The sequence below is a fragment of the Acetobacter sp. P1H12_c genome, from assembly GCF_018811975.1.
Lineage (GTDB): Bacteria > Pseudomonadota > Alphaproteobacteria > Acetobacterales > Acetobacteraceae > Acetobacter > Acetobacter persici.
Map to the genome: position 1 here is coordinate 1 of NZ_JACRVR010000023.1, position 48,759 is coordinate 48,759.

The window sequence follows — 48,759 nt, forward strand, 5'->3', positions numbered from 1 at the left end:
AGCGGCACAGAAGGCCATTGAGCAGGCAGGGGCGGAACTGATGTTCCTTCCGCCATACAGCCCGGACTTCAATCCCATCGAAATGGCCTTCTCAAAACTCAAGGCCTTGCTGCGCGCCAAAGCTGAACGGACTGTCGGTGCTCTGTGGGATACCGTCGGCGCACTGCTTCCGGCTTTCACTCCCAGTCAATGCGCCAGTTTCTTTACAGCCTCTGGATATGAACCAGATTAAAGTGGAACCGCTCTAGCAGGCCCGCAACCTGCAACACACGCAGATCATGAATCAGTTCAAAAAACTCGGGTGACCCCCGCCCGACGCCGCTGCCAATGGCCCCGGCATTGTTAATGAGGTTAATGGACTGCACAGCCAGACGGAACAGCACATCAATGGGCAAACCGCCCATGGCCAGAGGCAGCAGGCTGCCAATGGGCATGGGGCGCAGGAAGCTTTGCGCGTAGGCATCACCCGTAACGGGCTGAAAGGTAAAGGTCGGACTTTCCTGAAACTGCACACCCGCGCCGCCGCTTGGCCGGATGGGGGTGTCCGTTCCCACACCAATGGAGAGGCTGCGCTGGAGCTGATATCCGGAAATTAACTGTGTGGTGTCCAGAAAACCCGGCGTGTCCGCATAGCGCAGGCGGACAATGTTCAGCAGAGTCTGGCGTTTCCCGGCGGCAATGAGAGACAGGGAATAATCGCTCTGGTCCTGATCCAGCCGTTGTGACCCGAGATTGTAGCAGCCGGTTAAAAGCAGCAGGGCACCAAGCAGGAGTCTGGGAGCGGCTTTATACATAGAGCAGAGGTCCGGATGGAGGAATTCGGGTCTTTGTTCCGCAGGATGCGAGGCTGGCCCGGAGGGTAGCCTCCAGAGGATAGCCTCGCGCCGGATTTAACCTTTTACGCGCTCAATCTGGGCACCACAGGCCGCCAGTTTACGTTCCACGGCCTCATAGCCCCGATCCAGATGATAGACGCGGCTGAGGATGGTCTCACCGTGGGCGGCAAGGCCCGCCAGAATGAGTGAGAAGGAGGCACGCAGGTCCGTTGCCATCACAGGGGCGCCAGACAGGCTATGCACACCCCGGATAATGGCGGAAGATCCGTGGACGTTAATGCGGGCCCCCATCCGGTTGAGTTCCGGCACATGCATGAACCGGTTTTCAAAAATCGTTTCCGTGATCATGGAGGCACCTTCCGCGACGGAAAGCAGCGCCATGAACTGCGCCTGCATATCGGTGGGGAAGCCCGGATAGGGTTCCGTCATGATATCAATACCGCGCAGTGCACCGGTGCGGCGGACGCGCATGGCGTCCCCTTCCTGCGTGACTTCCACCCCGGCTTCTTCAAAAGCGCGGACAACAGCGCCCAGATGGTCCACATTGCCGCCGACAAGGCGTAGATCCCCGCCCGTAATGGCGGCTGCGCAGGCATAGGTGCCGCACTCAATCCGGTCCGGCATGATGCGGTGTTCCGCGCCGTGCAGCGCCTCCACACCGTCAATAATGATATGGCCGGTGCCTGCGCCGGTAATGCGCGCGCCCATGGCGTTCAGGCAGTCGGCCAGATCCACCATTTCCGGCTCACGCGCCGCATTGACAATTTCCGTGCGGCCATGCGCCAGCGTGGCGGCCATCATCAGGTTTTCGGTCGCCCCGACTGAGGCAAACGGCAGCACAATCCGGTCACCCGTCAGGCCGTTCGGCGCACGGGCGTTGATGTAGCCGTTTTCCAGCGTGATTTTGGCCCCGAGCGTTTCCAGCCCTTTCAGGTGCAGGTCCACCGGACGGGTGCCGATGGCGCAGCCGCCGGGCAGGGAGACCCGTGCTTCCCGGCAGCGGGCCAGCAGCGGCCCGAGCACAAGAATGGAGGCGCGCATTTTGGAAACGATATCGTACGGCGCTTCCGTGCTGGTAATTTCACCCCCAACGGACAGCTTTGTTTTATCATTGCCCACCGTTTCCACGCTGATGCCGTGCTGCCGCAGCAGCGCCTGCATGGTGGCAATATCGGCAATGTGCGGCACGTTGGTCAGCACCAGCCGTTCGGAGGTCAGCAGACCAGCCACCAGCAGTTTCAGCCCGGCGTTCTTTGCGCCGCCAATGGTAATATCGCCATACAGGGGGCGACCGCCCCGGATAATAAACCGATCCATGTGCGTGCCTTACATCCGCGGCGTGGCAACGCCACGCTGGCCCATATATTTTCCGGCGCGGTCTGCGTAGCTGGTCTCACACGGGGTTTCCCCTTTGAAGAACAGGAACTGGCAGATGCCCTCATTGGCATAAATGCGGGCAGGCAGCGGGGTGGTGTTGCTGATCTCGATGGTTACCTGACCTTCCCACTCTGGCTCCAGCGGGGTCACGTTCACAATAATACCGCAGCGCGCATAGGTGGATTTGCCAAGGCAGACCACCAGCACATCCCGCGGGATGCGGAAATATTCAATGGTGTGGGCCAGCACAAAGCTGTTGGGCGGAATAATGCATTCATCCGCCTTGCGGGACACAAAGCCATCCGGGCTGAAGTTCTTCGGGTCCACAATGGCGTTATTCACGTCCGTAAAAATACGGAAATCATCCGCAACGCGGGCGTCATAGCCGTATGAGGACAAACCGTAGGAAATCACGCCTTCGCGTTTCTGGGATTCCACAAACGGTTCAATCATGCCGTGATCCTGCGCCATACGGCGGATCCATGTATCGGGCATCACTGGCATGGCGGCGTCTCTCCATTATCCGGTTCGTGCTGAGCGGATGAGGTCTGTGGGGCCGTACGTTCATCCGGCCCGGAAGGTGAAGGAAAAGCGTCCGGCTGGCTGAGGGGTGCCCCGGCTTCCATGTCTTCCCGGCTGCGTGCCTGCTGCTTGCGTTTGCGCAGGTTGGCGCGCAGGGCGGCAGCCTGACGGGCCGCGCGCTCCGCACGCGCCGTCTCCGTTCTGGAAGACAGTCTTGTGCCGGGCGGGGAGGAAGGAGGCGTATCAGTCATGCCAGGATCGCAGAAATGAACGTTCGTCCTGCTGAGTAGCAGAGCGATGCTGCCATGCCTAGGGTCCTGCCGGGCCATTCCCGGCGTAAAGGGGATTTCCGGCCGGATTGGCGGCAGGATGCAGACAGCGTTGCTGCATCCTGCCGTGAGGTTCCGGATGCCCTCAGAGGTTAGCGATCAGCTTCAGGCCCGCCATAACCGCATTGGGGATGCGGTGTGTCTCACCGGGGTGGATCATGTACTGGAATTCCGGCTGGATCAGGATTCCGGGGAAGGCATCAATCCCGTAATAGGCTTCGATAATGTGCGAGTTGTTCTGGATCCCATGAATGCTTGACCCCAGAGGCAGACCGGCCTCCTGCGCCAGTTCCTGACTGAGCCGCCGCCGCTGGCTGACGTGATACCAGGAATACAGAACGCCAAAGCGGTCTGTTATCCGGCCGGGGATCATGCCGACCATGGAAAACCCGCCATAGGCCTGATCGGAAATATTGGCGACGTGGGGCGTGGTGTGCACGTAACCCGCCATCAGATAGCCACCGGCCATCATGTTTCGGCCACCCAGACGGTACATCATCTGGTCTGCCTCCACCCACATCATGTCCGCCGGGGCGGAGCGGGTGCCAGGAAGGCGATCCGCCAGCTTCTTGGGGTAGACGGAGCTGATCTTGTCGGCATAGCGCGTGGTGTCATGCGCATAGCCAATCACGTAATGTCCGGGCAGGCGGTTGCGGGTTAAAAACGGCTGCCATGTGAATTCGATGGGCAGAGACAGCCCGGTCGTGTTTTCCGCACCCCATGACCAGCCGCTCGGGTTGTCCGTCAGCGCGCTGACGGAATAGGCGCCCACCTGCACGGCCGTATCACGCGTGGGGCGGAAGCGCAGGCGGCCACCCCATGTCGCTTTTGGGTACACGCTCATGGCCGGGTTTTGCTTGAGGCCTACAGGGGCCGAACAGGTGACCATGAAGGAGCAGAGCAGCGGAGACGTTGCGAAGACATGGGTGAGGGACATACGGCCGAAGATCAGGTCCAGCCGGTTCTGCATCATTTTCTTCTCGGCATAGAAATCGACAAGATGCGCGGCCACGTTGCCGGACAGGCTGTAGACTTCCTGCAACGCAACATAATACTCGCCGACGCGCCCGTTCTGGATGGCCTTCCCGGCGCGTTCCATCACCAGTGTATGCACGGACCAGCCATTCAGCCCCGCCATTTTCTGAAGGTCGAAAATAGCCTGCAATGTGAGTTCATGCACATAGCTCATGCCTTTTTCCAGACCGCCGCTCATCAGCCCCATGGCCTCCCCTTTGTAAGAGAAGGAGAAGGTGAAGCCGCGTTTGCGCAGCCACTCCCGCATGGGGTCAATGGCTCTCAGCAGATGCCCGGCCCCCGCCGTCGGGACGTAGTACGGGTCATTCAGGTCCGTATCACGCAGGGCATCAAGCCGGGGCGGGAGCAGGCCGGAGGGGCCTTCTGAGGGTAACAGCGCATCCAGCTCGATCTGATGAGGAGACTTTTTGTCTTCCGATGGCATCAGCGGCGTGAAGTCCATGGTCGCAAAGCCGGATGAGGGAAGTTCCGGCACACCGCTGGGCGGAATGGGCGTGTTGGGTGGCCGCCGGATGGCGGAGGGTTCCGGCCCCATGGCTTCCGCATCCACAGGGCGGGCGGACATGGGGGGATTGGCCCGTGCCTTGCTGTTCGGGCTGATAATCGTGTCTGAAACAGGGGCGACAGGCGTCTGCGCCGTGATCGGTGCCGCGTGCGCGACACTGGCCACGCCGGTTTTCAGGGCCAGAACCCCCATCAGGGCTGAGGCAAAACAGAGATGGGCACGCAGCGATGCACGGCGCGCCGCAGGGCAGCGTTGTCTTGGTGAGATCATATCCGCGTTCTGTCTTTTTTGTTTTTATGAGGGATATGGCCCGGATGGCTGAGGCCATTCAGGCAGGAGCCGGGGGCGCCTTACAGAGCGTGTGTCACCACACGTCCGTCTGGCGCCACATAAACATAACGGCGTTAAACCGTAGTTTACGGCTGGCACGTGCTGCGGCTGGCCCGACTTGCGTGCGGGCAAACAGAGGAAGCAGTCCTTTAATCCGTTCTTCCCTGAGCGCAGATAAAGTGGCTGTCAGGCAGAACGAATGCGGGAAGAGGCATTCTGACATGATATGGAGACCGTTTCTTATTGTTATTTAACTGGTCAGTCAGAATTACAATCAGAAACGCAGGGGCCGGTCAACGAGATCTGGAAGGTATGACAAGATCTTGAGTTTAAATGGACGCTAAATTGCTAAAATTGTGATAAATATATCATATTATAACAAGTTGCTATAACAGGAACGCCGGTTCAGGCAGGCTGAATATCCTGCCAGCCGCAAGGCGTTGCGTGGGCATGCGCCAGCCCGGTGCGGAAACCGCTGGAACACAACGCCTCAAATTCGGCCTCATGCTCATAGGTTGGCATCAGTTTTTCCAGCAGCGCATTTTTGCGGGTGGCGGGATGGAAATAGATTTCCGAAACACCTTCGGGCAGATGGGCGGCCAGCGCCGCAACCCGGTCCGGTGTCATGTGCCCGCTCCATGCCAGACCAAAACACCAGTCATTGGTCGCCATACCCGCCGAGCGGGCCTGATGCCGCAAAAGGCGGGTCCAGCGGCGGAGGGCAGCGTCCCCCAGCGTATCGGTATAGGTGCCAGCCGCATACAGTGGCTCTGGCGGTTCCAGCGGAACGCGCACGGCCCGCAGCCCGTAGCGGCGGCCGATATCAATCATCATGCGGCCCACAGTGGGGTGCAGGTGCATATGTTTGTGGGCGTTGGCGTGGTCCAGCCGCAGGCCGGTGCGGGCAAACGCCTCAAACTGGGCGGTAATTTCCGCCGCCAGTTCCTTCCGGCCTTCCGGGCGGAAGAAATAATCCACCCCTAGCCCAAGCTGTGAGGAGGAAAACCAGCCATCCTGCCCTGTGACAAGCGGCAGACGCTGGTGCGGCAGAACAGAGGCCCCCTCAATCACCACCAGATGCAGGCCGACCCCCAGTGTGGGCAGGCGTCTGGCGCGCTCAATGGCGTCTTCCGCCGCAGGACCGGCGACCATCAGGCTGGCGGTAGAAAGCAGGCCATCACGATGCGCGATTTCAATCGCCTCGTTGACTTCAACTGAAAGGCCGAAATCATCAGCCGAAATAATGGCGCGCTTCATGGGCAGAAAAACTCTGCCCCCGCGCGGCAGAGCCGGGCGGGGGCAAACTGTGTCAAATCAGGCAGCGTTACGGTCGCGCAGGAAGTGGAAGAATTCCACACCTTCACGCAGGCGGCGCTTCATCATCTGCGGAGACCGCACCATTTCGCTCACGATGGACGCGATCTTCGGCGCACGGAAATAGAATTTCTTGTAGAATTCTTCCACGCTGTTGAAGATTTCCGTGTGGGACAGGTGCGGATAGTGCAGCGGTGCCATCTGCACGCCGTTTTCGTCAATCAGTTCCGCATTGCTTTCATCCAGCCAGCCGTTTTCGGTCGCCTGCTTGTGCAGAGCCGTGCCGGGGTAAGGCGCTGCCAGAGAGACCTGGAGCGTATGCGGGTTGATTTCCTTGGCGAATTTGATGGTTTCCTGAATGGTTTCCTTCGTTTCGCCCGGCAGACCCAGAATAAAGGTGCCGTGGATCTTGATGCCAAGATCATGGCAGTTCTTGGTGAACTCACGCGCAACTTCAACGCGCATGCCTTTTTTGATGTTGTGCAGGATCTGCTGGTTACCGCTTTCATACCCAACCAGCAGCAGACGCAGGCCGTTTTCACGCAGGACTTTCAGGGTTTCCAGCGGCACGTTGGCTTTTGCGTTGCAGGACCATGTGACACCCAGCTTGCCCAGTTCACGCGCAATGGCTTCTGCGCGCGGCAGATCATCCGTGAACGTGTCATCATCAAAGAAGAATTCTTTAACCTGCGGGAAATACTGCTTGGCGAGGCGGATTTCCGCCGCCACGTGCTGCGGGCTGCGTGTGCGGTAACGGTGGCCGCCCACGGTCTGCGGCCACAGGCAGAAGGTGCAGCGGGATTTACAGCCGCGGCCCGTATAGATGGAGATATACGGGTGCATCAGGTAACCGATGAAGTAATCTTCAATCTTCAGGTCGCGCTTGTACACTTCGGTCACGAAGGGCAGGCTGTCCATGTCTTCAATCATGGCGCGGTCACGGTTGGTGATGATCTCACCCGCCTCATTCCGCCATGTAATGCCATCGACGTCTTTCCAGTCGCGGCCTTCAGCAATTTCCTTGATGGTGAAGTCGAATTCGTTGCGGGCCACGAAGTCAACCGGAGCGCCCTTCAGCAGGCTTTCTTCCGGCTGCACGGCCACTTTCGCGCCGACCATGCCGATTTTCAGCTTCGGGTTGGCGTCTTTGAGCATCTGAGCCACCTGCACATCCTTCGCGAAGGAGGGGGTGGAGGTGTGAATGATCACCAGATCGCGGTTCTTCACATCTTCCAGAATCGGCTCCATCCCCATACGGGCCGGAGGTGCGTCAATCAGGCGGCTGCCTTCCACCATGGCGGCAGGCTGGGCCAGCCATGTCGGGTACCAGAACGATTTGATTTCACGCTTTGCCTGATAGCGTGAACCAGCTCCACCGTCGAAGCCATCAAAGGACGGAGGCTGGAGAAAGAGGGTTCTCATCATTGTTCTGTGTCCTGACAGGGCGTGTGATCTGAAGTCATCAGAGGAATATGGGGAGGGATTTACTCTTGCGGAAGGGGCGAGACAACCCGTCTCAGCCTTCCGGTGATAATTGACTGCTCGGCGGGGGGCCTACGGGGTGGGGTGCCACATGCATGGTCTGGCCCCGCCAGTCCACGCGTGTCCCGCTTGCGCTGCCCACCATAATGGCGGCGGAAAGCCAGTCCCGCACCGGCAGAAGCAGAAGCGGCCAGACGGGTCGGGAGCCAACGGCGCGGTTGATCACCAGCCCCGTAACAACCCGGATTGCCCATACGGCAGCAAACAGCACCAGTGGCCAGAGCGCATGCGGCTGAAACAGGATGGCCAGTGTGGCCCAGAACAGCGGAAGCTGGATGGAGGACGCGCCATACCCGGCTGGCGCCAGTGTGCACACCGTCCGACCCCAGCGAAGTTCGTGAGAGAGCAGCTCGGCAAAGCTGGCTTCACCAATCGTGGTCCAGGTCAGGCAGTCGGCAATTGTAATGTCTTTGCCCAGCTGGCGGACCAGTTGCCCCAGAAGGGCATCGTCCGCCACATGCGGCAGCAGGGCTTCCAGCCCGCCCACGGCCTCCAGCACATCCCGCCGGAGCGCCATGGTGGCCCCAAGGCAGTCCTGCCGCCCCAGATAGCGGGAGAGCAGAACGCCGGGCAGAAAATTATGGTTGATCTGGCAGGCCGCCAGCATCTGCACAATGCTGGAATGGGCTGGCAGACCGGCATAAAGCGTGGTGACCAGCCCGGTATTGGGTTTGTGCAGGGCACTGACGATGTGCCGCATGTAATCCGGGCTGACATGAATATCGGAATCGGAAATGACGAGCAGATCATGCCGGGCATACGGCAGGATGTTCATCAGATTGCTGATCTTGCGGTTCAGGCCGTGCACGGCCGGGTTAACCACAAGCTGCATGTCCAGATGCGGATGGCGGGCCTGAAGGCGCTCCACAATGGCAATAGCGGGGTCATCACTGTCCCGCACGCCAAAGAGAATCTGAAGTCCCGGATAATCCTGCGTGCAGAAGCTTTCCAGCGCTTCTTCCAGTAACGGTTCATCACCGTACAGGGGTTTGAGCACGGTGACCGGGGGCAGGGGGGTGAGCGTGACGGGGCGGCTTTCCGTGCGCCGGAAGCGGGTGAGCAGGGCAGCCCCGGCAGCGGACTGAAGGCAGCCCGCTGCGGCCAGACCACTGCTGGCCAGCGCCAGAATGGAAAAAACGGACATTACAAACCAGCCGCCATGTGGCCCATGACCGGGTCGTTTGTCTGTCCGTTACGCATCACGCTCGTTATCCTGCTCAGTCGTTGGAGAAAGTTTTAACTTTGCGTTCCAAGACACTGATCAGGCCCGAAACACCGCCAGAGGCGAGTGTGGAGCTGAAGTCCGAACGCTGTGCGGCTGCCTGACTGATGCGGGAATCCCCCAGCAGCACATCCACAATTTTCCAGCCTGACGGCGTGCTGTGCATGATGTAGGCCAGCGGGGTGCCGGGCATGCTGTCATCGGCGCCGATATAGGTGTTCACGATTTTGTTACCACCAACCGGAGAGTTTTCAAGGCCCGGCTTCATGGTGAATCGGGCGTCTGTCCCCGGTTTGAAGCTGGAAACATACCGCGCAATGGTAAAGTCCCGGAAGGCCGTCAGCAGCTTTGCCTTGTCCGCCGGAGCCAGCGTCAGGTAGCGCGGGCCAACGGAGGCATGCAGCACGGCGTCCAGATCAAACGCCTGATCAACCCCGGCGCCAACAATCTGGCTGCGCTCTGCAAAGCTGCTGTGCAAATGCTGTGCTTTATCAAGGGCTGCATACAGGGCCTGCACAGGCGCGCTTTCGGCAGTGGCCGCAGCGGACTGCGCCTGTGCAACGGGAGCAAACGGGGCAAGGCCCGCGGCGGGAAGCAGTGTCATGCCCAGACCGAGCACAAGCCCTGCGCGAAGAGAGATCGTTTTCATGCTCATGATTTTGTTCCCGTAGCACAGTTTGGCAAGTTCATTGAAAGCATGTCTCCGATGCCCAGCGCGCTGAGAGCGGTTTTGACGATGAAGGGCGCGGTGAGTCCGGCCTGCTCGTACTGAGCTTCCTGCGTGTTATGGTCGATGAAGATATCGGGCAGGGTCATGGGGCGGAAGCGCACATGGTCCAGCAGGCCGGTCTTGGCCAGACGCTGGCCCACCTGCGCGCCAAAGCCGCCAATGGAGCCTTCTTCCAGCGTGATCAGCACCGCATGGTTGCGCGCCAGATTTTCCACCAGAGCTGTATCAATCGGCTTGGCAAAGCGGGCATCCGCCACAGTCGGGGCCAGCCCCTGTGCGGCCAGCATGTCTGCTGCCTTCAAGGCTTCCGCCAGACGCGGGCCAAGCGAGAGGATGGCAATGCCGCCTTTCTCCGCTCCGGCCTGACGGCCCATCTCACGGATAATCCGGCCCTTGCCGATTTCCAGAACCTGACCTTCCGCCGGAAGCTCCAGCCCCAGACCACTGCCACGCGGGTAGCGCAGGGCAATCGGGCCTTCATCAAACTCGGCGGCGGTGGCCGTCATGTGCAGCAGTTCGACCTCGTCAGACGGGGCCATGATGCTGATACCGGGCAGGCAGCCCAGATAGGCGATATCAAAGGAGCCCGCATGCGTCGCGCCATCGGCGCCCACCAGACCGGCGCGGTCAATGGCGAAGCGGACCGGCAGCTTCTGTAGCACCACGTCATGCATCACCTGATCATAGGCGCGCTGGAGGAAGGAGGAGTAAATGGCGCAGAACGGCCGCAGCCCTTCCGTGGCCATGCCTGCGGCAAACGTCACGGCATGCTGTTCGGCAATGCCCACGTCAAAAAAGCGGTCGGGGTAGTTTTTGGCAAAAGCATCCAGCCCCGTGCCGGAGGGCATGGCGGCGGTAATGGCCGTAATTTTGTCGTCCGTTGCGGCCCGGCGTACCAGTTCCTTTGCGAACACGGACGTATAGGACGGCGGCCCCGCGGGGCCTTTCTTCTGCTCCCCGGTGACGACGTTGAACTTGGCGACGGCGTGATACTTGTCCCCGGCTTTTTCCGCCGGGTTATAGCCGTGGCCCTTCTTGGTCATCACATGCAGCAGGATGGGGCCGTTATCCGTATCGCGCAGGTTGCGCAGGATCGCGACGAGCTGCGGCAGGTCATGCCCGTCCACGGGGCCGACATAGTAAAAGCCCAGCTCTTCAAACAGCGTGCCGCCGGTAATCATGCCGCGGGCATATTCATCCGCCTTACGGGCGGTGCGTTCCACCGGGGCGGGGAGCTTCTTGACGACTTTCCCGGCCAGTTCGCGCAGGCCCATGAACTTGCGGGAGGACATCAGGCGGGAGAGATAGTTGGACATCGCACCCACAGGCGGGGCGATGGACATCTCGTTATCGTTGAGAATGACGATCAGACGTTCCGCGCCTGGCCCAGCCACGGCGGCGTTGTTCATGGCCTCATACGCCATCCCGGCGGAAATGGAGCCATCGCCGATCACGGCGATCACGCTGCGTTCGTGGTAGGACGGGTCTTCCTCCGCGCGGAGGCGGTGCGCCACGGCCATGCCCAGACCGGCGGAAATGGAGGTGGAGGAGTGCGCCGCGCCGAACGGGTCATACTCACTCTCGGACCGGCGGGTGAAGCCGGAAAGGCCACCCGGCTGGCGCAGGGTGCGGATGCGGTCACGGCGGCCGGTGAGGATCTTGTGCGGATAGGCCTGATGGCCCACATCCCAGATCACCTTGTCCGCCGGGGTGTCGAACACCGCGTGGAGGGCGACGGTCAGTTCCACAACGCCCAGAGAGGCGCCCAGATGGCCGCCGGTGGTGGACACGGCGTCAATGGTTTCGGCCCGCAGTTCATCCGCAACCTGTTTGAGCTGCTCGACCGAAAGGTTCCGCATGTCAGACGGGTAACTCACCCGGTCCAGCGCAGGAAAACGGCCAAGGGTGGGAATCCGTGGCGGTGCATTCTTGTCGTGAGAACTGTCCATGCGATCGTTTCCATCTTCTTGCTTTTAGGAAGCGCAATGCCGTCCTGAATTAAGGCGGGGCGGGATTTCGTTGCCTTGAGTGTGTCTTAACGTCGCGCGAAATATTTTCACACATCGCGTATAGTAAGGCGTTTTGGTTTAATGTTTCCGGGCTGAACGCAAGCCTGTAATCAAAACTAACTCCATATTGTGTCTTTTTTGCAACAGGTTTTGAAAAAGGCTTGAGCTTGACAAACGAGCCAACCTATATGCAGGCGAACAGTTCCATACGTGATTATGCGCACAGCGTCTGCACTGGCTGTGACACGGTGTGCAGGGGCTGATTGCCCGGCATGGTCACGTTCTGACAGATTATGAAGTGTCTCACTCAGTTATGATGCAGGCGTCTCAGATGCGCCGGAGCGGGGGTTTATGGCCGTACCTATAATGCAGGCCGTCAGGGTCGGCAGTTATGTCGTCAAACAGCACATCACCGGGCGCAAGCGCTATCCGCTGGTTCTGATGCTTGAACCACTTTTCCGCTGCAATCTGGCCTGTGCCGGGTGTGGCAAGATTGATTATCCCGCAGCCATCCTCAACCAGCGCATGACCGTGCAGGAATGTCTGGATGCGGACGCGGAAGCAGGCGCTCCCGTTATTGCTGTGGCCGGGGGGGAACCTCTGCTGCACAAGGAAATGCCCGAGATTATCCGTGGCCTGATTGCCCGGAAAAAATACGTCTATCTCTGCACGAATGCCCTTCTGCTTGAGAAGAAGATGGATGAGTATGAACCCTCTCCGTTCTTCTCATGGGACGTGCATCTGGATGGCGATAAATCCATGCACGATTCTTCCGTCTGTCAGGACGGCGTGTATGAACGCGCTGTTGCGGCCATCAAAAAGGCCAAGGCACGTGGGTTCCGTCTGTCCATCAACTGCACCCTGTTTGATGGTGCAGACCCCAAGCGCGTCGCCTCCTTCTTTGATGAAGTGATGGCCATGGGCGTTGACGGGATCATGACGGCTCCGGGTTACGCCTATGAGCGTGCGCCGGATCAGGAACACTTCCTGAACCGCCAGAAGACCAAGCAGCTCTTCCGTGACATCTTCCGTCTGGGCAAGGGCAAGAAATGGCGGTTTACGCAGTCTCCGCTGTTCCTGAACTTCCTTGCCGGGAATGAGCAGTATCACTGCACACCGTGGGGCAAGCCGCTGCGGAACGTCTTTGGCTGGCAGCGCCCGTGCTACCTGCTGGGTGAAGGCTACGCCAAGTCTTTCAATGAGCTGATGGAAGACACCAAGTGGGACGATTACGGCACCGGCAACTATGAAAAATGCGCCGACTGCATGGTGCATTCCGGGTACGAGTCCACGGCTGTGATGGATGCGGTGCGTCGCCCCTGGCACATTGCAAAAGTCGCTCTGTTCGGACCGGAGACGGAAAAGCCGATGGCGCCGGAAATCTCCCTCGCCAACCAGCGCCCTGCTCAGTACGTCTTCTCCAAGCAGGTGGAAGAGCAGATGGAAGAAATTGCCGCACGCAAGCCCGCCAAGGCGCCGCGTGTGAAGGTGATCCGCACCGAGGCCGCCAACGCGGACGCAGCGCCGGCCAAAGCGGCCGCTCCTGTGGAAGCCACAGCGGCAGACTGAGCCTTTCTCTCAGTTCGCGACTCCATAAAGGGAGCGGTCTCTGCACAGAGGCCGCTCTTTTTTTGTCTGGGATTCCGGGCTGTTAAGGGTGCTTTTCCCCTGATTTTCTGCTCTGGCTGGCATACGCTGCCTGCATAAGAGTGGGGTCAAAAAGCTGTTTTCCGCATAAGGATGCGCTCTGGCAGGCATGGCCAGCGCATACTGGTCTCCAGCGCCATCATCCCGTATCGTGCTGTTTCCGTCGTCACGCAGGGCCACCGCATTCCATGACTGTTTCCATTCTTATTATTTTTCTGCTGGTTATTCTGAACGCCGTTTTTGCCATGGGAGAACTGGCGCTGATTTCGGTCAGAATGCCGCGTCTGGCCATTTTGCGGGAGCAGGGCATGCGGGGTGCTGACCGTGCCATGCGTCTGGCGGAAGATCCTCAGATCTTTCTGCCCACGGTGCAGGTTGGCATGACGCTCGTCTCCATTCTGGAGGGGACATTCGGCGGTGTGCAGGTTGAAGCGCACCTGACCCCCATGCTGGAAAAAATTGATTTTCTCCGGCCCGTGGCGGCACAGGTGTCCATGGTGCTGGTGGTCCTTGCCATTACAGCCCTGATGCTGGTGCTGGGTGAACTGGTGCCCAAACAGCTTGCGCTGCGTGAGCCGGAAAAAATGGCGGCCCGTCTGGCTCTGCCGCTGGAAATTCTGACAAACGCCACCCGGCCGGTGGTGTGGGTGCTGCGTCAGTCTTCCAACATTGTGCTGAAGCTGATGGGCGCGGGTGATGCCGTCAGCCAGACGCTGACGGAAGAAGAACTGAAAGCCTACATTGCCGAAGGTGCGCGCTCCGGGGTGCTGGAGCATGAAGAACGCACCATGATTGAGCGGCTGCTCCGTCTGGCGGACCGTCCGGTGCGTGCCATCATGACCCCGCGTAACGAACTTTACTGGATTGACCGCCACGCCGGGCGCGATGCGCTGATCAAGGCGCTCAAACAGACAACCTATGCACGGCTGGTTGTGTGTGAAGGGGGGGTCGATAACCCCGTCGGGGTCGTTCTGGCCAAGGACATGCTGGACCGTATGCTGGACGGCATGCCTGTCTCAATCGAGGCAGGCCTGCGGCAGATGGTCGTGGTGCCTGACAGCATTTCCGCACTGGATATGCTGGAGCGGATGCGCAGCATTTCTCTGGGGATGGCCTTTGTTTTTGATGAATACGGTTCTTTTGAAGGCGTTGTAACGGCGTCTGACCTGTTTGACGCCATTGTGGGGGAAGGCCGCCACGAATCCTCTCAGGCGACGGATGCTCACCATGCGCCCACGCAGGAAGATGTTCTGCTGATGGATGGTACGGATTCCGCGGATGAAGTGAAGGACCGTCTCGGCCTGCGCGCCCTGCCGGATGAAGGTAGTTATCACACGCTGGGCGGCCTGATTCTGGCGCTGCTCCGCCGTGTGCCCGCTCTGGGGGATAAGGTGGTGTATTCCGGCTGGCTGTTTGAGGTGGTGGAAATGGAAGGTCGCCGTGTCTCGCGTGTGCGGGCCAGCCGTCAGGTTCTGGCGGAAAACTGAAACCCTGAGAAAAAGCATACAAAAATGGCCTGAACAGCATGTCTGTCAGGCCATTTTTTATGCGGTCAGATCTGCCGTTAGACAGCGCTGCTGCGGTTACTGCTGCGTCTGGATCTGCACGGTGCCTGCATGCGGGGTAACAGGCCAGAAAGCGTGAGCGGTCTCCTGCTGTGCTTTTGAAATCTGGGTTTGAATCCACTGCATATATTCGTGCAGCCCACGGATGATGATGTCGTCCACAGTCTGGTCTGCAAGGGTTACGCGCAATTCCGCCACCCGTTCCTGTATGGGGGCGCAAAGGCGGCGCAGGCTGCCATGTCCGGCGAGCGTGCTGAGCGTGCTGTCCACAAGGCGCAGGCTGGTTGTCAGAGAGCGTGGAAAGGCATCATTTTTCAGCAAAAAGCCAACAACATTGGCGGGTGTTGTCGTCACGGGCTGTAAGCGGCGGAAGGCATGATAGGCCGCCGCCGAACGCAGGATGGAGGCCCACTGCGTAATATCAATGTCAGACCCCACCGGCTCATGCCCCGGCAGGAGGGTGTGGTAGCGGATATCAATCAGGCGGGTAATCTGGTCACTGCGTTCCAGATACTTGCCCAGCAGATAAAACAGCCACGCCTGATCCCGGTAGAGTGTGCCTTCAGTAATGCCAAAATGGCTCTGGCAGTCCTGCTTCAGGCGGTTGCACAGGCCGGACAGGCTGTTCATGCGGATATCGGATGGCTGAAGGTCCAGCACCCAGCGTGTAAAGACGTTAAGCTGCATCCACATTTCCGTTGAAATCAACGGGCGGACAGCACGCGCGTTTTCCCGCACAGCATGCGCCATGGCTTTGATAGAGTTCGGGTTTTCCTTTTCCGTGACGTAAAAGGCAATAACATCCTCTTCCGTGACGCTCTGATGGCGGGTGTAAAAACAATCCTCATCAGAGTTGATTTGCAGGATGGTATCCCATCCCGGCTGGCCATCCGGCCCGCGCACAAAGCTTTCGGTTACTTCCAGAAGCCGGGCCAGATTTTCTATGCGCTCCATATAGCGCGCCAGCCACATCATGCATTCGCCATAGCGGGAAAGCAGATTGTTCAGCCCCGGTTGCATTTCAAAAAGGCCTGCGGAAAGTTCAGTCATGATGCCAGCACCCACGTATCCTTGGAGCCACCCCCCTGTGACGAATTAACGACGAGCGACCCTTTACGCAGCGCCACGCGGGAGAGACCCCCGGGCAGAACCCATGTGGAGCGGCCTGTCAGCGCAAAAGGCCGCAGGTCCACATGTCGTGCTTCCACGCCATTCGGGCAGAGGGTGGGGCAGACGGAAAGATTAACAACCGGCTGACTGATATAATTGCCGGGATTGTCTTTCAGCCTGTGGCGGAACTCCTCCAGTTCTTCCTGCGTGGCGTGCGGGCCGATCAGCAGACCATAACCGCCGGATTCACCAACTGGTTTGATCACCAGCTTATCGATATTGGCCAGTGTGTAGGCCAGTCCGTCCGGCTCCGCGCAGATATGCGTTTCCACACTGTCCAGAATAGGGTCCTGATCCAGATAGTAGCGGATAATGCGGGGCATATAGGCATACACGGCTTTATCATCCGCAACGCCTGTGCCCAGCGCATTGGCAATGGTCACGTTGCCCCGGCGGTACGCCTCCACCAGCCCCGGCACACCCAGCATGCTCTCCGGATTGAAAGCCAGAGGGTCCAGAAATTCATCATTCAGGCGGCGGTAAATAGCATGGACAGGCCGCAGGCCCGCCACCGTGCGCATGTAGACACGGTGGTTTTCCACCACCAGATCCTTGCCTTCCACCAGCGGCACACCCATCTCGCGCGCCAGAAAAACATGCTCAAAATAAGCAGAATTATAAATCCCCGGAGAAAGCAGCACGACCTGCGGGTTCAGCACACCCTTTGGTGAGACCTCGCACAGGCTCTGGTGCAGTTTCAGCCCGTATTCTTCCACTGAGCGAAGCGGCAGGCCCGCAGCCAGATCCGGCATGAGCCGTAGCATCATATGCCGGTTTTCAATGACGTAAGAGACACCGGACGGCGTGCGGGCATTATCTTCCAGAATCAGAAAACGCCCGTTCTGATCACGGATCAGGTCTGTGCCGTTAATATGCACATACACGCCCCCCGGCACATCCAGCCCGACCATCGCTTCACAGTAGTTCGGGTTTTTCAGAACAAGATCGGCGGGGATAATGCCATCCCGCAGGATGGCGCGTTCATGATAAATATCATGCAGGAACAGGTTGATGGCCTGCACACGCTGCTGGACACCGCGCTCAATATGGTCCCATTCCGCAGCGGTGATCACGCGGGGGATAACATCAAACGGCAGCACACGGTCTATCGCTTCGCGGTCGGAATAGACGGTAAAGGTAATGCCCAGACGGTAAAGCTGTGCTTCCGCAGCGTTGGTGCGGTGCCGCAGGTCCGCCAGACTGAAATGTGCCAGACGGTTCTGCACCTCCCGTAAAGCGGGAGGAACAGTATCCTTGCGGTTCATGAGTTCACAGAAGAAATCCGGAACATCATACGCAGCAAAAATACCGGCTGCCTGAGCGGGTGCATGGAGTGGCGCGTCATTCATACCCTGACTCCCGATATGAGGTCCGGCACTCCGGCTGGTCAGGAAACCTGCGCCTCTGCATGCCGTGTTCGTTACGGTTAATGATTTAACACGAGCAGGATTTGGGGGCTTTGCCAAGCCGCAAAACAGAAATTTGTTCTTTTATCGGAATATCATGCGCAGGGGGCTGGTCTGCGATGGATTAATGCTGATACCGTATGCGCGTTCAGACGCCATAAGCGGTTTTTTCCGGTTTTGTGGCAGGAGAGGAGCAGGGCGTTTCCAGCATGCGCAGGGTGTTCAGGGCCATACCAGCATGAGTTCACACGTGCTGCTGACTCATCAGACCCGCTACCGGTATGACCGGCCTGTTTTTCTTGGCCCGCAGACCATCCGGCTCCGGCCGTCCCGTTCCTCAAGAACGCCTGTCCGGGCTTACGCGCTGCGGGTTGACCCGGCGGAGTGCCAGCAAAGCTGGCAGCAGGATGAATTTGGCAATCAGGTTGCGGAAGTCGTCTTTGCTGAGCGTGTCACGCATTTTGATATCACAGTGCGGCTTGAGGCTGATCTGAGTCCCAGAAATGCATTTGATTTCACGCTCGCGCCCGAGGCCCGGCACTGGGCACCGCCTGTTGCGCTGGACGCTGTTTCTCCTGCCGGATCCACACCCCTGCTGCAACGCCAGCAGCAGGCTGCGCAGCAACAGCAGGCGGGAGCTGCCATGTTTGCCCCCCGGAGCGGGCTTTACTCGCCGGATGAGCAGGCCGCCCTTTCGGCCTATCGTGCAACGCCTGCCGCAGGACCGTATCTGCACGCCTTTATGGCTGACTGGGTCAAAAAAGCATCGTGTGACACGCTGGACATGCTGGTTGCGCTCAATCGTGCGCTGGCAGGGCACATTGGCTATCAGGTGCGGCTGGAACCGGGGATCTGGAGCCCGGAGGAAACACTGGCGCGTGAGACAGGCTCCTGCCGGGACAGTGCCTGGCTGATGATTGCCATACTGCGGCATCTGGGTTTTGCCGCCCGGTTTGTCTCCGGTTATCTGCTGCAATCCACCAGAACCGCGGAGGGGGAAGAAACCCTGACGTGTGATCTGCACGCCTGGGCCGAGGCCTTTCTGCCCGGCGCCGGATGGGTGGGGTTTGATACAACCTCCGGCCTGCTGACAGCGCAGGGCCATCTGCCTCTGGCCGCAACACCGGCCCCGGAACAGGCTGCTCCCGTGAGCGGATTGCTGGACCAGTGCAACGCGACGTTTGATGTCTCCATGCAGACTGCCCGTCTGGTGATCCCCGAAAGCGTCTGACCTGCGGGTTTTTCTTGCGTTGGGGCACTGGACGCAAGAGAGTGACGGTTATGAGGCTTTTTACCTGTCAGTCCTGTGAACAGATTCTGTTTTTTGAAAATACAGTCTGTGAGCATTGCGAACATAAACTTGGCTATCTGCCGGGGCTTTCCGTGCTTTCTGCGCTGGAACCGGCGGGGGGCGATCTGTGGCGGCCATTAGAGCCGCGCATCCGGCAGGCGGAACTGGCCTATTGTGCCAACCATGCGCATGATGTGTGCAACTGGATGACCATGCCCAATGAATCCGGGCACCCCTCCTTTTGCTTTGCCTGCCGCTTTAACCGCACCATTCCTAATCTGGAAAAACCTGAAAATCTGGAACGCTGGCGCAAGCTGGAAGCCGCGAAACATCGTTTGTTCTACACGCTCTTGCGGCTGAACCTGCCGATCAAAACCCGGCAGGAAGACCCGCATGGCGGCCTGATGTTCGATTTTCTGGAAGACCCGGAAGATGGCTCAGCCCCGGTTATGACCGGCCATGATAACGGGATTATCACCATTGCCCTGCGTGAGGCGGATGATGCCAGCCGTGAGCAGATGCGGGTGGAAATGGGGGAGCATTACCGCACCCTGCTGGGGCACTTCCGGCATGAGGTCGGGCATTATTACTGGAATGTTCTGGTGCGTGATGCCGGGCGGCTTGATGCCTGCCGCGCGGTGTTCGGGGATGACCGCGCTGATTACCAGCAGGCCCTGCAAACCTATTATGACAACCCGCCTCCGGCTGGCTGGCAGACCCATCATGTCAGTGTCTATGCCACGTCTCACCCGTGGGAAGACTTTGCGGAAACCTGGGCGCATTATCTGCATATTGTCTCAACACTGGAGACAGCATGGGCCTATGGCGTTTCCATCAATCCGGCTCTGGCAGGGGCAACGCCGTCCTGGTCCCCGCGCCATGGGGACCCGTATACAGAGGCCTCTTTTGATGAAATCATGCAGGCCTGGCTCCCGCTGACCTATGCGGTCAACAGTCTGAACCGCTCCATGGGTCTGCCTGATTTTTACCCGTTTGTGCTGACGCAGGGTGTGGTGGATAAACTCTCTTTTATCCACACCCTTATTCGGGAAACGCAGGCGCTGCGGTCCTGCTGAAATCCCTTGCGGTCTGCCCTAGTGCAGAACGCGGGTATTGATGCTGTGCGCCAGAGCCTGTTCATCCGCAAAGTCCGGCCATTCATTCCGGGCCAGTGTTGCGAGCGACGGGGTCGGTAACTTCAGCTTGGCGGCATAAATCCACAGATAGGACAGGGCCCGGTGGACGTAATCCCGCGTTTCCGTGTTGGGGATCAGTTCCATAAACAGCAGCGGATCATCTGAGGAAGACGCAGCTTTCTCCCACCGTGCCAGTGCTGTGGGGCCAGCATTATAGCTTGCCAGCAGGCGGATCATATCCCCGCCGCGCAGCGGGGTGTGGGGGTTATGGCGTGTCAGGTCTGCCAGATACTGCACATAACGCTGCCCGATTTCCAGATTCAGGCTGGGGTCATGCAGAGCGTTGGTCTCGTTTTCAAACCGGTGGTTCAGGGTGTTGGGCGGGCTGGTGACAAAATCAGCCGTCAGGGGGCGGATCTGCATCAGGCCATGCGCCCCGGCTCCGGAGACAGCCTGCGGGTCAAAATTCGATTCCAGCCGCGTCAGCGCGTAGACCAGCGCGGGGTCCATAATAAAGCCGTGGCGGGGCTTCAGCAGAGGGAGGGGCAGGTTTTTCTGTTCCGCACCTTGTGTGGAGGCCCGGGTCTGAAGGGCGTCGGCCATTTCGGCTGACAGGTCATGCAAACCTGCGGCATCCGCAACAAGCTGGAAGGAGCGGGCAAGGGTGACGTCATGCAGGTCCGGCCATGCCCGGCGGATGGTGTTTTCCGCCCGTTCCTGCTCACCTACCTGAAGCAGGGCAAAGACGCGCCGCCCGATATCGGTCGCCCCCACGGCTTCAATATCAATTTCTGTCAGAACCTGTGCGGAGGGCGTGTTGCCAGACGGTTCCAGCGGCGAGAAGCTGACCTTGCGCACGCGCTCATGTACACCCGTTGCAGGGTGCAGGATGCGGGCTGCCAGCAATCCGTAAAACGTGGTGGGGAAGGCTGCGGCATGCTGGAGCCAGGTATGCCGGGCATGGTCCTGCCCCTGCTTTTCATGCGCGCGGGCGGCCCAGAATGCACAGGCCGCGCGGATTTCCGGCGTGGCTGTGGCGGCGTGGGACGCTTTTTCAAAGTACGGCGCAGCCTGCTCATAATGCTCCTGCTGCCACAGGGCCAGTCCGGCGACGTAGCCTGCCAGAGCATTTTTAGTGCGGGAGCCTTCTACCGCCGCCTGACTGATTTCCAGCGCGACATCTGTCTCCCCGGCGTTCAGCATGGCCTGAGCGGTTTCCGCCTGAAGCTGGGCGGCGTAGGCGGGCGTCATGCCCGGTGTGGCGGTAATCAGATGCAGGGCGCTGTGGACGCCCTTCAGGCCCCAGCCCGTGCGTTCCCGCAAGGTGCGGTCCAGCAGGGGGTTGCGGGTAAAGTCCTGCGTCAGCGGGTCAGCGGGGATGCTGGCATGGTCTGGTGCCAGATGCGTGGAAACCGGGACCGGCGGCAGGGGCCCGCCGCGCTGCGGCAGGGCGGACAGACGCGCCCAGATGGCTGCTGCATCCGCGTAGGAGACATATTTTTTCAGCCAGGCCCGCAGTTCCGTGGCACCCGGATGGTAGGCGGGGTTCAGATAGCGGTCGGCCTCAATATCCCCCAGCAGCGTGGCATCTGTCAGCCGCGTTGTGCTGGTGATGGCCTCCGCAAAGGCGCCTTGCCGCTGGAGCCGGAAGATGGATTTGATCTGCGTGCTGATTTCCGGGGAGAGCGGCTTTGGAAGAGGAATGTCATCCCCTTCCGGAAACGCCTGTCGTGGCATGACCATCGCAAGCTCTTCGCTTTGCGTGTCCTGCCCCGTCCCGGGGAGCTTGGCATAGGCTTTCGTCGCTACGACGGAAGCACCGGCCAAAAGGGCGGCTCCGGCCATAAAGGCCTTTGCCGCGATTTGATGAGGGATCTGTCCTATCGCTCGCATGGCTGGCGGGGTCTATGAGGTTCTGCGCCAAAAAGCAAGTTTACTCTGTGTAAGCACTCAGCAGGTGTGCTTGAGAAAACGGGAAAACGCCACTGTGAATAGCCAGCCAATAGCGTGGGAACTACTTGTGTTACATAAGGAAATCAGAGTCTGAATAGAGGCGGTTTTATTATTGAGCCGCCCCGCTGTTCCTCTTGCTCCGGAGTGGATTCAGGGGTTGCCCCGTAGCGTTTGTGCAACAAGCATCAGGTCCTGCCAGATTTCCTTGCGGGCCGTCGCACTGGCCCGCAACTGGAGCGGGTGCCGCATGACAAGCGTGGGGAGCGGGGAGGCCAAACCGGAGAGGCTGGCAGGCCCCCAGCTCCGGCGTGGCATGGGGCTGCTGGCATCCAGCAGCATCCGGGCCGGAAGCCGCCCGCACAGCAGCAGACGCTGCGGGGCAAAAAGGGCGATGGCGCGCTCCAGAAAGGGGCGGCACAGCTTGAGTTCGGCCTCGGTCGGGGCGCGTCCACCCGGCGGCCGCCAGGGCAGGGCCGTGGCCAGCAGCAGGGTCTGGCGGTCCAGCCCCAGTGGGGCCAGCATCTGGGCCAGCAGCTCACCGCACAGGCCGGAAAACACCGTACCGCTGCGGTCTTCATCCGCATCGGGCGCTTCCCCGATAATCATAAGCGGAGCCTGAATCGGCCCGGTGGGGAATAGGGTGTGCATGGCTGTTGTGCGCAAGGCACATGCGGAGAAGCCGTCCATAGCCAGCCTGAGGGCCTCGGGCGTCATGGCCGCTGCCGTCAGACTCTGGGCCTGCGCGACCGTTTCCGCCAGCAAAGCGGGGCCGCTGGTCGCGCCGGGTGCCGGGTGACGGCCCGCGACTTTGGCCGGAGGGGCCGTCTGCCCGGAAACAGGCGGGGCAGCGGGTGCCGCACGGCTCTGAACCCCCGCCAGATGCCCATCCGGCATACGTCGCAGGGCTGGTTCTTCCCAGGGGAAGCGCATTTTTGCAGAGAGGGCGAGCCGCTGGTCCACCGGGGAGTCGCCCACCACGGTATCCACGCCCCATTCCCCATACAGGCGCAGAAGAGACAGAGCCGCGTCCATCAGATAAACTGCCAGAAAACTGAGGTGCCGGTTTGGCGGTTGGCCGCGGGCAGGGTAGAGAAGTATCCGCCGTTCATGTCATGTCTCCCCAGTCTTTGACGGAACGGGGCGTATCCAATGGCCTGTTAGGGCCTCTGCCGCTCCTGGATAGGGTCATTATGCTGTTTTGTCGCCTTCTGCCTACGGTTTTCCTGCTGCTCTCGGCTTCGGTTCTGACCCCCTGCGCTTCTGCCGCCGTGTCCAAAGGGGCGGAAACCAGCCAGACCCCCGTGCCGGAAAAAGCACCGGACCATCCGCTTCAGACAAAAAATGAGGCCGGGGAGAGCCTCGGTCATGTCGATTCGGGTGCCTTTCTGACGGCTGTGGTGGCGACCCATAAAGGGGATGATCTGGATGCAGCCCGTGCCTTTCGGGCCGCGGCCGCAGCGGACCCGACTAATAAAGACCTTCTGAAGCAGGCTTTTATCCGCAGCGTACTGGCCGGAGACCCGGAGGCCGTGCCTCTGGCGCGTCTGACAGCCCGGCAGCCGGAAGGGCAGAGCATCATTTCCTCCCTTGTGCTGGGGAATGATGCTGTGACCCGCGCTAACTGGGCGGAGGCCTCCCGTTTTTACCAGCAGGCCGGGGCAGACCCGATGGCGCATCTGATTCTGCCACTGCTTCAGGCATGGTGCCAGCAGGGGCAGGGGCACGCGGACGAGGCCATTGCGTCTCTGACGCATATTCAGGGGTCTGTGCTGGTGCCGTTTTATACGCTGCACGCCGCCATGATCGCCCAGACGACCGGGCAAGCCGCCAAAGCAGGGGAACTGTTTGCGCAGGCGGCCAAAATCATGCCGGGGTATGACCTGCTGCTCACACGCTCACAGGCGGCATGGCTGTGGTCTCAGGGCCAGCAGGATAAGGCGCGCTCCCTCATACGCGGTATGATACAGGCGGACCCGGTGCTGGCGCTCGCCGGAGCGCAGTTACAGGCTACTATCGGCCACGCCCCGGTGACTTCGGCGCAGGCCGGGATTGCCCGCGCTTATGTGCTGACGGCTTTCCTGCTGCGGCAGCAGGGCCGCCAGCAGGGGCAGGCTGACCGCCCCGGCCCGACGGACCACCAGTTTGATGAAGCCTCTCGCCTGATGCTGGGCTTTGCACTGGGGCTGGACCCGCATCTGGCGGAAGCCCGGCTGATGCTGTCAGAAATTCAGGATGCGGAAGGGCATCAGACCGCCGCGCGGGAAACGCTGCTGCGTATCCCGCAGACAGACCCGCTTTATCCCGTGGCGGCTTTTCGGCTCGCGCTGGTGGATGGCTCCACCGGGCATCTGGATGAAGCCCAGATTATCCTGACTCATCTGGTGCAGGATACAGGCGGGCAGGGGCTCGCCGTGCGGGCGCTTGGCAATACGCTCTCCGCCCGAAAGGACTGGAAAGGCGCAATTGCGGCCTACAATCAGGCCGTGACGCAGGCAACCGCCAGCAAGACGCTGGACTGGTCCCTCCTGTTCCTGCGGGCCGTGGCGTATCACGAATCCGGGGACTGGCCGCGTGCCAAGGCGGACCTGCAACAGGCGCTCAAGCTGGCGCCGGATGAACCGCTGCTGCTGAACTTCCTCGGCTATTCCATGGTCGAGCGGAAAGAGAATCTGACCGAGGCGGCGGCTCTGCTGCGCAGGGCGGCAGATCTGGACCCGAAGGACGCGGCCATCCGCGATAGTCTGGGCTGGGTGCAGGTTGAACTGGGTGATCTGGCAGGGGGTACGGCCCTGCTGGAACATGCGGCCGAGCAGACGCCGGAAGACCCGGAGGTCAATTACCATCTGGGTGAGGCTTACTGGCGCGCCGGACGCAGGACGGAGGCCGTGGACCAGTGGAATGTTGCCCTTGGCCTGCATCCGGAACCTGCGGATGAAGCCCTGATCCGGGCGGCTCTGGCCCGCGCTGTGGCGGCCGGAGTGATAAAAGCGACACCGCAGAGCGCCCCTCCGGCTGAGAGCGGCCCTGCACCCACCGGAGGAAAGCACACGCCGTGACATCAGCCACGATGGACCCCATGACCCAGACCCTGACCGAAGCCGCTCCGGCCAAGATAAACCTCTACCTGCACGTAACCGGCAAGCGGCCCGATGGGTATCATCTGCTGGACAGTCTGGTGGTGTTTGCCGGAGCCGGGGATACGCTGCGGTATGAGCCGGGGCCGGAAGCCCTGCATCTGGTGCTGGCCGGGCGTTTTGGCGCGGCCCTGAGTGATGCGGCGGGGCCGGATAATCTGGTGATGAAAGCCGCCGCCGCACTGGAAGCCGCCTGCGGGCCGGAGGCCCGGATACAAGGCGGGCGTCTGGTGCTGGAAAAGGATCTGCCGGTCGCGTCCGGCATTGGGGGCGGTTCGGCGGATGCGGCGGCGGCGCTGCGTCTGCTTAACCGGGCATGGTCTGCACAGGTGGGTCACGCCACACTTTTGGACATTGCTGAAAAGCTGGGTGCCGATGTCCCGGTCTGTCTGGCCAGCCAGAGTGCGCGGATGGAAGGGATTGGCGAGGTTCTGAGTGCCGCGCCCGCTCTGCCGGACTGCGGGATGGTTCTGGTCAATTGCGGGCAGGCTGTCTCCACGCCGGATGTGTTCCGTAAGCGGGATGGCGCGTTTCTGCCGCGTGCGGCTCTTCCCGCCCGCTGGCCGGATGCGGCAACAATGGTGGCGGATCTGGCAGAGCTGGATAATAGTCTGGAAGCCCCGGCCTGTGTGGTCTGCCCGCCGGTTCAAACCGTTGTGTCAGCCATTGCAGCGCTGCCGGAGTGCCTGCTGTCCCGCATGAGCGGGTCCGGGGCAACCTGCTTCGGGCTTTTCCCATCCGTGCGGAGTGCGCAGGCCGCCGCGGCCCGGCTTGCGCAGTCGGAACCCGGCTGGTGGGTCTGGGGTGGCGGGCTGGTCTGACCAGCCCAGCCCCTGCCGTAGTCAGGAACGGTTGGCCACTCTGGTCAGATTTCTGATAAAGTGACGCAAAGACCTAAAGGGGGCCTTATGTCTTCTAAAATCGACCTGACTTTATCTGATGATCACACCACTGTTCAGATGACTCTTCCGGGGCAGGGAGAGGAACCGACAGTTGAGGTGCCGCTTTCACTGGATGAAGTGACCAGCCTGATTACAGTGCTTGGGCGGTTGCGTCAGACCATGATGACGAATCATGAAATTCCCCCAATTGAGGGGGCGACCTTTACCCCGGTCACGCGCACCCGCTGGGCCTTGCAGCCCGAAGCGCGGACGGATGGTTCTCTGCTGGCGTTCCAGCATCCGGCGTATGGTCCGGTCGGGCTGGTGCTGGCCCCGCCGGATGCGGACCGCCTTAAAAAAGCGCTCCAGTTGCATGAACAATTGCGGCTGGAACAGAAAGCCGCCCGGGGCAAACTGAACTAACAGACACTCCCGGCATCAGGCTTTCAGAGCCTGACGCCGGAGCTATGGCTGTACGCCGGGTGCCGCATGATCCGCGTCAGCAGGCTGGCGGCGGAAGACAACAGTCGGCTTGTCCTGTGCATCGACCAGTGCGAGAACATCGCCCGTCGGAGCAAGATGCCAGCCACGGGTCGCTTCCATATTTTTCAGGAAAAGCTGTTCCGTCATCATCGCCTGAGGCAGGCACGCCATGCGGGTGGTCAGCATCGGGCCGAAAGTAATGCGTGCACCATCGACCGTTGCTTTGCTGCGGACCCGGTTGCAACCGCTAAAACCGCTGAGGGTGCCATCTTCTGCAATAGTCAGCACGGGCGGGTTGCTGCCTGCCGCCACGGGCGCATCCCCCAGCCGTTCAGCTTTCCATGTTCCTGCGGGGCTTCCGGCGGTCTGTGCAGAGGCGCGGTTAAGCACCAGCAGCAGGCCAGTCTTTTTGCCAGCCGGGACCGGTGTGGGCGTGCTGCTGGTAAACCATGGGCGGCCTTCCACAAAAATGGTGGCGTCCAGCGCGTAGCTCTGGCCGGGTTTGAGGAGCGCGCGGTCAAACTTCAGGGTGAAAGGGACCGGCACCTGTCGCGTTGTGCGCAGGGATGTTCTGGCCAGAACCGGGGCGTTTTCTCCCGTCTGAGAAGCATCCCGCAGGCGGATTTCCACCACTGCAGGAGGCAGGGCCATCCGTTCCCGATACGTCACACTGCCCCGCAGGGTCGTGGTGGCAGCCTGAGCAGAAAGAGGTGAAAAGACAGCAGCGCTCACGCCGCAGACAGCCGCTACCAGCAGGGAACGACGCAGAAAAGAAGGGGTCACGCCCATATGTCTCCTGTTTCAAAACCACAGGATGCTGAGGGTAAAGCTAACCTGTGGCGCCAGTAAGGCTGCTTAGCGGCGGCCGTTGCGGATATGGGTCAGCAGTCCGGTCAGTCCGGCGGCCAGTGCCGCGCCAAACAGGCCAGCCCGCACGCTGGAAGTCACAAAAAAGGAGAGGGGGCTGTCCACACGCCGGGCTTTTTCATCAAAAGCGCCGTGGGCGGCAAAGGCACCGGGCGCGGAGTGAAACAGGTCATCCGCAGCGGTTTTGTCGGCAGAGGTTTTTTCAAGCTGGGCCTTATAGCCATGCTCCGCCAGCCGGGCTTCCCGGCAGCCCGGACCCAGAATACGCCAGATGGCGGATAACGTGGTGCTGGGGCCAATGGAGATGGAGCGGCTGGTGGTAAAGGCAGCCCGGCAGATTGCTTCTGCTGCCACTTCCGGTTCATAAACCGGGCCAACTGGTTTTAAGCGTTTGCCCGTCAGATTCCGGGTCCAGCCGTAGCGCGGGGTGTTGATGGCGGGCAGATCCACCATCACAACCCGAATCCGGTCCGCATCATGCAGCAGTTCCGGGCGCAGGCTTTCACAAAAACCGCGCAGGGCGGCGCGTGCCCCGTTTTCTGCCGCCTGCAAAGGCAGGCCGCGCAGGGACGGTGCGAGGTCCAGATTGATAATGGCGCCATGTCCGCGGCGGCGCATATGCTTCAGCGCGGCCAGCGTGCCGTTCACGCTGCCCAGATAGGTGACTTCCGTCGCGCGCTGAATATCTTTGGCAGAGAGCACCGCAACCTGCCCGACTACGGTCGCCCCGGCGCAGTTGGCCCAGACAGTAATGGGGCCAAGCTCAGCCTCAATCTGGATGGCGGCCTGCTCCACGGCCTCCGCCTGAGAGACATCCACCGGAATGACCATCGTGCGGATGGAATGTGCGGCCAGCTCCTGTGCGGCATCCTTCAGCCGGTCTTCATTCCGGCCCAGCAGGGCGATGTCAAAGCCTGCGCGGCCCAGCGCACGGGCGGCAGCCCGGCCAATGCCTGCTCCGGCACCGGTAATGACAGCGATCTGCGTTGGCATGCTCATCGTCTCCCTGCATTCAGTCTGTAGAGTATGGTCTTTATGCTGTCTTGCGCCGGAACCGTCTGCCGGGCAAGCCAGAGCACAGCGCGGCAGCTGTGCAGCCGTCTGGCGTCACAGATACCGCAGTGCCAGAACGCCGCCTACCAGCAGAACGGCAAACACCCCCATCACCAGCGGCAGGCGGCGCTCCAGAAAAGTCTCAATGGGTGCGCCAAATTTCCATAACAGACCGGCTACCAGAAAAAACCGCATGCCACGGGTCACAAGGCTGGCCGCAACAAAAGGCAGCAGCGCGAAATGTGCCATGCCGCTGGCAATAGTGACGAATTTGTAAGGAATGGGGGTCAGTCCCTTAAACAGGATAATCCATACCCCCCACTGGCGGAATTTTTCCTGTAACGCTGCCAGCGTATGTTCCGCATGGTAAAAATGCACAATGGGCAGCGCCAGATGCTCGAGCAGAAAAGCACCGATAATCCAGCCCAGAATCCCGCCTGTCACACTCCCGACTGTGCAGAGGGCGGCGTAAACCCATGCCTTATCCCGGCGGGAGAGCACCATAGGCACCAGCAGCGTTTCCGGCGGAAGCGGGAAAAAGCTGGCTTCCGCAAAAGCCAGCGCCATCAGCCACCAGGGGGCATTCGGGCTGGCTGCGTGCCGTAACACGCGGGCGTAAAGGCGATTAAGCATAAAAAAACAGGCCGGATGCTGAAATGACGTTCATCCGGCCTTGATGCCACGCTCGGGGCTCTCAGGCCAGAGGGTATCTCCGGCCCGTAGCAGGCAGTTTACATACGCTCGCGGCGCAGAACCTCTTCGGCCTTTGTGTGAATGGTCTCGTATTCTTCCTGCGTCAGGGTGCCGCGGTGCAGCATTTCACTGGCGCGGGCCAGCGCATCGCGCGCATGTGTTGCGTCAGGAATAGGGTAGCGGCGGCCGGGCAGGGCAAAAGCATCATCCGGCAGAGCGTTGCGTTCTTCAGTGGTCAGTTTTGACATCGTCTTCACTCCTCTCCGTTTCCTGAAAGGCGGGGCCTTCCAGTTCATCCAGTTCCGCCATGGCGGCTTCCGCGCTGATGGTCGGAACATCCGAAACAGGCACTTCTCCCGGCCCCGCCGTGCTGCCAGCCGGGCACGGGACGCTGAGTGTCCGTGTGACTCTGAACGCGGTGATCACGGCCAGAGATCCAAAAACAATCCCCCCTGCGGCATGCCCCAGCTGCACCCCGGCAGGCCCAAACCGGCTGCCAAACCAGACAAAGGGAATAGTCCCCAGCGTGGCGCGCCCCCAGTTGAAGGCAGTGGAATAAAGCGGAAACCCCAGATTGTTAAAGGCCGCGTTCGCCACAAACAGCATGCCGACAAACAGGAAAGCCCCAATGGTCCAGGAACAGAACAGATGAATAAGCAGAGCTGCATCGCCCTGCGCGTGGAACCCGGCCACCACGTAATCCTGTAAGGCCGCCAGCACGACCCATGTTGACCCCACACTCAGCATGACAAGCTTGAGGGCTGCGGCCAGCGTCTCACGCACCCGGTCACATCGCCCGGCTCCCAGATTTTGCGCCATGATGGGGCCGACGGAGCCGGTCAGGGCAAAAACCAGTGAGAACAGCACCGGCACCATGCGCTCGATGGAGGCCTGTCCGCCAACGGCTTCCAGCCCGAAAGCCGCCATGGCGCCGGTCACATATGCCCCGGCAACAGGTGTGGCGAGGTTGGTCAGAATGGCGGGCATGGCGACATCGGCCACGCGCTTCGCATCAGTCAGAATCCGGGCGGCCACCGGCCGGGCAATCATGTCATGCCGTAACGCTCCGCGCAGGCCTGCGGCCGCCACCACACAGCGGGAAAGCACGGTGCTGATGGCAGCCCCCGTCAGCCCTTCATGCAGGCCGAAAATCATCAGCGGGTCCAGCACTGCGGCGACAACGGCCCCCAGCAGCGTAATGTTCATGGAGCCTCTGGCATCGCCCACAGCGCGCATCAGGGAGGCCGCGCCCATCCCGATGCAGATCAGCGGTAAAAACGGGCTGACAACGTGCAGATAGGTCGTGGCATGGTCCAGCGCAGGCCCGCGTGCTCCAAACAGATGCAGCACAGGATGCGCGGCGAGAGACGTTATAAGCCCCAGCAACAGCGCGACGACGACGGTCACAACAAGAGAAGAAGAAGCAATATGCCGTGCTTCCTCATGCCGCCCCGCTCCAATTTCACGCGCTGTGGCGGCACTCAGACCAATGGTCATCCCGATGGAGACGGCAATCTGGAGGCCAAGCACAGCGCCCGCAAACCCGATGGCGGCTGTCAGAGCCGGGTCATTCAGGTGTCCGATATAGACCATATTGAGCATGTCGACCGCAAAAACGGCCATCAGGCCGATGGCCCCCGTGCCCGCCATGACAACCACATGCCGCATGATACTGCCGGTTGTAAAACAGGCTTTTTGTCTGCGGGGCGGAGGTTGTCGGGTCATAAATGCTCCGTTCTGCGTGCGGGGGCCGTATCGTCTCAATCCGGCGCGATGCCGGGCAGTATGTCACGCCCGATACGCGGTGCGAATGGGGAAAGCTGAATGCCCTGCCTGCCGGGAGCGCACGGCAGAGTGTGGGCGGGAGACCTTCAGGGGAGAATTACCGGTTCGGCAGCATCCGGCGCCGGCTGAATAAGGTCCGGCAGGGCGTCCGGGCTGGCTGCGTCTTTCTCCGGCTCTTCCAGCGGGCGGCCCAGATAGGCTTCCAGAACCTCACGGGTGGAGCCGTCCATCCGGATCTGCCCGTTTTCCAGCCAGATCAGCCGGTTGCACCAGTCCGCCATAATATCGGCCATGTGGCTGGACAGCACCAGAATATCCGCCTTGGAGACCAGTGTTTCCAGCCGCTTGCGGGCACGCTGGCGGAAGGAGGCATCCCCCGCCATAAACCATTCATCCATCAGCAGCACATCGGGCATGATGGCTGTTGCCAGACCAAAAGAGAGCCGGACGGTCATGCCGGAACTGTATGTCTGCACCGGCAGGTCCAGAAAGGAGCCAAGCCCGGCAAAGGCTTCCACATCGTCTTCCACCGCCCGGATGGCGGCCGGGGAAAGGCCAGCGAACATGCCGCGCAGGCGGATATTCTCGCGGCCTGTCAGTTCCATGTTCATCCCTAGCGAGGGGTCAAGCAGCGTGCCAATATGTCCGGTAACCGTCACGCTGCCGCCCACCGGTTCATAAATCCCGGCCAGCGCGCGTAACAGCGTGGTCTTGCCCGCGCCATTCCCACCGACCAGCCCCAGCCTGTCTCCGGGGTTGAGCGTAAAACTGACATCCCGGAGCGCCTGCACCACCACACGGTCCCGTTCATCATGTGTAAACCGGCCGCTCAGCGAGTTGCGGAGGGTCTTTTTCAGGCTGCGGGCGTTGCCGTGATAAAGCGGGAAAGAAATTTCCAGATCACGGACCGTAATACCAACCATGCGTTACACCCAATAGGCCAGACGGGCCCGCATGCGGGCAAACAGCGCGAAGGTCAGCACGGTCAACCCGGCAGACCAGGCAAGGGCTGCCGGCCAGATGGCAGCCTGAACAATGTCACCCGTAAACGGGGTCCGCAGGATTTCCAGCAGCGGGAAAAACGGGTCCAGCAGCAGCCAGTTCTGGCCGGTTTTCATCAGTTCCGGCGCCCAGAGAATGGGGGTTACAAAAAACAGGATTTGCAGCGTACTGGCGACAATGGGTGGCACGTCCCGGAAGCGGGCCCCCAGAATCCCAAGCAGCAGCGTGGCCATAAAGCTGTCAAAAATCCACAGCGCACAGGCCGCGGGCATCGTCCATGACCATGTTGGAACAACACGGAACAGCACAAAAACAACCAGCACCACCGGAATATTGTGCGCCAGAGTCAGTAAATTGCGCACCGTGGCGCGCAGGACATGCAGACTGTAAGGCATCCGGGCGGAATGGATCAGGCTGGCAGCCGATGTAAAGGTTGTGCAGCCATCCTGAAGCGTACTGCCCACAAACCCCCACAGAACCAGAGAGAGCGTCAGGAAGGGCAGATATTTATGCACATCCATATTCATCAGATAAGCATACAGCACGCCCATCGCGGCAACCATGACGGCGGTTGAGGCCGTCAGCCAGAACGGGCCAAGAATGGAGCCGCGGTAGCGCAGCTTGATATCCAGCCAGCCCAGTGTGGTGCCCAGCCGGGCCAGCTTCATCCCGGCGCGGAAGTCTGCCCATGCATGCCGGATGTAGGACGCACCTTTTTCCGGCAGCAGAGTGAGCACCGGCGCGGGTGTGCTGGCGGAAGGGGAATGGCCGGTTACCGGGGTGGTCTGCATGCTGTCCATGATACTTTATGGCGATAGAGAACAGAGGCCCTGTGTGCAAGAGGCCGGGTGGGAAGGGGATGCTCAGAGCGTGCTTTTTTGCCACGCTGAGCATTTGTCTGACCTGTGTCGCATCTCTCATGGATGACAACAGGCTTTGTGGTTGCTAAACCCGGCCCCGCTGTCGCTACTCATCCTAACGTAGAAAAGCCGGGAAGCCTCCTTATTATGAAGATTGTCGCCTGTAACAGCAATCTGCCGCTGGCCAGAGCCGTTGCCGCGGAACTGTCTCTGCCGCTGTGTGATGTGACTGTCCGCCGCTTTGCGGATATGGAAGTCTTTGTCGAAATTCATGAAAATGTGCGTGGCGAGGATGTATTCGTCATCCAGAGCACCTGCACGCCGACAAATGACAACCTGATGGAACTGCTGGTGATGCTGGACGCGCTGCGGCGCGGGTCCGCCCGGCGAATCACGGCGGTCATCCCGTATTTCGGCTATGCGCGGCAGGACCGTAAGTCCGGCCCCCGCACGCCAATCAGCGCCAAGCTGGTTGCCAATCTGCTGGTGGAGGCCGGGGCTAACCGCGTGCTGACGCTGGACCTGCACGCCATGCAGATTCAGGGCTTCTTTGATATTCCGGTGGATAACCTCTACGCCGCTCCGCTATTTACGCGTGATATCCGCACCCGCTACGGGGATCGGGATCTGATGATCGTCTCCCCGGATGTGGGCGGTGTGGTGCGTGCCCGCCAGCTTGCCCAGCGCCTGAATACCGATCTGGCAATCATCGACAAACGGCGTGAACGCGCCGGTGTGTCTGAAGTCATGAACGTGATCGGGGATGTCCGTGGCCGCCACTGTCTGCTGGTGGATGATATTGTTGATAGCGGTGGCTCCCTGTGCAATGCCGCGCAGGCAATTGCGGATAATGGTGCGGCGTCCGTCGGGGCTTACGTGACGCACGGCGTGCTGACCGGCAAGGCCGTGGAGCGTGTCGGCAACTCCCCGATTGAAATGCTGACCTTGACGGACAGCATCATGGCCACTGAAAGTGTTGAGGCAGCGCACAACATCCGGCAGGTGACCATTTCCAAGCTGCTGGCGCAGGCCATGCGGGCTGTCGCTGATGAAAGTTCCGTCTCCTCCCTGTTTGATTGAGATCCATGGCACAGCTTTCCCACCGCTCTTACTGGTATCTTCGCCACGGCCAGACCGACTGGAATCGGGACGGCCTGTCTCAGGGGCGCACCAACGTGCCCCTGAATGCCACAGGCATTGCTCAGGCGGATGCGGCGGCAAAGCTGTTTCAGGACGCCATTCAGACACATGCGCCGATCACGCATATTGTCAGCTCCCCTCTGGACCGTGCTTTCAAAACAGCAACCATTGTCCAGCAGGGGCTGGTTGCGCAGGGGCATGCTCTTCTGCCGCTCACCACGGATACCGGGCTGGAAGAAGTCTGCTTTGGTGAGCAGGAAGGCCAGCCTATGGGAGACTGGTACGATAGCTGGATTGCCGGAGACTACACGCCAGACGGCGCGGAACCGTTTGCGGACCTGCGGTCGCGGGCTATCGCGGCTGTCAACCGGGCGACGGACGCCGGGGGAATTCCTCTGATTGTTGCTCACGGGGCGTTATTCCGCGCGCTGCGGGCCGCCATGAGCCTGCCTGCAAATGTCCGGCTGCCCAACGCAACACCTTTATGGATTCAGCCGCCAGAAGACAAAGTCAGACCGGACTGGCATCTGACTGTCATGGAAGGATAAGACGCGACACTGAGTGTCGCAGCCTTTCTCACTCTACTTTTCAGATGCGCTGATAGAATTTAGTGTAAAAGATGAGAGACGTTGGAAAGATCAGAGACGTCGCGCAAAAGTTCTTGATTATAGAATCTCCCGCTCTTCACGGGCGCTCGTCTGCTGAAGACGAAAAAGGGCTGTTTGGGGAAATTTACAGCCAGCACGTTATGGGATAACCGCTGAGAACATACTTTCTCCAAATTGCTCAAAGACAAACATCATCACAGCATAAGAAAATAGGCCCCACAAATAAAGAAGGGCAATAAACACTAATCCGGCCTTTTTTAGTCGGGTGTTACAATAGAAAAGAATTTCCCTGATTGTCAGGGTCAGGCCGAGAATGAGAAGCACGGGGATTGTAATGAAAGCCCCTGCTAAAGAAATAAGCAATATAATTTCTTCTAGAGGATTTATCATATTTTTCCAAATCAAGAATCTGATTATTTTAAAGGGCAGCTTTGTTTATTCAAAGTAACACCGGGGCTGACAGAGTAGCAAGTGCTTCTCCATGCGTGGTGAAAACTCCTGCATAGTCGTAGGGAGCCATAAGAACAGCAATAAGAGACGGCAACGGGGTGTGGAGCGGAATCACCAGACCGCCACCGGCCTGCTTTATTCTTTCTGCGGGTGCGCCAACATCATACACAATAGCGGCCCGGTTGCTCGTCCATATCTGGGTTAAGACATAGGACCATGTCTCCGGCCAGAGAGAGGGCAGAAAAAACCAGTCAATAGCATACTTGTCTGTGAGTGCCTGAATTTGAAAAGCTTTGTAGCGCCCGGTAATGGTCACCACGCCTGTTTCCATAAGAGGCGTATCATCACAGCTATACCCGATCAGAACGAGATGAAGCGGGAGATGGTGTGTCTTAATAAAATTCGCTAGTTCAAGAAGGATATCATAACCTTTTTCAATACTGATTGCGCCCAGTATCCCGATGATACGTTTTTCATGGTGCTGTTTTTGAGGGAAGAGAAGCGTTTCAGTATTAAGCACTGTTTCCCACGGCTTGATGTCTGGTCTGATAGTCGGAAACTGTCGGGTTACACGGCTTGCCGTATCTCGGGATGGACAGATAACATGCTGTGCGTTGTCCAGAAGAGTGCCGCTCCAGTTTCGAAGTTTCTGGAGTGGAGCGGGGTCTCCCGTTTTGCTACCTAATGTCCGCACGCACGTCAGGCAGGCCTGAAGGTCAGGTTCGCCACAATAACGGTTATGGCTGGCAACAAGGGTGATACGTGGGCAAAACCACGAATAATCGTGAATATAAACGTCATACGGTAAGCCTGACCGTATGAGACGATAAATATTTTCGATGCCGCTCCCAATATAACTGTGAATTTCAAATTTAATGCAGTTAAGATCTTTGTAGAGTGTTTTGAAAGCAAACATATTCCGTGGAATGGTGAGATTAGGATAGTCTTTGTCCCGGAGTGATTTCAGTCGCCACAGAAGCCGACCAGATCTATGGGTGTCCGGATACAGAATAAATGCAAAAATTCCTGCCTGCTCATAGAGAGAAACCCGATGCCAGACATGCTGCAAAATGCCGCCCTCCCGGTCATGCATGATCAGAATGACGGATTTTAAATTCGGAGTGTTGCGGTGTAACCGGGCGAGATCCAGTTGTTTTCTGTAAGATGCAAGAGGATCACGGTTCTGCCATCGGATAATAAGCTGATCATAGCCCGGATGGTGCCCGTTCAGAATTGTCAGGTTACGCGCAATCAGGTCGGATTTAACAGGGCTGAAAGACTGGCTTTCAGCATGCCCGACAAACGTTCCCAGGCAGGCAACATGCCGCCAGCCTAATGCTGTCGCGCGACGGCAAAAATCATTCTCTTCCCCATAACCCTGCGCAAAAAGGTCGTCCCGCAGCAGGCCGGTCTGATCCAGACAGGCGGATTTGATATACATACAAAATCCATGTGCTGTCGGAACCTCCACTGTCTGACCCTGCCAGATTTTTTCCATAACGGCACTGATCTCCTGACAGGTTCTCGCATCAGGCACAGGATTGACTTCCGTCACCGAAGGATAGCTAAAAATTGTGGCGTTATTTGAAAGAGGTGTCGCTGTACCAATGTCAGTCTGCGCATAAGCCGCTTTTTGGAGTTGAGCCACCCAGTTGCGGCAGACCAGCGTATCACTGTTTAGCAATACAACATCTTCATGGGCCACTCGGTGCCGTATTCCTTTATTGACTGATTTTGGAAAACCAAGATTTTCCTCATTATGGACAATAAAAACATCTGGCTTGTTCTCAATCGTAGAAAGATATTCCACAATCTTAATATTAGGAGACGCATCATTGATTATGATAATCCGGGCATGAATCGGTTTGTGCTGCATGCAAAGGTCAATGCAGGTCTTTGTTGTCTCAAACCCGTCGTAAACAGGAACAACAATCAAAACAGGAACTAATTTTCTTATCTTATCTGTTCTTTTGTAAAATGCTCTTGAGTGGAATGTCTGAGGTGTCATGTATTCAGCAGGAAAACGAAGCACGACATTCTCAGCATAGGCCCGTGCAATATCCTCAAAGGGATTCAGAGAAAGAGGACTGCCATATAAAGGGGTCCCGTGTTCAGAGCAGACCCTAAATTGCGTTCCCTTATGCTCAAGCTTTTCTTGTTTTATAAAGAAGGTATGTCTGAGGGTTTCTCCGGAGATATTTTCAGGAGAAAAGAATTTTAGTGTGCTGGTAAAAAGAATAACAGGTTTCTGGGTATGATCCTGAGGTGATACGATCAGTTTGACGCCTCGTTCCGGGTTGGACGGGTAACGGGCCCATCCAGACAATCCATCCGGATCAGAAGTGACAAACCCCTCAGTTTTAAGAAAATGCGTTATTTCAAAGTATCCGCCTAATATTGTCTCTTTTTGAATCTTCACCTCAATATTTTTAAAGAGTGTCCAGTTCTTTGGAAGTTGAACGGTCAGTTTCTGGCCGTCAAGTAGAGTTTCAAAGGAATCGGCAGGATAGAGGGTGCCATCTATAACAAGATGAATGTTTTGTAGTAAAACAGGGCGTCGAAAAACAAAATGTAACTTCCCTGAACCTGAAAATGTGCACCATCCTGCTCTGTTCGTGGTAAAACACATTGTCTGTGCCAGAGCATGAAACGCGGGTAGATCAATTTCTGTGTAATTGGAAAGCAGAGACTGAAATTCTTCTAAAGCGAGTGTGTAGTGAGAAAATCTGAGTCTGGTTGCAACCAGTAAAATACGGCAAAGCCTGGACCCGGACCGGGATCTGATCAGTTCAAACGGTTCAGACGCGGACGGAATGCCAAGAAGAAGGCGTGTCACCCCAATCCCTGTTGTAATCAGCCCATTATCGGGTTCAATTTTCTGCTGATATTCTAAATTTTCCAGATATGTTTCTAAAGAGGAAAATTCATTTTTTGTTGATTGCAGAGCATTATTTATAACCAAAAGAATCTTATTCAAAAATTTTCTGAAAATAATATTCTCTGTAATCATTTAAAATCTTTCTTGTGTTATTCTCATGCCAAAGGGAATATTCAAGAAATTCATTTAGAGAGAAGCCCAGTGGAGTTCGGGTTTTTCCGAAGAAAGAAGTGAATGTTTCAACGTTGAGTTCTTGAGGCTAGCAAGAAACAGAAGCTTCTATAAGAGCCACTTCTGTTTCTGCTGCACTCAGAAGGTATGGGCGTTTTAACCTGTATAGGCCGGACCAGCAGGAAGAAGCTTCCCCGGATTGAGAATATGATGAGGGTCCATGGTGTTTTTCAGGGCGCGCATTACGCTCAGGGCTCCTGCTCCATGTTCTGTTTCCAGAAAATCCAGCTTCCCCATCCCAACACCATGTTCTCCACTGCATGAGCCCTCCAGAGCCAGTGCACGGGCAACAATTTTCTTATCTAGTTCCCACGCCTGCGCGTGCCCTTCCGGGGTGTCTTCTGTAATAATCAGAGTATGAAAATTGCCATCTCCAACATGGCCAAGCAGAGGAGCACGCAGGCCAGAGGCTTTGATATCCTGATACACCCCGTCAATCAGGGTGCCGAGGCGGGAGATTGGTACAATGCAATCCGTTGAAATAACGCGTGCCTGTGGCGCCAGCGCTTTTGCGGCCCAGAACGCATCATGCCGTGCTTTCCAAAGGCGGGAGCGGTCTTCAGCACTCTCAGCCCACGCAAAGCCTAATCCATTATTGGCCTCTGCCAGTGCTTCCGTGGCACTCACCTGTTCCTGCACGGCGGCAGGGGCTCCGGCAAATTCAAAAAATAGTGTAGTAAGCGCACGATACCCTTCCAGTTTAGAAAACTGAATAGAGGCCTGCATCTGCACAGGGTCCATCAACTCCACACGGTTAACAGGAATCCCGCACTGACTAATTTCCATAACAGTCTGCACTGCGTCATGCAGGTTTTCAAACTGGCAAACGGCTGCGGATAATGTTTCAGGCCGCCCATGCAATCTGAGCTGGATTTCCGTGATAACCCCAAGCGTGCCTTCAGACCCGATAAACAGAGACGTCAGATCATACCCGGTCGAGGATTTCCGAACACGTCCTCCGGTACGGATAATTTCACCGGTTGCGAGAACAACAGTCAGACCAAGAACATTTTCCTTCATGGTGCCGTAGCGGACTGCCGCAGTGCCAGAGGCGCGCGTGGCACACATGCCGCCCAGTGTCGCTTCCCCACCCGGATCAACCGGAAAAAACAGGCCCGTATCGCGGATCTGCGCGTTCAGGCTCTGCCGGGTCAGTCCCGCCTGCACGCGGCAGTCCAGATCTTCTGCATTGACGGCAAGAATGTCCGTCATGCGGGAGAGATCAAGACTAATCGCGTGTTCGGGCGGAACGACGTGCCCTTCAATAGACGTCCCGGCGCCAAAAGCGACAACCGGCACACGATGCGCGTGACAGGCGCTCAGAACAGCAGAAACATCCTGCGTGCTTTCCGCAAAAATAACGGCTTCCGGAAGGCGCGCTGCTGTCATTGCCTCGCCGTGGCTATGTTCTTCCCGCACGGATGGGGCTGTGCTGATCTGGGCGGCCATGCTGGCCCGCAGCGTGGTCAGAACAGCATGCAGGCGGTCGGTGGCTGAGGCGGAGTTTTCAGGCATCACGAAATATCCAGAAAGAACCAGAGGCAGTCATAGTCTAATTTTATAAAACAAAATGGGTTTCCGGTAAAATTTCTTTCCGAAATAGGTAGAGGTCTGCGCCAGAGGTAGTGGTGGTTTGTTGTGAGTGCAATGGCTGCGAACAGGCCAACGCCTTAGGCTGACTATGCTCAGGACAGAAAAGAGTATCGGATGCTTTACGCCCATTCTTTGCCAGAGACTCCAGATAAAAAGGGGTGGGAGCCGCTTCTTGAGCATTTAGAGTGTGTTGCGCGGCGCGCTGCCGGATTTGCGTCCCCTTTTGGATGTGCTGTTCTGGCCGAAGCTGCCGGATTGTTGCATGACCTTGGTAAGGCGTCCGAAGAGTATCAGGACTATATCAGCACGCAGGCGGCCAAAGGTCCGGATCACAGCACAGCAGGCGCACGGGAAGCAGCAGCGCGCTATGGTAAGATATGGGGGCGCTTAATTGCGTTTGTGGTGGCAGGGCATCACGCAGGCCTGACAAATGCTTTCCAGAGTGCGCCATGGAGTCCTACGCCACTGAATGAGCGACTGGACCCGGCGCTGCGTATAATACCTGATTACAGTCGATGGAGTTCTTTAGGTCTGAAACTTCCGGAACAGGCAGATTTGAAACCTACAAGAATTTTTCAGCCTGCTCCGGATTATCCGGGGTTTCGGGAATTTTTTCTGACACATATGCTTTTTTCAGCGCTGGCAGATGCAGATTGTCTGGAAACTGAACGTTTTTATGCTGAAGCTGAAGGATTGCCGCCCCCGGCACGAGGCGGGCAGATCACACGGAAACATCTTGAATGCTTACGTGCTGAAATGGCAGGGCGTTGTAATCAGACAACGCCTCTCAACCGTTTGCGTGCAGAGATTCTGGAGCACGCAGTCGGAAAAGCGTCTCTCGCTCCGGGTCTGTTTACCCTGACTGTCCCGACGGGCGGCGGGAAAACACTGACGTCACTCAGTTTTGCATTAGAACATGCCCTGAAGCACGGATTGCGCCGGGTGATTTATGTCATTCCCTATACGTCCATTCTTGAGCAGACAGCGGAAATTTTTAGAGATGTTTTGAAAAGCCCGGACGATATTCTGGAGCATCATTCCGGATTTGAATGGGAAAAGCGCGCACCTGATGCAGAGCGTGATAGTGAACATGAAGGGCGCGAGGGTCTCGATAAATTACGGCGCGACGCAGAAAACTGGGATGCTCCCATTATCGTTACAACCAGCGTACAGTTTTTTGAGAGTCTGTTTGCTGCAAAGAAAAGTCGCCTGAGAAAATTGCATAATATTGCAAAGAGTGTTGTGGTGCTGGATGAAGTGCAGACACTTCCGGTCTCGTTGCTGAGGCCCTGTATGGCCGCACTTGAAGAACTGGCAAGAAACTACGGAACCAGCGTTGTGTTATGTACGGCCACACAACCAGCTTTACGTAAATGTGATGCAGCATTGCCTGCGCCAGTAAATGGACCGGCGCAAGGGTTTGATATTGATCAGTCGCGCGAACTTGCACCTGATCCTGAGGGGCTTTATGCGGCGCTTAAACGCGTGACGGTTGAATGGCTTAATAAGCCTGTGACGGATGAAGAGATTGCGGCACGTTTTTCTGACTGTCCGCAAATGCTCTGTATTGTCAATACGCGGGCCCATGCTCAGGAACTCTTTGAGACAATTAAAAGTTTGCCCGGTGCCCGACACCTGACAACCCTGATGTGTCCCAGGCATCGCAGGCGGGTTCTGGCAGAAATCAGACAGGACTTGCAACAGAAAAGGCCGGTGCGACTTGTCTCAACCAGCTTGATTGAGGCCGGTGTGGAGGTGGACTTTCCAGAAGTATGGCGTGCGGCGACAGGTCTTTCTTCTGTGGCGCAGGCGGCTGGTCGTTGTAACAGGGAAGGGCGGCTGGACGGGCTGGGGCGTACAGTTGTCTTTGAATCTCTTGACCCTCGGAAAACAGCAGATCAGGACGAAGGAAAATCTAGTAACCAGCAGAATAATTTACGTATTCTTCGTTCCATGCTTCCTTTCTGGCAAGCGACCAGAACAATTCGTCGCAAAGGGGTGGACCCTCTTAGTCTGAAGGGTGTGCATCTTTATTATCAGGAGCTTTATTTCAATCAGGGTTATGAGGCGCTTGACGCGGCGACCCTTCCTTCAGGCAGGCCGGGTAAGGCCGGAGAAAAATATCCCATTCTTCCTGCTGTCCGACGCACCGCCTCTGATATGAACTTGCCTTTTGTCACGATTGCATCCGCATTTCGTATGATTGATACAGTACTCGCGCCGGTGATTATTCAGTGGGATGAAGAGGCCGCACAGGTGGTGCAACAATTGAAATTCATGCCATACCCCACACCCGGGATTCTGCGGACCTTACAGCATTACAGTGTTCCGGTGCCGCCTGACGTGCGCATGAAGCTGGTAATGGCAGGCGTATGCACTATTCTGCGTCCCGAGGTGTTTGGGGACCGATTTGTCGTGCTGGAACAGAATAATGATCTTTACGGCGCTCAGACCGGCCTGAGACTGGATGATCCCACATGGCGATCTGAAGAAAGTAATATCTTTTAACATCCCCCGGAAGGCAGAGCTTCCGGGGGGATACTATGGTAAGAACGTCTCATACTACATTTCAATCCACGCGCCAGAAAAAGAGGGCACGACAGCACTCTCCTCCCGAATGTTTTCTGGGGAAAAAGCACGAGGGTTGAGTGTTTCATGAGTGTCAGGAAGGTTTAATGTTTCGAGAGCGTGTGTAAGGGGTTAACAGACTCTTTGTTTTTAATGGCTCTCAAAATTATTATTGGAATATTTTTAGAAATAAGTTCTAAAAGAACCATATTGGTTCGGTTTTTTTCTAAAAATAGAGATTTTACAATTCTTCAAAACTGGTGCATCCTTCTAAGGAACACATCAGGAACAGGCTATAGAGAGGCTCTATGGGGATCAGACTGCATATCTGGGGAGAGCGTGCCTGTTTCACCAGGCCAGAACTCAAAGCTGAGCGTGTTTCTTATGACGTTATAACGCCGTCTGCGGCGCGGGGAATTCTGGAGGCTATTCACTGGAAGCCAGCTATTCGCTGGCACATTGATCGTATTCATGTGCTCAAGCCTATCCAGTTTGGATCATTTCGCCGGAATGAGGTGAGTGCCAAGGCAAACGCCAGAAATGCTGCGACCGCGATGAAAGCGGGTACGACGGCGGGACTGGGGCTCGTTACGGAAGAAAATCGTCAACAGCGTGCAGCGACGATTTTGCTGGATGTGGCATATGTGATCGAAGCGCATTTTACCATGACCGATCGCGCTGGTCCGGACGATAATCCCGCTAAACATATCAGTACATTTAACCGGCGGGCCGAGCGCGGCCAGTGTTTCCACCGGCCGTGCTTTGGGACGCGAGAGTTTCCCGCTGAATTCCAGCTTTTACCAGAGGGAGCAGCCCTCCCTCCTTCGGATTTTCTGGCGCAGACACAGGCTGCTGGCGATGTGGATCTTGGCTGGATGCTACATGATATTGATTTTGCGAATGGGAAAATTTCAAGGTTTTTCAGGGCACGTATTCATAATGGCACTATAGACGTTCCACCGTTTGATAGTCCGGAACTGGCGGCATGACAGAGCAGATCCAGCAAGGGCCTTTGCAGGCTCTGGTCCGGTTTTATGATCGTATGCAGAATGCTCCGGCCTTGGGCTGGAGTCAGGTAAAGTTCGGATGGGCTGTTGTTCTCAATGAAAGCGGCCATCCTGTAGATGTTATGGATTTGCGCGACCAGTCGGGGAAAAAACCTGCAAACCGGTTTTTTATGGTGCCCGCGGAAGTGAAGCGGACAGCAGGCATTTCTCCGAATTTTCTCTGGGATAAAAGTTCTTACGTATTGGGCAGAACTGCGGGAGCAGGCAAGCGGACTGCGCAGGAGCACGCCGCGTTCGTAAAAGAAAATCTTGAGCGTATCGCGGGAGTAGAAGATGCAGGACTTCTGGCACTAAAGGCATTTTTAGAAAACTGGTCTCCGGAACGGTTTGATTTAGAGCCTTTTCAAACTGACATGCTGGACGCGAATATCATGTTTCGTCTGGATGGAGACGCTCGCTATATTCATGAGCGTCCTGCAGCCAGAAAACTCGTAGAGGCACGTGCCCTTGAGGCCGATGGGCATGAAGACAGGATTTTTTGCCTCGTAACAGGGGAGTATAGCAAGCCAGCCCGACTGCATCCTGCGATTAAAGGCGTTGAAGGCGCGCAGACTTCAGGAGCATCTCTGGTTTCTTTTAACTGTGATGCGTTCACATCTTACGGTAAAGCGCAGGGTGAGAATGCCCCGACGTCCGAAGGTGCGGCATTCCGCTATGGTACTGCGCTGAACAGTATGCTCCAGCGCGGTAGTCTGAATCGTGTTGCCCGGCCGATAGGCGATACGACGGTCGTCTTCTGGGCAGAAGCGTCTGATAGACAGGCAGCAGAGGCGGCTGACGCGTTCGGTGCGATTGCTCTGAGCTCTGACAATAAAGATGAGGCTGAAGTTGAAAAAGTTTCTGAAACCCTTAAAAGAGTTTCAAGGGGGGAAGCGCTTCATACCATAAGGCCTGATCTGGGGGAGGGGACGCGCTTTTATGTGCTGGGTCTGGCGCCTAACGCTGCCAGACTTTCTGTGCGGTTCTGGTTGTGTGACACGCTGGACGCCTTTGCCCGTAATCTGGCCATGCATTATCAGGATATTGCAGTAGAACCAGCTCCGTGGCGTAAATTGCCATCACCTTTTTTGCTGGCTGTAAAAACAACAGCGATGCTGGAAAAGGCAGAGAATATTCCAAAGCGTCTTGCTGCGGATATGTTGACTGCAATTTTAACAGGGAGAGCCTATCCCCGTACATGGCTTTCTTCCGTTATCATGCGTTTGCGCGCAGGAGATGATCCAACCGGCTGGCATGCTGCCGCAGCACGCGCTGTGTTGCAGCGTATGAAACGTAAGGCCAATCCGACTATTTCAGAAAAGGAGAGTGTGCCCGTGAGCCTTAACCGGGATTACCCGAATATCGGGTACCAGCTAGGCCGCCTTTTTGCGGTTTACGAGCTTGCTCAGCGTGCTGCGCTGGGTGGTGTGAATACCACCATGCGTGATAAGTATTTTGGCGCAGCTTCGGCTACGCCTGCCAGCGTTTTTCCCGTGATTATTCGTAACGGGCAAAATCATCTGGGAGCTGTGCGCAAAAAACTTTCTGGCTGGTCAGTGATTATTGAAAAAGAACTGGAGGAGATTTTTAATAAAATTTCTCCTGAAGAGCCTTCTTCGTTTCCTCGTTCTTTGCATTTGGAACAGCAGGGTGAATTTGCACTCGGATATTATCATCAGCGGTCCGCTAAGCTTGCTGGTCAGAAAAGTAACCAGTCGCTGCCTGAAATTGAGAATGATCAAGAGGACGAAGACGCATGAATAAGCCTGTAGAAAACCGCTACGAATTTGTTCTCTATTTTGATGTGACAAATGGTAACCCGAATGGTGATCCGGATGCGGGGAATTTACCGCGGCTTGACCCGGAAACCAATAAAGGTCTTGTTTCAGATGTGGCGCTCAAGCGGAAAGTCCGGAACTATATTTCGGCGGTAAAAGAGGGGACTCCCGGTTTTGAAATTTACGTCAGCGAAGGAGCGACGCTGAACGTACAGAATAAAAAATCCTGGGCAGCGGTCATGCCAGACGTGACCAAAGATGAAGAAATGAAAAAGCTGCCCAAGGAGGCCGAGAAGGCACAGGCTCTTACGAAGTGGATGTGTTCAAATTTCTGGGATATCCGCACTTTTGGCGCGGTTATGACGACGGGTGTCAATGCCGGACAGGTGCGCGGCCCTGTGCAGTTTGCATTTGCCCGGTCGGTTGAACCGATTGTTCCACTGGAAATTTCCATCACCCGCATGGCAGCGACAACTGAAGCCGATGCTGAGAAAAAGGGTGGACGCACCATGGGGCGTAAACATATTGTGCCGTATGGTGCGTATCGTGTTCATGGCTTTGTCTCTGCTCCTCTTGCATCCCATCCTGTCAAAGGAACAGGTTTTTCTGAAGAAGATCTGGAATTACTGTGGTCGGCTCTGCTGAATATGTTTGAACTTGATCATTCTGCAGCCCGAGGTGAAATGTCAGCACGTAAGCTGATTGTTTTCAAACACGCCTGTAAATTAGGGAATGCACGGGCACAGGATCTGTTTGATCGTGTCAAAACCTTCCGTACGTATCAGGGGTCCAGCTATCAGGTCGATCATGGGTCTGCTCAGAATCCAAAGATGGACAACTGGCCGCCAGCTCGTTTCTGGAATGATTATGAGGTGGTGATTGATCGTGAAAACCTGCCTGACGGCGTTGAGATTATCGAGCGTTAAGCCGTCATGATGCCAAAGCCGGACCAGAGGCAGGATGAGGAAAATCTTGTTCCTGTTTCGGCTTTGCAGCACTATCTGTTTTGCCCCAGACAATGTGCGTTGATCCATATAGAGCAGCAATAGGCAGAAAACGGCGCAACAGCTGAAGGGCGGCTGTTGCATGAGCGTGTTGATTCCGGCGTGCCGGACCGTAAACGTGGTGTGCGCACGCTCCGCACATTGCCGATACGGTCTTTTGCTCTGGGTGTCTATGGAAAAGCCGATGCCGTAGAACTGCACGGGACCGGCAGCGCCCTTGTTCCTTATCCGGTAGAATATAAACGGGGTAGTCCTAAGCCGCATCATGCTGATGAAGTTCAGCTTTGCGCACAGGCTTTGTGTCTGGAAGAAATGTTTGGGTGTGCGGTGCCCGAAGGGGCGTTGTTTTACGATCGTCCTCACCGCCGGACGACCGTGCAGTTTGATCAGGCTCTTCGGGATTTGACTCAGAAAACTGCACAAAAAGTGCAGCATATGTTTGCGTCAGGCAAGACCCCGCAGCCTGTATGGAGCAAGGGCTGCAAACATTGCTCTCTTGAAGCGATTTGTCAGCCACGCCGTCTGGAGAAACCTCTTTGTGTTGAGAAATGGTTTCTCGAAAATCTGGAAGACTGAACACGATGCGTAAACACCTGAACACAATCTACGTGACAACAGAAGACGCCTGGCTACGCAAGGATGGCGCGAATATTGTTGTCGAGGTGGAGGGCAAGGAGCGCGGTCGTGCGCCGTTGCATCTGCTGGAGGGGATTATGTGTTTTGGCCGTATTGGTGCGTCTCCGGCTTTGCTGGCTGCCTGTGCGGAAAACGGTATTGCGTTTTCCTATCTTTCACCTACCGGACGTTTTCTGGCACGGGTTGAAGGACCAAGGTCAGGCAATGTGCTGCTGCGGCGCACACAATATCGGGTGGCAGATGACACCACCCGGAGTGTCTTGATTGCCCGGTATATCGTGGCTGCAAAGGTTGCCAACCAACGGACAGTTATACGGCGTGTCTTGCGAGACTACGGCGCTTCGTCCCCTGAAGCGAGCCAGAAAGCCCTTCAGGCCGCGGAAGCCTGGCTGACAGATACGACGCGCCGTATTGTTAAAGTTACCGACATGGACAGTTTGCGGGGAATAGAAGGGGAGGCTGCCCGAGTTTATTTTGGGGTATTTAACCTGTTTATCCGTTCTGAAGATCCTGCTTTTCAGTTTGGTGGTCGTTCCAGAAGGCCACCGCTGGACCGTGTTAATGCGTTGCTTTCATTCCTGTATGCTCTTTTGGGGCATGATTGCCGGTCAGCACTGGAAAGTGTTGGACTGGACCCGCAGGTTGGATTTTTGCATGCAGACCGCCCCGGTCGTGCCAGTCTGGCGCTGGATCTCATGGAAGAACTCCTGCCTGTTCTGGCAGACAGGCTTGCCCTTAATCTGATCAATCGTGCACAGGTGCGTGCGGCCGATTTTGTCTGCCATGAAGGGGGTGGAATTACGTTGCATGACGATGCCCGTAAAACGGTGCTGACAGCATGGCAGGAGCGCAAGAAGCAGGAAATCCGCCATCCATTTTTAGGAGAAACGATGACCTTCGGTCTTGTCGCGCACATGCAGGCCTTGTTGTTATCACGCTATTTGCGTGGAGAACTGGATGCATATCCAGCATTTATCTGGAAATAGTCATGCTTGTTTTAATAACATATGATGTAAACACAGAAGATGCCGCTGGGCGCAGACGTCTGCGCCGGGTTGCGCGTGCCTGCCTTGATTATGGTCAGCGTGTTCAGCATTCTGTTTTTGAATGTGAGGTCGATCCGGCGCAATGGGCAGAATTACGTGCGCGCCTTCTTAATGAAGCGGATTCTGCAAAAGATAGCCTGCGCTTTTATCAACTTGGTGCTAAAGGGCGTCAACGTGTAGAGCATGTAGGGGCAAAGCCAGTGCTGAACCTTGAGGGTCCGCTTGTTTTTTGACGCCTGAACATTTCTGCAAATAGCCAGTGGCAAGCGGTTTCTGAACGATATTTTCAGATAGAATAACTGAGGTTATTTTGCCGATTCAAGCGTCTGCGCGAACCGTGATCGGTTGATGAAATCTGGGGAGGATCGCGGACTCCATAACATATTGAAAAACAAAAATAATCTTTCGCGCCTTTGACGTGCTAGAGCGTGTCGTCAGTTAAACGGGGGGATTATGAAGCTTGTACTCCCGTTTGATCTGTGATGTTTTCTTCCTGTTTCTGGAACGGGGAGAGTGTGAATGCGACGGTATGGTCTGAGCGATGGTCAGTGGGAGCGGATAAAAGATCTTCTCCCGGGTCGCGAAGGTCATGTCGGTGGGACGGCTGCGGATAACCGTCTGTTTATCGAAGCTGTGCTGTATCGTTACCGTGCAGGCATTCCCTGGCGTGATCTGCCTGCCCGGTTCGGGGACTGGAAGAACGTGCACCGGCGGCTGCGTCGCTGGTGCGAAGGCGGCGTGATCGAGCGGATTTTCCGGCATCTGGCTGCTGACCATGACAACGAATACATGATGATCGACAGCACCATTGTCCGTGCTCACCAGCATAGCGCGGGCGCCCGTAAAAAAGGGGGGTGGATCAGGCCACCGGGCGGTCCCGTGGCGGACTGACCACGAAAATCCATGCCATTGTCGATGCCGCGGGAAAGGCTGCGGCTCTTTCCCTGACGCCCGGACAAAGGGCCGACATCACAGAAGCAGAGCCATTGCTCGATGAAGTCGATCCCGAGGTCTTCATCGCCGACAAGGCTTATGATGCCGATCCCCTCATCGAAAAGCTTGAAGAGCGGGGGATCACACCGGTTATTCCGTCAAAGAAAAACC

At 57.5% G+C, this 48,759-nt stretch carries 39 protein-coding genes and 2 pseudogenes; 18 read left to right on the forward strand and 23 right to left on the reverse strand.

The window, feature by feature from the left end; genetic code table 11:
- On the forward strand, nt 1-232 hold a 232-nt coding region (locus KP699_RS11215), incomplete at its 5' end, for a transposase (RefSeq protein ID WP_215762681.1).
- Here the strand turns inward: KP699_RS11215 and KP699_RS11220 are convergent.
- From KP699_RS11220 to dxs, 10 genes are all read right to left on the reverse strand, one after another.
- Nucleotides 204-794: a hypothetical protein gene (locus tag KP699_RS11220; protein WP_252346990.1), complete on the reverse strand. Its 591-nt coding sequence runs from the start codon at nt 792-794 to the stop codon at nt 204-206. The two genes, KP699_RS11215 and KP699_RS11220, sit on opposite strands and share 29 nt — an antisense overlap.
- A 96-nt stretch (nt 795-890) precedes the next feature.
- On the reverse strand, nt 891-2,153 hold the full coding sequence (murA, locus tag KP699_RS11225; RefSeq protein ID WP_086655908.1) for a UDP-N-acetylglucosamine 1-carboxyvinyltransferase: 1,263 nt from the start codon (nt 2,151-2,153) through the stop codon (nt 891-893).
- A gap of 9 nt (nt 2,154-2,162) precedes the next feature.
- A complete protein-coding gene (gene dcd / locus KP699_RS11230) occupies nt 2,163-2,717 on the reverse strand; it encodes a dCTP deaminase (RefSeq protein ID WP_025828186.1) in 555 nt (184 codons plus the stop codon).
- Entirely contained in the window at nt 2,708-2,986 is a 279-nt protein-coding gene (locus KP699_RS11235; RefSeq protein WP_244984813.1) for a hypothetical protein, read from the reverse strand. The genes dcd and KP699_RS11235 overlap by 10 nt, the downstream gene beginning before the upstream one ends.
- Before the next feature lie 163 nt (nt 2,987-3,149).
- Nucleotides 3,150-4,874 (reverse strand): carbohydrate porin, encoded by a 1,725-nt coding sequence (locus tag KP699_RS11240; protein ID WP_215762682.1) that lies wholly within the window; start codon nt 4,872-4,874, stop codon nt 3,150-3,152.
- A gap of 465 nt (nt 4,875-5,339) precedes the next feature.
- Nucleotides 5,340-6,191, reverse strand: coding sequence for a hopanoid biosynthesis-associated protein HpnK (hpnK, locus tag KP699_RS11245; RefSeq protein ID WP_077930455.1), 852 nt, complete (start codon nt 6,189-6,191; stop codon nt 5,340-5,342).
- 57 nt (nt 6,192-6,248) lie between these two features.
- Nucleotides 6,249-7,673, reverse strand: coding sequence for a hopanoid biosynthesis associated radical SAM protein HpnJ (gene hpnJ, locus KP699_RS11250; RefSeq protein ID WP_025828193.1), 1,425 nt, complete (start codon nt 7,671-7,673; stop codon nt 6,249-6,251).
- 91 nt (nt 7,674-7,764) lie between these two features.
- The gene (gene hpnI, locus KP699_RS11255) at nt 7,765-8,934 is read right to left on the reverse strand and encodes a bacteriohopanetetrol glucosamine biosynthesis glycosyltransferase HpnI (protein ID WP_086655904.1); all 1,170 of its coding nucleotides are present in this window, start codon (nt 8,932-8,934) and stop codon (nt 7,765-7,767) included.
- A gap of 73 nt (nt 8,935-9,007) precedes the next feature.
- A complete protein-coding gene (locus tag KP699_RS11260) occupies nt 9,008-9,661 on the reverse strand; it encodes an ABC transporter substrate-binding protein (RefSeq protein ID WP_077930453.1) in 654 nt (217 codons plus the stop codon).
- 2 nt (nt 9,662-9,663) lie between these two features.
- Complete coding sequence (gene dxs, locus KP699_RS11265; protein ID WP_215762683.1) at nt 9,664-11,691, reverse strand: 1-deoxy-D-xylulose-5-phosphate synthase; 2,028 nt, start codon at nt 11,689-11,691, stop codon at nt 9,664-9,666.
- Between the two features lie 411 nt (nt 11,692-12,102).
- Here dxs and hpnH point away from each other — a divergent pair, with 411 nt between their 5' ends.
- Entirely contained in the window at nt 12,103-13,320 is a 1,218-nt protein-coding gene (gene hpnH, locus KP699_RS11270) for an adenosyl-hopene transferase HpnH (protein ID WP_077930451.1), read from the forward strand.
- A 266-nt stretch (nt 13,321-13,586) separates the two neighbouring features.
- On the forward strand, nt 13,587-14,885 hold the full coding sequence (locus KP699_RS11275; protein ID WP_215762684.1) for a hemolysin family protein: 1,299 nt from the start codon (nt 13,587-13,589) through the stop codon (nt 14,883-14,885).
- Nucleotides 14,886-14,981: 96 nt separating this feature from the next.
- Here KP699_RS11275 and KP699_RS11280 read toward each other — a convergent pair whose 3' ends face one another.
- Together KP699_RS11280 and KP699_RS11285 are read right to left on the reverse strand one after the other, a co-directional pair.
- On the reverse strand, nt 14,982-16,028 hold the full coding sequence (locus KP699_RS11280) for an alpha-E domain-containing protein (protein WP_370684620.1): 1,047 nt from the start codon (nt 16,026-16,028) through the stop codon (nt 14,982-14,984).
- Nucleotides 16,010-17,482 carry a circularly permuted type 2 ATP-grasp protein gene (locus KP699_RS11285; RefSeq protein WP_215762685.1) on the reverse strand — a complete coding sequence of 491 codons (1,473 nt, stop codon included), beginning with the start codon at nt 17,480-17,482 and terminating at the stop codon, nt 16,010-16,012. The genes KP699_RS11280 and KP699_RS11285 overlap by 19 nt, the downstream gene beginning before the upstream one ends.
- A gap of 295 nt (nt 17,483-17,777) precedes the next feature.
- Between KP699_RS11285 and KP699_RS11290 the strand changes: the two genes are divergently transcribed.
- Both KP699_RS11290 and KP699_RS11295 read left to right on the forward strand, forming a co-directional pair.
- Nucleotides 17,778-18,770: a transglutaminase family protein gene (locus KP699_RS11290; protein WP_215762686.1), complete on the forward strand. Its 993-nt coding sequence runs from the start codon at nt 17,778-17,780 to the stop codon at nt 18,768-18,770.
- Nucleotides 18,771-18,820: 50 nt separating this feature from the next.
- Nucleotides 18,821-19,906 (forward strand): putative zinc-binding metallopeptidase, encoded by a 1,086-nt coding sequence (locus tag KP699_RS11295; protein WP_215762687.1) that lies wholly within the window; start codon nt 18,821-18,823, stop codon nt 19,904-19,906.
- 18 nt (nt 19,907-19,924) lie between these two features.
- On the opposite strand, the gene KP699_RS11300 is transcribed toward KP699_RS11295, so the two are convergent.
- Together KP699_RS11300 and KP699_RS11305 are read right to left on the reverse strand one after the other, a co-directional pair.
- The gene (locus KP699_RS11300; RefSeq protein WP_215762688.1) at nt 19,925-21,859 is read right to left on the reverse strand and encodes a lytic transglycosylase domain-containing protein; all 1,935 of its coding nucleotides are present in this window, start codon (nt 21,857-21,859) and stop codon (nt 19,925-19,927) included.
- Between the two features lie 210 nt (nt 21,860-22,069).
- The gene (locus KP699_RS11305) at nt 22,070-22,951 is read right to left on the reverse strand and encodes a uracil-DNA glycosylase family protein (RefSeq protein WP_252346995.1); all 882 of its coding nucleotides are present in this window, start codon (nt 22,949-22,951) and stop codon (nt 22,070-22,072) included.
- A gap of 158 nt (nt 22,952-23,109) precedes the next feature.
- Between KP699_RS11305 and KP699_RS11310 the strand changes: the two genes are divergently transcribed.
- The 3 genes from KP699_RS11310 to KP699_RS11320 all read left to right on the forward strand — a co-directional run bounded on the left by KP699_RS11310 (nt 23,110) and on the right by KP699_RS11320 (nt 26,357).
- Complete coding sequence (locus KP699_RS11310; protein WP_215762689.1) at nt 23,110-24,975, forward strand: tetratricopeptide repeat protein; 1,866 nt, start codon at nt 23,110-23,112, stop codon at nt 24,973-24,975.
- Between the two features lie 11 nt (nt 24,976-24,986).
- The gene (locus KP699_RS11315; RefSeq protein WP_215762705.1) at nt 24,987-25,874 is read left to right on the forward strand and encodes a 4-(cytidine 5'-diphospho)-2-C-methyl-D-erythritol kinase; all 888 of its coding nucleotides are present in this window, start codon (nt 24,987-24,989) and stop codon (nt 25,872-25,874) included.
- A gap of 87 nt (nt 25,875-25,961) precedes the next feature.
- A complete protein-coding gene (locus KP699_RS11320; protein WP_212373504.1) occupies nt 25,962-26,357 on the forward strand; it encodes a hypothetical protein in 396 nt (131 codons plus the stop codon).
- 42 nt (nt 26,358-26,399) lie between these two features.
- On the opposite strand, the gene KP699_RS11325 is transcribed toward KP699_RS11320, so the two are convergent.
- The 7 genes from KP699_RS11325 to KP699_RS11355 all read right to left on the reverse strand — a co-directional run bounded on the left by KP699_RS11325 (nt 26,400) and on the right by KP699_RS11355 (nt 32,617).
- Nucleotides 26,400-27,200: an META domain-containing protein gene (locus KP699_RS11325; RefSeq protein WP_215762690.1), complete on the reverse strand. Its 801-nt coding sequence runs from the start codon at nt 27,198-27,200 to the stop codon at nt 26,400-26,402.
- A 72-nt stretch (nt 27,201-27,272) separates the two neighbouring features.
- On the reverse strand, nt 27,273-28,277 hold the full coding sequence (locus KP699_RS11330; RefSeq protein ID WP_215762691.1) for an SDR family oxidoreductase: 1,005 nt from the start codon (nt 28,275-28,277) through the stop codon (nt 27,273-27,275).
- Between the two features lie 114 nt (nt 28,278-28,391).
- Nucleotides 28,392-28,970: a YqaA family protein gene (locus tag KP699_RS11335; protein ID WP_215762692.1), complete on the reverse strand. Its 579-nt coding sequence runs from the start codon at nt 28,968-28,970 to the stop codon at nt 28,392-28,394.
- A gap of 98 nt (nt 28,971-29,068) precedes the next feature.
- Nucleotides 29,069-29,278: a hypothetical protein gene (locus tag KP699_RS11340; protein ID WP_077930441.1), complete on the reverse strand. Its 210-nt coding sequence runs from the start codon at nt 29,276-29,278 to the stop codon at nt 29,069-29,071.
- Entirely contained in the window at nt 29,259-30,755 is a 1,497-nt protein-coding gene (locus KP699_RS11345) for an MATE family efflux transporter (RefSeq protein ID WP_237388796.1), read from the reverse strand. Before KP699_RS11345 ends, KP699_RS11340 begins: the two co-directional genes overlap by 20 nt.
- 146 nt (nt 30,756-30,901) lie before the next feature.
- Nucleotides 30,902-31,738, reverse strand: a complete 837-nt coding sequence (locus KP699_RS11350) for an ABC transporter ATP-binding protein (protein WP_215762693.1) — start codon at nt 31,736-31,738, stop codon at nt 30,902-30,904.
- 3 nt (nt 31,739-31,741) lie between these two features.
- Nucleotides 31,742-32,617: an ABC transporter permease gene (locus KP699_RS11355; RefSeq protein WP_215762694.1), complete on the reverse strand. Its 876-nt coding sequence runs from the start codon at nt 32,615-32,617 to the stop codon at nt 31,742-31,744.
- Between the two features lie 207 nt (nt 32,618-32,824).
- Here KP699_RS11355 and KP699_RS11360 point away from each other — a divergent pair, with 207 nt between their 5' ends.
- Complete coding sequence (locus KP699_RS11360) at nt 32,825-33,757, forward strand: ribose-phosphate pyrophosphokinase (RefSeq protein WP_025828094.1); 933 nt, start codon at nt 32,825-32,827, stop codon at nt 33,755-33,757.
- A 5-nt stretch (nt 33,758-33,762) separates the two neighbouring features.
- The gene (locus tag KP699_RS11365; protein WP_215762695.1) at nt 33,763-34,365 is read left to right on the forward strand and encodes a histidine phosphatase family protein; all 603 of its coding nucleotides are present in this window, start codon (nt 33,763-33,765) and stop codon (nt 34,363-34,365) included.
- 499 nt (nt 34,366-34,864) lie between these two features.
- Here KP699_RS11365 and KP699_RS11370 read toward each other — a convergent pair whose 3' ends face one another.
- Nucleotides 34,865-37,885 carry a glycosyltransferase gene (locus tag KP699_RS11370; protein ID WP_215762696.1) on the reverse strand — a complete coding sequence of 1,007 codons (3,021 nt, stop codon included), beginning with the start codon at nt 37,883-37,885 and terminating at the stop codon, nt 34,865-34,867.
- Nucleotides 37,886-38,080: 195 nt separating this feature from the next.
- Nucleotides 38,081-39,499, reverse strand: a complete 1,419-nt coding sequence (locus tag KP699_RS11375; RefSeq protein WP_215762697.1) for an FAD-binding oxidoreductase — start codon at nt 39,497-39,499, stop codon at nt 38,081-38,083.
- Between the two features lie 192 nt (nt 39,500-39,691).
- On the opposite strand from KP699_RS11375, the gene cas3 reads away from it, so the two are divergent.
- From cas3 to KP699_RS11415, 8 genes and pseudogenes are all read left to right on the forward strand, one after another.
- Nucleotides 39,692-42,085 carry a CRISPR-associated helicase Cas3' gene (gene cas3, locus KP699_RS11380; RefSeq protein ID WP_215762698.1) on the forward strand — a complete coding sequence of 798 codons (2,394 nt, stop codon included), beginning with the start codon at nt 39,692-39,694 and terminating at the stop codon, nt 42,083-42,085.
- A 368-nt stretch (nt 42,086-42,453) separates the two neighbouring features.
- Complete coding sequence (cas5c, locus tag KP699_RS11385; protein WP_215762699.1) at nt 42,454-43,134, forward strand: type I-C CRISPR-associated protein Cas5c; 681 nt, start codon at nt 42,454-42,456, stop codon at nt 43,132-43,134.
- Nucleotides 43,131-44,951 (forward strand): type I-C CRISPR-associated protein Cas8c/Csd1, encoded by a 1,821-nt coding sequence (gene cas8c / locus KP699_RS11390; protein WP_215762700.1) that lies wholly within the window; start codon nt 43,131-43,133, stop codon nt 44,949-44,951. Before cas5c ends, cas8c begins: the two co-directional genes overlap by 4 nt.
- Nucleotides 44,948-45,895: a type I-C CRISPR-associated protein Cas7/Csd2 gene (cas7c, locus tag KP699_RS11395; protein ID WP_215762701.1), complete on the forward strand. Its 948-nt coding sequence runs from the start codon at nt 44,948-44,950 to the stop codon at nt 45,893-45,895. Before cas8c ends, cas7c begins: the two co-directional genes overlap by 4 nt.
- Nucleotides 45,896-46,042: 147 nt before the next feature.
- A pseudogene (cas4, locus tag KP699_RS11400) lies at nt 46,043-46,549 on the forward strand (CRISPR-associated protein Cas4); the annotation flags it as partial.
- Between the two features lie 5 nt (nt 46,550-46,554).
- On the forward strand, nt 46,555-47,595 hold the full coding sequence (gene cas1c, locus KP699_RS11405; protein WP_215762702.1) for a type I-C CRISPR-associated endonuclease Cas1c: 1,041 nt from the start codon (nt 46,555-46,557) through the stop codon (nt 47,593-47,595).
- A gap of 2 nt (nt 47,596-47,597) precedes the next feature.
- Nucleotides 47,598-47,888: a CRISPR-associated endonuclease Cas2 gene (gene cas2 / locus KP699_RS11410; protein WP_215762703.1), complete on the forward strand. Its 291-nt coding sequence runs from the start codon at nt 47,598-47,600 to the stop codon at nt 47,886-47,888.
- A gap of 286 nt (nt 47,889-48,174) precedes the next feature.
- Nucleotides 48,175-48,759: pseudogene (locus KP699_RS11415) on the forward strand (IS5 family transposase); the annotation flags it as partial.

Coding starts and splice junctions, on each gene's coding strand:
- KP699_RS11220 (WP_252346990.1), bottom strand. CDS start 794: ATGTATAAAGCCGCTCCCAGACTCCTGCTTGGTGCCCTGCTGCTTTTA.
- murA (WP_086655908.1), bottom strand. CDS start 2,153: ATGGATCGGTTTATTATCCGGGGCGGTCGCCCCCTGTATGGCGATATT.
- dcd (WP_025828186.1), bottom strand. CDS start 2,717: ATGCCAGTGATGCCCGATACATGGATCCGCCGTATGGCGCAGGATCAC.
- KP699_RS11235 (WP_244984813.1), bottom strand. CDS start 2,986: ATGACTGATACGCCTCCTTCCTCCCCGCCCGGCACAAGACTGTCTTCC.
- KP699_RS11240 (WP_215762682.1), bottom strand. CDS start 4,874: ATGATCTCACCAAGACAACGCTGCCCTGCGGCGCGCCGTGCATCGCTG.
- hpnK (WP_077930455.1), bottom strand. CDS start 6,191: ATGAAGCGCGCCATTATTTCGGCTGATGATTTCGGCCTTTCAGTTGAA.
- hpnJ (WP_025828193.1), bottom strand. CDS start 7,673: ATGATGAGAACCCTCTTTCTCCAGCCTCCGTCCTTTGATGGCTTCGAC.
- hpnI (WP_086655904.1), bottom strand. CDS start 8,934: ATGTCCGTTTTTTCCATTCTGGCGCTGGCCAGCAGTGGTCTGGCCGCA.
- KP699_RS11260 (WP_077930453.1), bottom strand. CDS start 9,661: ATGAAAACGATCTCTCTTCGCGCAGGGCTTGTGCTCGGTCTGGGCATG.
- dxs (WP_215762683.1), bottom strand. CDS start 11,691: ATGGACAGTTCTCACGACAAGAATGCACCGCCACGGATTCCCACCCTT.
- hpnH (WP_077930451.1), top strand. CDS start 12,103: ATGGCCGTACCTATAATGCAGGCCGTCAGGGTCGGCAGTTATGTCGTC.
- KP699_RS11275 (WP_215762684.1), top strand. CDS start 13,587: ATGACTGTTTCCATTCTTATTATTTTTCTGCTGGTTATTCTGAACGCC.
- KP699_RS11285 (WP_215762685.1), bottom strand. CDS start 17,482: ATGAATGACGCGCCACTCCATGCACCCGCTCAGGCAGCCGGTATTTTT.
- KP699_RS11290 (WP_215762686.1), top strand. CDS start 17,778: ATGAGTTCACACGTGCTGCTGACTCATCAGACCCGCTACCGGTATGAC.
- KP699_RS11295 (WP_215762687.1), top strand. CDS start 18,821: ATGAGGCTTTTTACCTGTCAGTCCTGTGAACAGATTCTGTTTTTTGAA.
- KP699_RS11300 (WP_215762688.1), bottom strand. CDS start 21,859: ATGCGAGCGATAGGACAGATCCCTCATCAAATCGCGGCAAAGGCCTTT.
- KP699_RS11305 (WP_252346995.1), bottom strand. CDS start 22,951: ATGGACGCGGCTCTGTCTCTTCTGCGCCTGTATGGGGAATGGGGCGTG.
- KP699_RS11310 (WP_215762689.1), top strand. CDS start 23,110: ATGCTGTTTTGTCGCCTTCTGCCTACGGTTTTCCTGCTGCTCTCGGCT.
- KP699_RS11315 (WP_215762705.1), top strand. CDS start 24,987: ATGGACCCCATGACCCAGACCCTGACCGAAGCCGCTCCGGCCAAGATA.
- KP699_RS11320 (WP_212373504.1), top strand. CDS start 25,962: ATGTCTTCTAAAATCGACCTGACTTTATCTGATGATCACACCACTGTT.
- KP699_RS11330 (WP_215762691.1), bottom strand. CDS start 28,277: ATGCCAACGCAGATCGCTGTCATTACCGGTGCCGGAGCAGGCATTGGC.
- KP699_RS11335 (WP_215762692.1), bottom strand. CDS start 28,970: ATGCTTAATCGCCTTTACGCCCGCGTGTTACGGCACGCAGCCAGCCCG.
- KP699_RS11340 (WP_077930441.1), bottom strand. CDS start 29,278: ATGTCAAAACTGACCACTGAAGAACGCAACGCTCTGCCGGATGATGCT.
- KP699_RS11345 (WP_237388796.1), bottom strand. CDS start 30,755: ATGACCCGACAACCTCCGCCCCGCAGACAAAAAGCCTGTTTTACAACC.
- KP699_RS11350 (WP_215762693.1), bottom strand. CDS start 31,738: ATGGTTGGTATTACGGTCCGTGATCTGGAAATTTCTTTCCCGCTTTAT.
- KP699_RS11355 (WP_215762694.1), bottom strand. CDS start 32,617: ATGGACAGCATGCAGACCACCCCGGTAACCGGCCATTCCCCTTCCGCC.
- KP699_RS11360 (WP_025828094.1), top strand. CDS start 32,825: ATGAAGATTGTCGCCTGTAACAGCAATCTGCCGCTGGCCAGAGCCGTT.
- KP699_RS11365 (WP_215762695.1), top strand. CDS start 33,763: ATGGCACAGCTTTCCCACCGCTCTTACTGGTATCTTCGCCACGGCCAG.
- KP699_RS11370 (WP_215762696.1), bottom strand. CDS start 37,885: ATGATTACAGAGAATATTATTTTCAGAAAATTTTTGAATAAGATTCTT.
- KP699_RS11375 (WP_215762697.1), bottom strand. CDS start 39,499: ATGCCTGAAAACTCCGCCTCAGCCACCGACCGCCTGCATGCTGTTCTG.
- cas3 (WP_215762698.1), top strand. CDS start 39,692: ATGCTTTACGCCCATTCTTTGCCAGAGACTCCAGATAAAAAGGGGTGG.
- cas5c (WP_215762699.1), top strand. CDS start 42,454: ATGGGGATCAGACTGCATATCTGGGGAGAGCGTGCCTGTTTCACCAGG.
- cas8c (WP_215762700.1), top strand. CDS start 43,131: ATGACAGAGCAGATCCAGCAAGGGCCTTTGCAGGCTCTGGTCCGGTTT.
- cas7c (WP_215762701.1), top strand. CDS start 44,948: ATGAATAAGCCTGTAGAAAACCGCTACGAATTTGTTCTCTATTTTGAT.
- cas1c (WP_215762702.1), top strand. CDS start 46,555: ATGCGTAAACACCTGAACACAATCTACGTGACAACAGAAGACGCCTGG.
- cas2 (WP_215762703.1), top strand. CDS start 47,598: ATGCTTGTTTTAATAACATATGATGTAAACACAGAAGATGCCGCTGGG.